This is a genomic window from Verrucosispora sp. ts21, assembly GCF_002879555.1.
Classification (GTDB): domain Bacteria; phylum Actinomycetota; class Actinomycetes; order Mycobacteriales; family Micromonosporaceae; genus Micromonospora; species Micromonospora gifhornensis.
Genome location: NZ_PNOZ01000049.1, coordinates 1 through 47,870, shown reverse-complemented (window position 1 = coordinate 47,870; position 47,870 = coordinate 1). Strand labels below are relative to the sequence as shown.

The 47,870-nt window shown below is 71.9% G+C and carries 43 protein-coding genes, 1 tRNA gene and 1 pseudogene; 25 read left to right on the top strand and 20 right to left on the bottom strand.

All coding sequences use genetic code 11. From position 1 onward, the window contains the following. From C1A38_RS32485 to C1A38_RS20795, 3 genes and pseudogenes are all read right to left on the bottom strand, one after another. Window positions 1-335: pseudogene (locus C1A38_RS32485) on the bottom strand (hypothetical protein); the annotation flags it as partial. An 864-nt stretch (window positions 336-1,199) separates the two neighbouring features. Further along, on the bottom strand, window positions 1,200-1,970 hold the full coding sequence (locus C1A38_RS20800; protein ID WP_102659428.1) for a YcnI family copper-binding membrane protein: 771 nt from the start codon (window positions 1,968-1,970) through the stop codon (window positions 1,200-1,202). A gap of 14 nt (window positions 1,971-1,984) precedes the next feature. After that, entirely contained in the window at window positions 1,985-3,649 is a 1,665-nt protein-coding gene (locus tag C1A38_RS20795) for a copper resistance CopC/CopD family protein (RefSeq protein ID WP_102659427.1), read from the bottom strand. A 135-nt stretch (window positions 3,650-3,784) separates the two neighbouring features. Between C1A38_RS20795 and C1A38_RS20790 the strand changes: the two genes are divergently transcribed. The 4 genes from C1A38_RS20790 to C1A38_RS20775 are packed head-to-tail and all read left to right on the top strand — an operon-like array spanning window position 3,785 to window position 6,690. Further along, on the top strand, window positions 3,785-4,390 hold the full coding sequence (locus C1A38_RS20790; protein ID WP_343898576.1) for a sigma-70 family RNA polymerase sigma factor: 606 nt from the start codon (window positions 3,785-3,787) through the stop codon (window positions 4,388-4,390). Further along, window positions 4,387-4,875 carry a MauE/DoxX family redox-associated membrane protein gene (locus C1A38_RS20785; protein WP_102659426.1) on the top strand — a complete coding sequence of 163 codons (489 nt, stop codon included), beginning with the start codon at window positions 4,387-4,389 and terminating at the stop codon, window positions 4,873-4,875. The genes C1A38_RS20790 and C1A38_RS20785 overlap by 4 nt, the downstream gene beginning before the upstream one ends. Next, a complete protein-coding gene (locus tag C1A38_RS20780; RefSeq protein ID WP_102659425.1) occupies window positions 4,868-5,584 on the top strand; it encodes a DsbA family protein in 717 nt (238 codons plus the stop codon). Before C1A38_RS20785 ends, C1A38_RS20780 begins: the two co-directional genes overlap by 8 nt. Continuing rightward, window positions 5,581-6,690: a hypothetical protein gene (locus tag C1A38_RS20775; RefSeq protein WP_233196931.1), complete on the top strand. Its 1,110-nt coding sequence runs from the start codon at window positions 5,581-5,583 to the stop codon at window positions 6,688-6,690. Before C1A38_RS20780 ends, C1A38_RS20775 begins: the two co-directional genes overlap by 4 nt. On the opposite strand, the gene C1A38_RS20770 is transcribed toward C1A38_RS20775, so the two are convergent. The 4 genes from C1A38_RS20770 to C1A38_RS20755 are packed head-to-tail and all read right to left on the bottom strand — an operon-like array spanning window position 6,671 to window position 9,334. Then, window positions 6,671-7,435 carry an energy-coupling factor ABC transporter ATP-binding protein gene (locus tag C1A38_RS20770; protein WP_102659423.1) on the bottom strand — a complete coding sequence of 255 codons (765 nt, stop codon included), beginning with the start codon at window positions 7,433-7,435 and terminating at the stop codon, window positions 6,671-6,673. The genes C1A38_RS20775 and C1A38_RS20770 overlap by 20 nt on opposite strands. Then, window positions 7,432-8,202 carry a cobalt ECF transporter T component CbiQ gene (cbiQ, locus tag C1A38_RS20765; protein ID WP_102659422.1) on the bottom strand — a complete coding sequence of 257 codons (771 nt, stop codon included), beginning with the start codon at window positions 8,200-8,202 and terminating at the stop codon, window positions 7,432-7,434. The genes C1A38_RS20770 and cbiQ overlap by 4 nt, the downstream gene beginning before the upstream one ends. Window positions 8,203-8,207: 5 nt before the next feature. Continuing rightward, the gene (locus tag C1A38_RS20760; RefSeq protein WP_102659421.1) at window positions 8,208-8,621 is read right to left on the bottom strand and encodes a PDGLE domain-containing protein; all 414 of its coding nucleotides are present in this window, start codon (window positions 8,619-8,621) and stop codon (window positions 8,208-8,210) included. Next, window positions 8,618-9,334 carry an energy-coupling factor ABC transporter permease gene (locus C1A38_RS20755; protein ID WP_102659420.1) on the bottom strand — a complete coding sequence of 239 codons (717 nt, stop codon included), beginning with the start codon at window positions 9,332-9,334 and terminating at the stop codon, window positions 8,618-8,620. Before C1A38_RS20755 ends, C1A38_RS20760 begins: the two co-directional genes overlap by 4 nt. 273 nt (window positions 9,335-9,607) lie before the next feature. On the opposite strand from C1A38_RS20755, the gene bcp reads away from it, so the two are divergent. The 3 genes from bcp (at window position 9,608) to C1A38_RS20740 (ending at window position 10,973) form a co-directional block, all read left to right on the top strand. Beyond that, window positions 9,608-10,084 (top strand): thioredoxin-dependent thiol peroxidase, encoded by a 477-nt coding sequence (bcp, locus tag C1A38_RS20750; protein ID WP_102659435.1) that lies wholly within the window; start codon window positions 9,608-9,610, stop codon window positions 10,082-10,084. 176 nt (window positions 10,085-10,260) lie between these two features. Further along, window positions 10,261-10,346 (top strand) — tRNA-Leu (locus C1A38_RS20745). A 69-nt stretch (window positions 10,347-10,415) separates the two neighbouring features. Next, window positions 10,416-10,973, top strand: coding sequence for a GNAT family N-acetyltransferase (locus tag C1A38_RS20740; RefSeq protein ID WP_102659434.1), 558 nt, complete (start codon window positions 10,416-10,418; stop codon window positions 10,971-10,973). A 66-nt stretch (window positions 10,974-11,039) separates the two neighbouring features. Here C1A38_RS20740 and C1A38_RS20735 read toward each other — a convergent pair whose 3' ends face one another. Genes C1A38_RS20735 through C1A38_RS20725 form a run of 3 tightly spaced genes read right to left on the bottom strand, consistent with a single transcriptional unit; the run spans window position 11,040 to window position 13,792 of the window. Beyond that, window positions 11,040-12,092 carry an expansin EXLX1 family cellulose-binding protein gene (locus C1A38_RS20735; RefSeq protein WP_233196930.1) on the bottom strand — a complete coding sequence of 351 codons (1,053 nt, stop codon included), beginning with the start codon at window positions 12,090-12,092 and terminating at the stop codon, window positions 11,040-11,042. A gap of 43 nt (window positions 12,093-12,135) precedes the next feature. Continuing rightward, window positions 12,136-12,954, bottom strand: a complete 819-nt coding sequence (locus C1A38_RS20730; protein ID WP_102659418.1) for an MOSC domain-containing protein — start codon at window positions 12,952-12,954, stop codon at window positions 12,136-12,138. A 4-nt stretch (window positions 12,955-12,958) separates the two neighbouring features. Beyond that, a complete protein-coding gene (locus C1A38_RS20725) occupies window positions 12,959-13,792 on the bottom strand; it encodes an O-methyltransferase (RefSeq protein WP_102659433.1) in 834 nt (277 codons plus the stop codon). Window positions 13,793-13,907: 115 nt separating this feature from the next. Here C1A38_RS20725 and C1A38_RS20720 point away from each other — a divergent pair, with 115 nt between their 5' ends. From C1A38_RS20720 to C1A38_RS20685, 8 genes are all read left to right on the top strand, one after another. After that, complete coding sequence (locus C1A38_RS20720; protein ID WP_233196929.1) at window positions 13,908-14,978, top strand: LCP family protein; 1,071 nt, start codon at window positions 13,908-13,910, stop codon at window positions 14,976-14,978. 373 nt (window positions 14,979-15,351) lie between these two features. Further along, window positions 15,352-16,647 (top strand): sugar transferase, encoded by a 1,296-nt coding sequence (locus C1A38_RS20715; RefSeq protein ID WP_102659431.1) that lies wholly within the window; start codon window positions 15,352-15,354, stop codon window positions 16,645-16,647. Between the two features lie 136 nt (window positions 16,648-16,783). Beyond that, on the top strand, window positions 16,784-17,746 hold the full coding sequence (locus tag C1A38_RS20710; protein WP_158244926.1) for a glycosyltransferase family 2 protein: 963 nt from the start codon (window positions 16,784-16,786) through the stop codon (window positions 17,744-17,746). Then, window positions 17,746-18,810, top strand: coding sequence for a glycosyltransferase (locus C1A38_RS20705; RefSeq protein WP_102659416.1), 1,065 nt, complete (start codon window positions 17,746-17,748; stop codon window positions 18,808-18,810). The genes C1A38_RS20710 and C1A38_RS20705 overlap by 1 nt, the downstream gene beginning before the upstream one ends. A gap of 5 nt (window positions 18,811-18,815) precedes the next feature. Then, window positions 18,816-20,159 carry a lipopolysaccharide biosynthesis protein gene (locus C1A38_RS20700; RefSeq protein ID WP_158244925.1) on the top strand — a complete coding sequence of 448 codons (1,344 nt, stop codon included), beginning with the start codon at window positions 18,816-18,818 and terminating at the stop codon, window positions 20,157-20,159. 1 nt (window position 20,160) lies between these two features. Beyond that, window positions 20,161-21,513, top strand: a complete 1,353-nt coding sequence (locus C1A38_RS20695; protein WP_102659414.1) for an O-antigen ligase family protein — start codon at window positions 20,161-20,163, stop codon at window positions 21,511-21,513. Further along, window positions 21,500-23,623, top strand: a complete 2,124-nt coding sequence (locus tag C1A38_RS20690) for an acyltransferase family protein (RefSeq protein ID WP_158244924.1) — start codon at window positions 21,500-21,502, stop codon at window positions 23,621-23,623. The genes C1A38_RS20695 and C1A38_RS20690 overlap by 14 nt, the downstream gene beginning before the upstream one ends. A gap of 57 nt (window positions 23,624-23,680) precedes the next feature. Continuing rightward, window positions 23,681-24,814, top strand: coding sequence for a glycosyltransferase family 4 protein (locus C1A38_RS20685; protein WP_102659412.1), 1,134 nt, complete (start codon window positions 23,681-23,683; stop codon window positions 24,812-24,814). A 24-nt stretch (window positions 24,815-24,838) separates the two neighbouring features. Here C1A38_RS20685 and C1A38_RS20680 read toward each other — a convergent pair whose 3' ends face one another. Continuing rightward, window positions 24,839-26,779, bottom strand: coding sequence for a trypsin-like peptidase domain-containing protein (locus tag C1A38_RS20680; RefSeq protein ID WP_102659411.1), 1,941 nt, complete (start codon window positions 26,777-26,779; stop codon window positions 24,839-24,841). A 165-nt stretch (window positions 26,780-26,944) separates the two neighbouring features. On the opposite strand from C1A38_RS20680, the gene C1A38_RS20675 reads away from it, so the two are divergent. From C1A38_RS20675 to hutH, 6 genes are read left to right on the top strand one after another with little or no spacing between them, the layout of a single operon-like run. Beyond that, entirely contained in the window at window positions 26,945-27,793 is an 849-nt protein-coding gene (locus C1A38_RS20675; RefSeq protein WP_102659410.1) for a MurR/RpiR family transcriptional regulator, read from the top strand. Between the two features lie 13 nt (window positions 27,794-27,806). After that, on the top strand, window positions 27,807-29,468 hold the full coding sequence (gene hutU / locus C1A38_RS20670; protein ID WP_102659409.1) for a urocanate hydratase: 1,662 nt from the start codon (window positions 27,807-27,809) through the stop codon (window positions 29,466-29,468). After that, on the top strand, window positions 29,462-30,679 hold the full coding sequence (locus tag C1A38_RS20665; RefSeq protein WP_102659408.1) for an allantoate amidohydrolase: 1,218 nt from the start codon (window positions 29,462-29,464) through the stop codon (window positions 30,677-30,679). Before hutU ends, C1A38_RS20665 begins: the two co-directional genes overlap by 7 nt. Continuing rightward, the gene (locus tag C1A38_RS20660; RefSeq protein WP_102659407.1) at window positions 30,676-32,037 is read left to right on the top strand and encodes a formimidoylglutamate deiminase; all 1,362 of its coding nucleotides are present in this window, start codon (window positions 30,676-30,678) and stop codon (window positions 32,035-32,037) included. Before C1A38_RS20665 ends, C1A38_RS20660 begins: the two co-directional genes overlap by 4 nt. Next, a complete protein-coding gene (gene hutI / locus C1A38_RS20655; RefSeq protein WP_102659406.1) occupies window positions 32,030-33,235 on the top strand; it encodes an imidazolonepropionase in 1,206 nt (401 codons plus the stop codon). The genes C1A38_RS20660 and hutI overlap by 8 nt, the downstream gene beginning before the upstream one ends. Further along, window positions 33,232-34,767, top strand: coding sequence for a histidine ammonia-lyase (hutH, locus tag C1A38_RS20650; RefSeq protein WP_102659405.1), 1,536 nt, complete (start codon window positions 33,232-33,234; stop codon window positions 34,765-34,767). Before hutI ends, hutH begins: the two co-directional genes overlap by 4 nt. Window positions 34,768-34,927: 160 nt before the next feature. On the opposite strand, the gene rdgB is transcribed toward hutH, so the two are convergent. The 9 genes from rdgB to C1A38_RS20605 all read right to left on the bottom strand — a co-directional run bounded on the left by rdgB (window position 34,928) and on the right by C1A38_RS20605 (window position 41,780). Continuing rightward, window positions 34,928-35,533 carry an RdgB/HAM1 family non-canonical purine NTP pyrophosphatase gene (gene rdgB / locus C1A38_RS20645; protein WP_013731868.1) on the bottom strand — a complete coding sequence of 202 codons (606 nt, stop codon included), beginning with the start codon at window positions 35,531-35,533 and terminating at the stop codon, window positions 34,928-34,930. 111 nt (window positions 35,534-35,644) lie between these two features. Next, window positions 35,645-36,376, bottom strand: coding sequence for a ribonuclease PH (rph, locus tag C1A38_RS20640; RefSeq protein ID WP_102659404.1), 732 nt, complete (start codon window positions 36,374-36,376; stop codon window positions 35,645-35,647). Between the two features lie 56 nt (window positions 36,377-36,432). Next, the gene (locus tag C1A38_RS20635) at window positions 36,433-37,179 is read right to left on the bottom strand and encodes an MBL fold metallo-hydrolase (protein WP_102659403.1); all 747 of its coding nucleotides are present in this window, start codon (window positions 37,177-37,179) and stop codon (window positions 36,433-36,435) included. Window positions 37,180-37,445: 266 nt separating this feature from the next. Further along, window positions 37,446-38,411 carry a PLP-dependent cysteine synthase family protein gene (locus tag C1A38_RS20630; protein WP_102659402.1) on the bottom strand — a complete coding sequence of 322 codons (966 nt, stop codon included), beginning with the start codon at window positions 38,409-38,411 and terminating at the stop codon, window positions 37,446-37,448. Between the two features lie 11 nt (window positions 38,412-38,422). After that, window positions 38,423-38,791: a MoaD/ThiS family protein gene (locus tag C1A38_RS20625; protein ID WP_102659401.1), complete on the bottom strand. Its 369-nt coding sequence runs from the start codon at window positions 38,789-38,791 to the stop codon at window positions 38,423-38,425. Between the two features lie 63 nt (window positions 38,792-38,854). Continuing rightward, a complete protein-coding gene (locus tag C1A38_RS20620; protein WP_102659400.1) occupies window positions 38,855-39,343 on the bottom strand; it encodes a M67 family metallopeptidase in 489 nt (162 codons plus the stop codon). Window positions 39,344-39,397: 54 nt separating this feature from the next. After that, complete coding sequence (locus tag C1A38_RS20615) at window positions 39,398-39,892, bottom strand: DUF2017 domain-containing protein (protein WP_193386308.1); 495 nt, start codon at window positions 39,890-39,892, stop codon at window positions 39,398-39,400. A 2-nt stretch (window positions 39,893-39,894) separates the two neighbouring features. Beyond that, on the bottom strand, window positions 39,895-40,185 hold the full coding sequence (gene clpS, locus C1A38_RS20610) for an ATP-dependent Clp protease adapter ClpS (RefSeq protein ID WP_102659399.1): 291 nt from the start codon (window positions 40,183-40,185) through the stop codon (window positions 39,895-39,897). Beyond that, window positions 40,110-41,780 carry a P-loop NTPase family protein gene (locus tag C1A38_RS20605; protein WP_233196927.1) on the bottom strand — a complete coding sequence of 557 codons (1,671 nt, stop codon included), beginning with the start codon at window positions 41,778-41,780 and terminating at the stop codon, window positions 40,110-40,112. The genes clpS and C1A38_RS20605 overlap by 76 nt, the downstream gene beginning before the upstream one ends. A 199-nt stretch (window positions 41,781-41,979) precedes the next feature. Here C1A38_RS20605 and C1A38_RS20600 point away from each other — a divergent pair, with 199 nt between their 5' ends. The 4 genes from C1A38_RS20600 to C1A38_RS20585 all read left to right on the top strand — a co-directional run bounded on the left by C1A38_RS20600 (window position 41,980) and on the right by C1A38_RS20585 (window position 47,863). After that, window positions 41,980-44,658: a LuxR C-terminal-related transcriptional regulator gene (locus C1A38_RS20600; protein WP_199180271.1), complete on the top strand. Its 2,679-nt coding sequence runs from the start codon at window positions 41,980-41,982 to the stop codon at window positions 44,656-44,658. A 16-nt stretch (window positions 44,659-44,674) separates the two neighbouring features. Further along, window positions 44,675-45,961 (top strand): nicotinate phosphoribosyltransferase, encoded by a 1,287-nt coding sequence (locus tag C1A38_RS20595; protein ID WP_102659398.1) that lies wholly within the window; start codon window positions 44,675-44,677, stop codon window positions 45,959-45,961. Between the two features lie 13 nt (window positions 45,962-45,974). Further along, the gene (locus C1A38_RS20590; protein WP_102659397.1) at window positions 45,975-46,556 is read left to right on the top strand and encodes an isochorismatase family protein; all 582 of its coding nucleotides are present in this window, start codon (window positions 45,975-45,977) and stop codon (window positions 46,554-46,556) included. A gap of 71 nt (window positions 46,557-46,627) precedes the next feature. After that, window positions 46,628-47,863 carry an MFS transporter gene (locus C1A38_RS20585; RefSeq protein WP_102659396.1) on the top strand — a complete coding sequence of 412 codons (1,236 nt, stop codon included), beginning with the start codon at window positions 46,628-46,630 and terminating at the stop codon, window positions 47,861-47,863. Window positions 47,864-47,870 lie beyond the last annotated feature (7 nt).

Below are 47,870 nucleotides of genomic sequence, written 5' to 3'. Positions count from 1 at the left end.
GGGGCGGGGAGGTCGGCGAGGGTCTGGGGGCGGGGTACGGGGGCTATTGCTCGGGTGGCGGGCAGGGTGCTGCCCACCGCGACGAGTTGCCGCTCGGCGAAACGGTTCGGGGGCGGGGTGCCGAGGCCGCTGAGCGAGCTGATCCCGAGACGACCGGCGAGCATCGGCACCTGGTCCGGCTCGACCACGATGATCACTTCGCGGGGGCGTACCGGGCGCAGCAGGAGCAGCGCGGCGACGATCACCAGCAGCATGCCGGCGGTCAGCGAGCCCCAGGTGGCCGGGGCCAGCCAGCCGGGTCGCAACTCGGCTCGCAGTTCCAGGGTCAGGTCGGCGCGACCGTCGGTGCGCATCAGCACCAGGCTGAGCCGTTGCCCGGCCAGCTCGTCGGGGGTCCATTCCAGGGTTCCGTTGCCGGCGCGGGCCCAGAAGGTCTGCGCGCCGGGTCCGGCCGGTACGGTCGGCGGCTCGCCTTCGGACGGGGTGACCGGTGTCAGTCGGACCGGCAGCGGGCCCCGGGCCAGCGCCATCCGCTCGACGACGGCGTACGGCGCGCCGGCCAGCCAGTGTCGTACCTCGTCGGCGGGAGCCAGGCCGACGAAGGCCGGGCCGTCATGGGTACGGGCGTCAAGTTGCATCCGGGCTTCGCCGACACCGGCGAACGGCACCTCCTGGCGTACCAGCTCGTCGAGGTCGGTCACCACCACCGCGTGCCCGGTGGTCTGCACGGTCTCGAAACGAGCCGCGTAGGCACCGCCCGGGTCTGCGTGACCGGTCAGCAGGCCGAGCGCGGCGGCGCCGACCAGCGCGGTGATGCCGACGGCCAGCGACAACATTCCGGCCAGCGTCCACACGAAACGCATCCGCCAAATCCCTCTCCGTAGCCAACTACCCGGCCGACCTTACCCACGACGAACGGCTGAGCAGTGGATATCCGGCAGGCACGCGGAGAAGACCGTGTGTTCTCGGCGGACAACGCGGCCGACGGAGCCTCGGCACAGCCGCGACGGACTGTCGGCACAGCAGGACACGCGAAAGGCGGACCGCCGGACACGCGGGAGGTGGACCGCCGGACACGCGAAAGGCGGATCACTGGACAGGCGAAAGGCGGACCGTCGGGAACGCGGGAGGAGGACCGTCGGGAACGACGAGACCCGCCGGGAGCATCCGGCGGGTCTCATGGTGAGCGGTGTCGGGGGTCAGGAGGCCGCCGTCGCCTCGCCGCCCTGGCCGGGACCACCGACCCGGCGGGTACGCGCGAATGCCAGGCCGCCCAGCACCAGCCCGGCGAGTCCGGCCACCAGCCCGGCGACGCCGAGCCCGACCGCGAGCCCGTTGCCGTCCGCGTCGTCGTCCTCGGCTGCCTCGGCGGGCGCGCCGGGCGATGCGGTGGGCGCGCCGGTGGGCTCCGCCGTGGGGGTCGCGGCCGTGAGGGTGAGCACCGGCGCCGGGGTGGCCGGCTCCTCGCCACCCGGCTGCGGCTCGTCGATCCAGCGCACCACACCGCCGTCGGAGTAGGTCTGCAGCGCCTTGAAGACCATCTGGTCCACGTCGGGCAGCGGGCCCATGGAGACCGGGAACTCCTGGAAGGTGCCCGGGGCGATCGCCGCGTCGGCACCGGCCGTCCAGGTGATCTTGGAGATCACCTCGGAGATCTCGGCTCCGTGCACCTGTACCGGCGGGTCGACCCGGCGCTTCTCCACCGCGACGGTCCAGCCAGGCACCGGCATGGTCGACACCGAGCCGACCGGGGCGTTCTCCGGCAGGAAGATCTCCAGCTTGGTGGTCGAGGCCTCGTCACTCTCGTTCGGCACCCGGAACGCGAAGCGGCCGTAGCCGCCCTGCTTCGCCTCGCTCGGGCTGATCGACACGTGCGCCGACGCGGGCGCCGCGAAACCGAACACGGCCGTGGCGACGGTGCCGAGCGTCAGGGCCAGAACGGCACCCACGGTACGCCGGTGACGGATCATCGATGGAACCCTCTCTATCGGATGTCCACGGTGGCGGTCACCGTGGCCTGGTCGATCTCGGTGGTACGAGCGGTCACCCGCAGCTCCCACTCCCCCGCCGACGGCAGGTTGATCTCACCGGTGGCGTGGTTGTCGGTAAGCGGCAGCAGCGGTACGTCGATCGCCTCGATACCTGCCGACGGCAGTGCGACGGTGGCCTTCCACTCCTTGATCGGCAGCGGCTGGTTGTCGAGCGTGTAGGCGTAGAAGTGCACCGAGTTGTTGCCCCGCTGGGCGGGGGCCATCTCGATCTGCATCGAGTAGAGGCTGCTCTGCACGGTGGTGGTGAAGTAGCCGCTCTCGGCACCGGCCACGTCGGCACCGGCGGTACGGGCCGGTGGGGTCTGCACCAGCACCGAGGTCACCGCCAGCACGACCGCGGTGACGGCCAACTCGACCCAGACCGCCCGGCGCATCGGTGCCGGGTGGCTGGCCGCGATCCGCTTGCGGACCAGGTGCCGTGAGTACGCGGCGACCGCGATCACCAGTGCGAACAGCCCGACCTTGGCCAGCACCAGCCGGCCGTACGTGGTGTTCACCAGGGCCGCCGGGGTGGCCACCTCGATCAGGGCCTGGACGATCCCGGCGAGCAGCAGCGCCGACACCGCCAGGGCGGCCCACCGTGACCAGATCGGCAGGATCGCGCCCAACTCCCGTTCGTCGGCCCGGGGCAGCAGGAACACCACGAGCATCACCAGACCGCCCAGCCAGACGGCCATGCTGCCCAGGTGCACCGCGTCGACGAGCACCGACACCGCCGGGGCGGGCGAGGCCGCCGGGTGCCCGGCCAGCGGCCAGGTGAGCAGCGCCGCCCCACCGAGCACCCCGAGGATGATCAGGTCGGTACGGCCCACCGAGCCGGCGAACAGCGGCCGGAGCAGGACCGCCGCAGCGGCCAGCAGCCCCAACCTGACCAGGTGGGCGGCACCGAACGTGCTGCCGAGCACCAGGCCCAGGCCGGCGCCGGTGATGTCGAACGGGCCGCCACCATTGGTGTACGGCACCTGCAACAGGGTCGTCGCGACGGTGGACAACGCGACAAGCCCGAGGCCGATCCAGGCCAGCCGGGCCGGCGCGGTCCGGGGCAGTCGACGCGGCCAGAGCAGGGCGAGCACAAGCGTCGCGCCGACCAGCAGGAGCAGTCCGGCGTACCCGACGAACTTGCTGACCTTCACCGCGTTGCTGACCACCGGGTCGGCCCGGCTGTCGTTGCCGGTGTCCACCGGCGGCTCGGACGGCGCGCCGACGGAGAAGGTGAACGCCCCGGAGACCGGGTGGCTGTCGGCGGAGATGACCCGGTAGGTGACCAGGTAGGTGCCGTTGCCGGCGGAGTTGTCGACGGGGATGCTCACCACGCTGTCGGCGAAGGTGGGCTCACCCCGGTCGACCCGCGATCCGTCCGGCGCGATCACTCGGATCTTGTCCGGCACCTTGCGGACCGGCTCACTGAAGGTGAGCACCACCTCGGTCGGCGCGTTCGGCACCACGGACGAGGCGGCGGGGCTGCTACTGGAGAGCACGGCGTGCGCCGCGGCCGGGCTCGCCGGAGCGAGCAGCAGGGCCACGACGGTCACCAGCAGACCGGCGGCGGCGGTCAGCCGGGCGAATCGGCGGCGAGGGGCGGCAGTCATGCTGGCCATGCTCGCCGATTCAGGGCCGGGAGTCATGCTCGGGTAGTCGGACGCTGAGGTGAAAAAGTTCCCGGCGTGGCGCATTGCATGGGAAGGGCCGAAGGACCCTGCTGCTCAGCGCGCTGCCGCGTAACCTGGGTTGTCGTGATCCCCGCCCCACGCGACAGCGCCGCCGCCGACTCCGACGCGGCCGACCGCCGCGCCCAGGAGTACCCGGAGACGGCCGACATCGCCACCGTCGCCGCGTTGGCGGCACGCGACGGCGATCCGGCCGCCCAGGCCGACTTCGTCCGGGCCACCCAGGCCGAGGTGTGGCGATTCGCGGCGGCACTGGTCGATCCGGACAGCGCCGACGATCTGACCCAGGAGACGTACCTGCGGGCGTTTCGTGCCCTGCCGGCCTTCGAGGGACGTTCCACGGCCCGTACCTGGTTGCTGGGTATCGCCCGGCGGACCTGCGCCGACCACCTGCGCACGGTGGTCCGCCGACGTCGGCTGGCCCAGCGGCTCACCGCCGACGCGTACACCGATGTGCCGCACCCCGACCCGGCCGGGCAGTTCGGCGCGGCCGACCTGGTCCGCCGGCTGTCGACCGAGCGGCGGGGCGCCTTCGTGCTCACCCAACTGCTGGGTCTGTCGTACGCGGAGGCCGCCGCCGTGGAGGGGGTGCCGGTGGGCACGATCCGGTCCCGGGTCGCCCGCGCGCGCAGCGAACTGGTGAACGCCGTCGGTGAGGCGTTGGCCGGGTGAACAGGAAGCTGCTGCCCTGGCTCGGGCTGGTCGTCCGCCTCGGGCTGGCCGCCGTCTGGCTGTACGCGGGCGCGACGAAGGTCGGTGACCTGGCCGCCTCCGGCCGGGCGGTGCACGCCTACCAGGTGCTGCCGTACGACGTGTCGGTGGTGGTCGGGGCGGCGCTGCCCTTCGTCGAGCTGGCGCTCGGCGTACTGCTGCTGCTCGGGCTGGCCACCCGACTGGTCGCCGGGGTCTCCGCGGCGCTGCTGGTGGTCTTCATCGCGGGCATCATCTCGGCCTGGTCGCGCGGGTTGGCCATCGACTGTGGCTGCTTCGGCACCGGCGGCGCGCTGCCGCCCGGGCAGACCCCGAGCTATCTCCCGGAGATCCTCCGGGATCTGGGTTTCCTGGCGTTGGCCGGGTTCCTGCTGATCTGGCCCCGCACGGCCGTCTCGGTGGACGGCGCGCTGACGGGCGAACCGGTGGAGGACGAGGATGAGTAGTCGCAAGGGGCGCAAGGACGCGGCCCGCGTGGTCCGGGAACAGTTGGCCCGGGAACGGCGGCGCAAGCGGACGCTGTGGGTCTCGATCGGGGCGGTCGCGGTGCTTGTGGTCGCGGGCCTGATCGGCTGGAGCGTCTGGTCCAGTCAGAGTTCCGGAACCTTCATCGCTCCGCCGGGGGCGACCGAGGACGGCACCGGCATCGTGGTCGGCAGCGGACCGGTGACCATCGACGTGTACGAGGACTACCTCTGCCCGGCCTGCAAGCAGTTCGAGCAGACCAGTGGCGCGACGATCGAACAGCTGGTCAGCGACGGCAAGGCCCGGGTGGTGTACCACCCGGTGGCCTACCTGAACCGCTTCTCCAGCACCCAGTACTCGACCCGCGCGTCGGCCGCGTCCGGTTGTGCCGCCGAGGGCGGCAAGTTCACCGAGTTCAGCAAGGCGCTGTTCGACAAGCAGCCGCCGGAGAACGGCGCGCAGCTCAGCGACAACGAGTTGATCGACATCGGGGCCGAGGTCGGGTTGAACCGCGACAGCTTCGGCAGCTGCGTACGCGACGGCAAGTACAAGCCGTGGACCTCGCACGTCAGCGAGAAGGCGACCGAGGCCAACGTCACCGGCACCCCGACCGTCCTGGTCAACGGCGAGCAGGTGCGGGAGTGGACGCCGGAGAACATCACCGCTGCGGTGGAGGCGGCCGGGCGGTGAGCCGTGCCCTGCTGACCCGGGCCGGGCTGCTGCTCGCCGGCCTGGTCACCACGCTGATCGCCACCGCCGCTCCGGCGGTGGCGCACGGCGCCGACGCCCCGAACGGGACCGACTACCGGGTGAAGATCAGCGCCGTGGCCCCGGACCGCCCGCAGCTTTCGGTACGGGTGATCGAGGCGGGTGCCCGGCTGGAACTGACAAACACCGGTGACCAGCCGGTGGAGGTGATCGGCTACTCGGGTGAGCCGTACCTGCGGGTGGGACCGGACGGGGTGTACGAGAACACCCGCTCCCCCGCGACGTACCTGAACCGCACCATCGCCGGGGAGACCGTCCTGCCGCCGGAGGTGGATCCGGCCGCCGCACCGCAGTGGCGTCGGGTCGAGTCCGGTTCGACCGCCCGCTGGCACGACCAGCGGGCACTCTGGCGGGAGGCCGGACCGCCCGCCCAGGTCCGCGCCGCACCCGACCGGGAGCACCGGGTACGCGACTGGGTCGTGCCGCTGCGTGACCCGGACGGGCTGGCGGAGATCCGGGGCAGCCTGCACTGGGTGCCGCCGCCGGACGCGTACCCGTGGTGGGTGGTGGCGATCGTCGGCGCGCTCGCGGCGGGTGCGCTCGGCCTGCTACCGGCGGCTTCGGCCCCGGGCCGGCGGGCGTCGGCCGGCCTCGGCGCTCTGCTGGCCGTCGGTGGGGTGGCGGCCGTGCTGCTCGCGGTCGGCCGGACGCTGGACGCCGGCGCGACCGGGGTCGGCGCGGTGCTGCTCGGGTTGCTGACCGGGCCGGTGTGGACGCTGCTGTCCGGGCTCGGCGCGCTCGCCGCCGCCGGGTGGGCGGTGCGCCGTCGCACCGGTGCCGATTTTCCGCTGGCGTTGGCCGGGGCCTGCCTGGCGTTGTTCGCCGGGGTGACGAACGCGGCGCTGCTCGCCCGGTCCGTCGTGCCGGTGCCGTGGCCACCGACGCTCGCCCGGGTGCTTGTGGTCCTGGCCGTCGGGGCCGGAGCGGGGGCGCTGGCCGCTGCCGTCCTGCGGCTGCACACCGCCGCCCGCGCGGCCGCCGCATCGACCCCGGCACCCGCCGCGACTGTCACTTCCGAGCGGGACTGAACGGGTACGGCAGTTCGAGGCGGTGCCGGGCGAGCAGGTCGGTGTCGCCGAGCAGGTCGGCGGTGGGCCCGTCGGCCACGATCCGGCCGCCGTCGAGGATCACCGACCGGTCGCAGAGTTCGAACGCGTACGGCAGGTCGTGGGTGACCATCAACAGGGTCACCGGCAGGGCGCGCAGGATGGTGGCGAGTTCCCGGCGGGCCGCCGGGTCGAGGTTCGACGACGGCTCGTCGAGCACCAGGATCTCCGGGTGCATCGCCAGCACGGTGGCCACCGCCACCCGGCGGCGCTGGCCGAAGGAGAGGTGGTGCGGGGCGCGGTCACGATGCTCGGACATGCCCACCGCGGCCAGCGCCTCGTCCACCCGGGCGGCCAGTTCCGCCCCGCGTAGCCCCAGGTTGGCCGGCCCGAACGCCACATCCTCGGCGACGGTGGGCAGGAAGAGCTGGTCGTCGGGGTCCTGGAAGACGATGCCGACCCGCCGCCGGATCTCGGCCAGCCGCGCCCGGTCGCCTGTCACCGGCAGCCCGCCGACGGTGACGCTGCCCTCGGTGGCGCTCAGGATGCCGTTGAGGTGCAGCACCAGGGTGGTCTTGCCGGCGCCGTTGGGCCCGAGCAGGGCCACCCGTTCGCCCCGGGCCACCGTCAGGTCCACGCCGTGCAGGGCGACGTGCCCGTCCGGGTAGGCGTACCGGACGCCTCGGACGTCGAGGCTGGGTGCGGTCGATGCCACACCGTGAATCATGTCAGTACGGCGGCGGTGGCGGCGACGGTGCCGGCCAGCAGCGGCACGGTCGCCGCCACCAGCCACTGCCCGGTGGTGGCCGCCCCGGCCCCCTGCCACACCGCCGGCATCCGCCCGGTGTAACCGCGCGACAGCATCGCCAGGTAGACCCGTTCCCCGCGTTCGAAGGCGCGCAGGAACAGCGCGCCGATGCCGGCGGCGAAGCCGCGCAGCTGCCACAGGAAGCGCGGGTCGTCGCCCCGGGAGATCCGCGCGACCCGCATCCGGCGGGCCTCGCCGACAAGCACGTCGAGGTAGCGCAGCATGAAGGTGGCGATCTGGGTGATGATCTGCGGGCAGCGCAGCCGGTCCAGCCCGACGATCAGGTCACGGGTGGTGGTGGTCGCGGCCAGCAGCAGCGACGCCCAGACCCCGAGCGTGCCCTTGGCGAGGATGTTCCACGCGCCATGGAGGCCCTCGGTGGAAAGGCTGAGGCCGAGCACGTCGACCCGTTCGCCCGCACCGATGATCGGCAACGCGACCGCGAACAGCACGAACGGCACCTCGATCGCCGACCGGGTGAGCAGCCATCGCGGGCTCACCCGGGCCACCGCCGCCACCACCGCGACCATCAGGGCGTACGCGCCGAAGGCCCAGAACGCAGCCCGGGGGGTGGCGACCACGGCGACGGTGAACGCCACCATCGCCGCGATCTTCACCTCCGGTGGCAACCGGTGCACCGGCGAGTCGGACTCCCGGTAGAGCACGTGGGCGTGCCCGGCACCCACCGGCGCTACCCCTGGCTCGACGCGGGTGTGCCCGACCGGTCCGCGTCGAGCGGTTCCTGAGTCGGGCCGACCTGTTGCGGGGTCGGGTCGGTGTCGCGCCGACGGACCAGCCAGAACGCGCCGCCGGCCAGGGCGAAGGTCAGCAGGACGCCCAGTACGCCGGACAGCCCGGTGGAGAGGACGTCGTTGTCGATGCCGGCGATGCCGTAGTCGGCGAGCGGCCCACCGATCTCGTGCTCCTTCTCCTGCTGGGCCGGGCAACTGCCGCCGGTGATCTCGCCGTCGGCGTCGACGGTGCAGCCCTCACGCAGCGAGGAGTCCAGTCCGTCCGGGTGCGGCGAGGCGAAGTTGCTGACCACGCCGGCCAGCAGCAGGGCCACCAGCAACCCGCCTGCGAGGAAACCCCAGAAACGCTTCACCGGACACCTCCGACGGCGGGGACGGACGCCGGGCTGACCGGCTTACGGGCGCGCAGCGCGTACACCAGATCGGGTCGGACCTTCGCCACGGTGACCACCGTGGTGGCGGTGATCAGGCCCTCGCCGATGCCGATGAACAGGTGGGACACGGCCATCGTCCCGGCCAGCCCGGCCAGGTTGCCGCCGAGGTCGGCGGTGCCGCCGAGCCAGTACTGCAGGACGAAGCCCATCGCCGCGACCACCACGCTTACCAGCGCGGCGACGAAGGCGGTGACGGCCAACCCGGCAGGGGTACGCGGCAGCACCCGCAGCAGCAGCGCGATCAGCAGGTACGCCACCGCGACCGCGATCACCCCCATGTTGGTGATGCTGAGCCCGAGCATGGCCACCCCGCCGTCGCCGAAGACGAGGGCCTGCACCACGAGCACCACGGCGATGCAGAGCGCGCCGACCCAGGGGCCGACAAGCATGGCGGCGAGCGCGCCACCGAGCAGGTGGCCGCTGACCCCCGCGGTGAAGATCGGGAAGTTGAGCATCTGCACGGCGAAGATGAAGGCGGCGACCAGGCCCGCCATCGGGGCCAGCCGGTCGTCCAGGTCCTGTCGTCCACGGTGGACGGCGAGCGCCAGCGCGGCCAGGGCGATCACCGCGAAGAGGGCGGCGACCGGACCGTTGATGATGCCGTTCGAGATGTGCATGGCCAGGTTTTCCACGTGACCTCCCACGGGACGGCGGGCCCACGCTCGCCGGCAGACCGAGCGTATTTCTCGCCTCACCTTGTTGCCTATAGATGGCAACAACACAGTTGTGTTAATTCCAGCGGAATGCCGAGCGTCGGGCTGTGCCCTCGGCCTGGGGGAGCCTTTGGCCCGGCCGAGCCCTCGGCCCGGCTGAGCCCGGCCTGTCGGAGGGAGCCGTTGGCCCGGCTCAGCCCGGTCGGCCTGGCGGTCGGTGAGGTCGGCGCGGCCCGGCGGTATGGTCGGGCCATGACCGCACCCGCTCGCCTCTCCCCCGGTGACCCGGCGCCCGAGTTCACCCTCCCCACCGACACCGGTGACCAGGTCACCCTGGCCGACCTGCGCGGCCGCAAAGTCATCCTGTACGCCTACCCGGCGGCGATGACCCCCGGCTGCACCAAGCAGGCCTGCGACTTCCGCGATTCGCTCGCCTCGCTCCAGGCCGCCGGCTACGAGGTGATCGGCATCTCGCCGGACAAGCCGGAGAAGCTCGCCAAGTTCCGCGAGCGCGACGCGATCACCTTCCCGTTGGCTGCCGACACCGACAAGACGGTGCTGACCGCCTACGGGGCGTACGGCGAGAAGCAGTCGTACGGCCGTACCGTCACCGGTGTGATCCGCTCGACGTTCGTGATCGACGAGGACGGCAAGATCGAGCGGGCGCTCTACAACGTCAAGGCCACCGGCCACGTCGCCAAGCTGCGTCGCGACCTCGGCCTCGACTGAGCTGGCGTGATCGACTCCAGCACGGCGCGGGGACTGGCCTAGTGTGATCGACTCCGTTACGGCGTAGTGGCGGTATCGCCCCGACCGGGAGACCGCCACTACGCCGCAACGGTGTCGATCACACCCTCGGAGGCCTCGACAGCGGGCCGGTGCGACGCCCTAGACTCTCAGTGCCGGCGGGAGTGGCGTAACGGCAGCCGCGGTAGGTTTAGGTCCTATTGTCCGAAAGGACGTGGGGGTTCGAATCCCCCCTCCCGCACCAACACCCTCTGCCCTGTCGGGCGCATCACGATCACGGGCGTCGGGCCGGCGACTTGGCGAGGATGTGCAGGTGACCCTGCGTTTCGTCCTCGACCCCGAACTCACCCCGCAACTGCGCGCCGACATCGTCGCGCTCTGGGTGGACGTCACAAACGCGGGCGGCGCGGTCGGCTTCGTGGCACCGGTCACCGCCGACAAGGTGCGGACGATCGCCGACCCGACCCTCGCGGGCATCGCCGACGGCCCAGACCGACTGCTGCTCGGGTACGACGACGACCGACTGGTCGCCATGGCGATCTTCACCGATCCACGGTTCCACCTGAAGCGGCACCTGCGGGTCCTCACCCGGGTGATGGTCCACCCGGACGTTCAGGGACGCGGTGTCGGCGACGCGCTGATGCGTACGGCCGCGCAGATCGGGCGGGACCTCGGGCTGGCGGCACTGCACGTGACGGTGCGCGACGGGCTGGGGCTGGACCGGTTCTACCGGCGACTCGGCTACCGCGAGGTGGGCCGGTGGCCCGGCGCGATCCGGGTCGCCCCCGGCGACGACCGGGACGAGATCCTGATGTGGCTCGGTCTCGGCGAGGATCAACCCCAGCAGACCACCGCGGACTCGACCCGCTGACCTGAGCGTCCGTAAGCTCGCCGACCAGCGCGGTGCGCGAGCAGGCGGCCGCGGATACGAGCGCGGTCAGGCGCAACCTCGGGGTCCCGCGTCGGGCTGGATCGACGCGAGTGCCACCGCCTCCCGGTCCGGGGCTGCGATCACCGTCGGTGAGGCTGACGCGCCCACCGGTGCCAGCGTCGACGGGGACGGGCGTGCCGACGCGCGGGCGGTCGGCTTCGGGCTGGACGAGGGCGGCCCGGGGGCGGTGGTTGAGGCAGGCGCGGTCGTCGAGGCGGGCGCGGTGGTCGAGGCGGGCGCGGTGGTCGACCCGCCCGAGGTGCCGCCGTACATCCGGACCGTGCTGCGCTGGACCTGGCCGGGGGCCATCCGGATGCCGGAGGCGGTGACCCGGTGGCCCCGGATGTCGGTGACCCGGATCTGGAACGGGCCGGGGCCGGCCCCGGAATCGATCAGCCAGTAGTTGTAGCTCTGCCGGCTCGCTGCCCGCCAGTTGCCCGAACTGCCTTGGCGTACCTCGACGGCACGCAACGGATTGCCGTGCCCAGCCACCAGGACCGCGAACCACCACTGCGACGCACCCTCCTTGATCCGGAAGGTGAGCGGGCCGGTCAGCGGCGGGTCGACGACCAGGCGGTAGCTGACGTCGACGACGCCGCGCACCGGGTCGGCGATCCGGGTGAACGCCTCCCTGGACAGGTCGAGGTGTCCGGGTGCGCACTCCGGGCACTGGTCGGCGACCATGACCCGTACGGTGCCCTTGGGCCCGGTGACGTCGAGATATCCGCCGCAGGCCGCGCCGTCGGCGTACTCGTCGGGGCCGAGTGCGACGTAGAGCCGGCCCGCAGGGGCGGTCGGATAGGAGCAGTTGCCGTCCGTACCCGTCGAGTCGTAGAAGGTCGCCTTGCCCTTGTGGAGGGTGCCGGCAGCCGGCAGGGCCAGCAAAGCTGCGGGCGGGGCGAGGGGCGCGGCGCAGGCGGGCGCGGCACCGGAACGCAGCGCCAGGGTGAGGCCGAGGACCGTGGCGACGACGACCACGGCCCCGCCTGCCAGCCAGCGACCCGTACGGGGACGGCTGGCTGTTGTCCGTGCGGCGGGGCCGTCGGTTCCGTCGGTCACGTGCACCGATGCTGCCCGACGACGGCCATATCGGACAAGTGACCTAAGCGAAAGCTAAGACGGGGTCGCCGACGCTGATCCGGCCGGACTCCAGCGGCACGAGGTTCAGCCCGAACAGCAGCTGGCGGTCGACGTTGCGGTGCCGCGCGAGGGTGCGCAGCGGCTCCCGGCCGCGTACGCCGGTCTCCTGGTCAGTGGTGGTGACCAGGCAGCGGGCCGACGGACCGGCGGCCCGGAACGCGACGCCGCCAATCCGCAGTTCCCGCCCCTCCCAGCCGTCCTCGGCCCAGGCGGGCGCCCCGTCGACGACCAGGTTGGGCCGGAACCGGGCCATCGGGACCGGGTCCGCGCCGGCCTCGGTGAGCCATTCGCCGAGGGCGGCCAGCGACGCGGTGCTGGTCAGCAGCACCGGGTACGCGTCGGCGAAGCTGACCTGGTCGCCCGGGTCGTGCTTCTTGCGGCCCGGTTCGATGTGCCGGGCCGGCTCGGCCAGCCAGACCAGACGGACCGGCCGGTCGAGCACCTGACCGAGCCAGGCGTCGGCGGTCGGGCCGGCGGGCAACGCGTCGACCCGCAGCACCCGGCGGCGGAACGTGCGCACCTGCACCGGAGGGACGCCGGCCGGCTCCGGGACCAGCAGGTCCGGGTGACCGGCGGCGCTCAGCCGCAGGCCACCGGCTTCGGGGCGGGCGTGCACCCGGACCAGCGCGGTGGTGTCCCGCTGGGTCACTCCGACACCGTCGGCGTCGACAAGCATCCACCGCCGGTCGCCGTCGAGCCCCCACGGCCGCACCTCGGACTCGTCGTGGGTCAGACCGCGACAGCCCTTGACCGGGTACGTGTTGATCTCACTGAGCCGCACCCGGTCACCATGCCACGCCGATGCCGTCCCCCGGGTACCAGTGGTTCGCCGGGGTCTCCCGGTAGGCGAGGAACTTCCGGCCGGTGCGCTCGGCGTGCCGGGCCAGCACGTTGGTGTGGGTGACGTTGTCGGTGAGCAGCATCGCCCCGGGGGCCAGCTTCGGCTCGACTGCCTCGAACTCGCGCTTCTCGTACGACCGGCTGTGGTCGCTGTCGTGCAGGAACAGGTCGACCGGCTTGTCCAACGCGCTTATCGACTCGACCGAGTCACCGATGACCAGGTCGATCACCTCGGACCAGGGCGCGACCCGGGCGAGGTAGCCGGCCTCGGGGTTGATGTCGATGGAACTGACCCGGCCGGGGTGGCCCTCGGCGGCGTTGCGCAACAGGGCGGCGGCCAGGACGCAGCTGCCCAGTCCCTTGTCGACACCGGTCTCCACGATGTGCGCGGGTCGGCGGGCGCGCACGATGGCGTACCACCCGATGCGCCGGGCGTACCGGACCTGCTTGTCGGCCAGGCCACGGCGCGCGGCGCTGCCGATGGTGGCGGCGATGTGCTGGCGCAGCGCGTCGTCCGACTCGATCTCGTCCAGGTACCCGCGGACCTGCGCGACCGGCATGTCACACACCACGCTCACGAACCAGGCCAGGTGGCTACGGCTGAGCTTGGTCAGCTCGTACGTGTAGTTGTGGTGTTCGCGGGAGGCGAGCAGCCATCGGGCCGAGGTGCGCAGCACCTTGGCGTCGTGGCGGGCCACCGTGACCAGCCGCTTCGGGAAAGCGGCAACGGGGGCGAGACGGGTCCGGGCGATGGCCCGACGCAGCTTGACGGCATCCACTTGTGGGTTGTACCAGACCAGCCGAAACATTGGGGTAACACGATGACCGGCGGGCGGCTCGATTCCCGACATGCGGGGGCAGCCCGCATAAGTGAAGTTCAGTAGCATCGCGCCCATGTCGAGTGGAGAGCAGGCCGGGACGGTCGTCCCGGAGCAGACACTGCCGGCGGGGGACACCGACGGGTCGGAGACAACGGCGGACCCCACGGCGAAGAAGCCGCGCCGACGGTGGCTGCGGATCACGCTGATCAGCGTGCTGGTGTTGGCACTGGTCGGGGTCGGCGCAGTGGTGGCGGCCGGCTTCTATCTCAAGTCGGTCGAGTCGGACATCGAGCGGCTCGACGCGTTCGACGGCATACCCGAGGAGACCCGGCCCGAGGTCGTCGAAGCGGGTGCCCTGAACATGCTGATCCTCGGTAGCGACTCGCGCGATCCGGAGAGCACCGGCGGTTCCCGCGCGGACACCATCATCCTGGCGCACGTGCCGAAGGACCGTTCCGGCGCGCAACTCGTCTCCATCCCCCGGGACACCTGGGTCTCGATCCCGCGCACCAAGGAAGGGCGTGGCGGGCGCGACGCGAAGATCAACGCCGCGTACGCCTGGGGTGGCCTGCCGCTGATGGTGCAGACCGTGGAGCAGTACACCAAGGTCCGGATCGACCATGTGCTGATGGTGGACTTCGCCGGGTTCACCGAGATCATCGACGCTCTCGGTGGCATCGAGGTCAACTCGGAGAAGAAGTTCACCTCGATCCACCCACCCTTCCGCACCTTCGAGCAGGGCAGACAGCGGATGGACGGGGCAACCGCGCTGGACTTTTCCCGCCAACGCAAGCAGTTCGCCGACGGCGACTTCACCCGGATCAAGCATCAGCAGCAGGTCATCAAGGCAATTCTGGACAAAGCCGCCTCAGGTGGGATTCTGACAAATCCCAGCAATCTCAATTCCTTCGTCCGCGCCACCTCCAGCGCCGTATCCGTCGACAAGAAGATGTCCCTTGTCGACATGGCAATGGACCTGCGAGGCCTGCGCGGCAACGATCTGACCTTCATGACCAATCCAACAAAGGGGACCGGACGAGTCGGCAGCGAGAGCGTCGTCTTCGACGATTCGGACAAAGCGGCGGACTTCTACGACGCCGTTCGGCGGGACGCGGTCAAGGAAATTCTCAGCCTAGGCAAATAAGGCATGAATTGTCCCGGCGGCTCTGGCGTCTGTCGCCGGAGCCGCCGTATCCTGCGTTCGCTCCGGTGACCCTTCAGGCGTCAACGGATGTCACTCCACGGGGGAGGGTCCACACATGTCGAGGCAACCTGTCATGGGTTTCCCGGCCACCATCGCACCCGGCGAGGACGGGGCACCGCGCCTGAAGCACCGATCGGAGTCGACGGAGACGGACGACGACGACGCGGAGCCTCCGCACAAGAGCCCCGCCTTCGAGACCGGATCGACACCTGCGGAGAACGGCGACACGGCGCGCCCCGGCCTGGACGCGACGGCGGTACTCCCCTACCCCGGCTCCCGCACCTCGACCCGCACCCGAGGCCTGCGCGCCTGGATGTTGACGGCACCCGTCGACGTCGCCGCACTGTTGTCGCCGTTGCTGATCGACCAGCAGTACTGGCGCGGCACCCTGGTCATGACCACCCTGACGGTGGCCATCTTCGCCGCCGGCGGGCTCTACCAGGCCCGCCGGCACGTGAGCATCCTCGATGAGATCCCGAGCCTCTGCGGCCGGTTGCTGGCCGCCGCGGCGATCGTCGTCATCATCGCCGCGCTGCGCCACGACTCGCCGGAATACCTCGTCGAGTTCATCCGCGGCATAGCGGTGGCCGCCGTCCTCGTGCTCGCCGGTCGCCTGCTCACCCGGGAGATCGCCACGCTGGCCCGCCGGCAACGGTGGGTGGAACACAACGCCATCGTCATCGGCAGCGGCCCGACCGCCGTGGAGTTGGCCCGACTCCTGCGCCGCTATCCCCGGTACGGCCTGCGGTTCGTCGGCCACGTCGACAGTCCTTCGGCGACGGCCACGGCCACCACACCGCTGATCGGCACGCTCGACCAACTCGAATACCTGGTCCGGCTGACCGAGTGCGATGTGCTGATCATCGCCGATCCGGAGTGCCCCGAACTGGTGCTGATGGAGATCCTCCGCCACCCGAAGGTCGCCACCTGCGACCTGTGGGCGGCACCCCGACTCTGGGGGTCCCGGTCGCACGGTGACCACATCGGCGCCATCCCGATCGTCAAGGTCGGTGACACGACGCTGTCGGGACCACACTGGGCACTCAAACGCACCTCGGACGTGATCTTCGCTGCGACGGCGTTGCTGCTGCTCAGCCCGATCCTGCTGCTCTGCGCGGGGCTGGCGTTCCTCGACGGTGGCCGGGGGATCTTCTTCCGCCAGGAACGCATCGGTCGGCACGGCAAGCCCTTCGACATCATCAAGTTCCGCACCATGCGGCCGCTCAACGAGCACGAATCCCAGACGAACTGGTCGATCGCGCACGACCGGCGGGTCTCGCCCATCGGTCGTTTCCTGCGGCGCACCTCGCTGGACGAGCTGCCCCAGCTGTGGAACATCCTCAAGGGCGACATGAGCGTCGTCGGGCCGCGGCCCGAGCGGCCGTACTTCGTCGAGAAGTTCTCCGCCGAGTACCCGAGCTACGCCATGCGCCACCGGGTGCCGGTCGGGCTGACGGGTTTGGCCCAGGTCAGCGGCCTACGCGGGGACACCCCGATCTCCGACCGGGCCCGGTTCGACAACTACTACATCGAGAACTGGTCACTGTGGCTGGACGCCAAGGTGCTCCTGCGGACCGTGGCCGAGGTGTTCCGCGGCGGTGGCCGCTGATCGACCGGTCAGCGCCCGGGTTCGGGTGGGCGGTAGGCTCCGCTCCGGTCGGCTTCGGGACATGCGCATCGACGGTCCTCGCCGTACGCGCCGCCACTCGGCATGGTGGCGCCCAGCCCAATTCTTGGAGAATCCGATGCCGGACGTTTCGGTGGTCATCCCGACGACGGGTCGCCCCAGTCTCGCGGAGGCGGTCGCCACGGCCCGCGCCCAGCAGGGTGTGTCCGTGCACCTGGTGGTGGTCTGCGACCTGGCCGAGGTGCCGGCCGGTGTGACGGAGCTGCGCGACCAGATCGACGAGATCGTCTGCACCGGCGGCGGTCGGCGCGGCTCGTACGCACGCAACCTCGGCGTCCAGCACGCCGCGCCGGGCAGCCACATCGCCTTTCTGGACGACGACGACGCCTGGCTGCCGCACAAGCTCGCGACCCAGCTGCCGGTCCTGGAACGGCTGGCCGGCGAGGGCTGGCTGCCCGTGGTGTCCTCCCGCACGCTGCAACGAAAGGCGGGGAGCAGCCCGCTGCCGACCGCCGTACCGACCACGCTGATCACCGACGGTGCGCTGCCGGAGGACTACCTGTTTCGGCGGCGGCACCTCGGGGTCGGTCGCCAGTCGCTGCCCACCTCGACGCTGCTGACCACCGCCGACCTCGCCCGGCAGTGCCCGTGGGACGAAACGCTCCCCCGGCACCAGGACTGGGACTGGCTCGTCCGGGCCGCCCGGATCCCGCGAGCGAAGATCGTGCAGATCGAGGAGGCCACCGCCATCTACACGGTGGGCAGCCCGGGATCGATCTCGGCCAGCGCGGACTGGCGTACCTCCTGGGACTGGGCGCAACGCTGGGAGGGAGTGTGGGCACCGGAGACGTTCTCCGACTTCATCGCCGCCCAGACGCTGCGCTACGCGGTGCAGGCCCGCGACCGCGAGGGCGTACGCGAGATGGTGCGGGCCATCCGCCGTAACCGTCCCCCGTCGGCCCGCAACGCCGTCCTCGCGGCGCTCGGGCTGGTGCCCCGGTCGGCGCTGGAGCGGGTGGCGATGCGCGGCTCACGGACCACGGGCGGCACCGACCCGCTCCAGGCCGACGGGACCCGTTGATGCGCGTGCACTTCGTGCTTGCCCAACTGGAGCCGCTCTACGGCATGGAACGTGCCGCCGTGCTGCTGATGCGGGCCTTGCAGGACCAGGGCGTCGAGGTCTCGGCGACCGTGCTGTCCCGCTCGGTCCCACCCGGCCTGGACGACCTAACAGTCGACACCCTCGGGCTGGGTACCCGGATCACCCGCCTGCTGGAGGCGGTCCCGCCGCTGCGGCGTCGGCTGCGGAGCCTGCCGGCGGACGTCCGGATCGTGGCGAGCGGCCTGTGGGCCAGCCTGCCGGTCGGTGCCGCCCTGGCCGGTTCCGGTCGTAGCTTCGTCGGCTGGGAACATTCGCTGCTGCCGGAACGGCTGCGCTTAGATCGCCGGGTCCGCACGCTCGCCCGGCTGGCCCGGACCAACGGACTCCGGCCGCATCTGGTGGTCGCCGTCTCCGACGGGGTGGCGCGCACCGTACGGCAACTCGCTCCGGGGCAGCCGGTGCTGACCATTCCCAACGTGCTGCCGCCCACGCCGTTCGTGCCGCCCCGCGAGGTCGCCGACCGCGAGCGGATCAAGCTCGTCACCGCCGGCGCGTTCCGCCCGATCAAGAATCACCTCGGTGCGCTCGAAGCCCTGGCGCTGTTACCCACGCACTACCACCTGACCCTCGCCGGCGACGGCGCGGAGCGTGAACTCCTGCACGAGCGGGCGTCCGCGCTCGGGCTGACCGGGCGCACCACCTTCCTGGGTCGGGTGCCGCAGGTGGCGGGGCTGCTCGCGGAGGCGGATGTGCTGGTGCACCCGTCCCGTGCCGAGACGTTCGGTTTCAGCCTCCTGGAGGCCGCCGAGGCCGGGCTGCCCGTCGCCGCCCTGCCGGTACCGGCCGTGGACGAGATGATCCCGACGTTCGTGCCGGGCATCCTGGCCCGGGACACCTCACCGGCCGCGCTCGCCGACGCGGTCGTACGCCTGACCGGCGACCAGCGGCCCACCGTCACGGACTTCGAGAAGGCGTGGCACAACCGGCGCACGACACTGGATCCGGCCGAGGTGGGCCGCCGATGGGTGGAGGCCCTGAGGTGACGGCCGTGGCAGGACAGGCGGACGGGTCCACGCCCGACGAGCGTACGCAGGGGTCGGACCCGCGCCGGTCGTCCGGTCACGGCGACAGCTTCCTGCGCAAGTTCGGCAAGTTCTTCACCGGCAACCTGCTGCGTACCCTCGCCCAGGGCGTGCTGTTCGTGTTGCTGGCCCGGGAAATGCCGATCGACACCTACGGCCTGTTCGTCGGTGTCACGGCCCTCATCGCGGTGGTGTCGCCCTTCGCGTCGGCCGGCGCGCCGAGCCTGATCATCCAGAACTACGCCGACTCGCCGGCCGACTGGCCCCGCCACCTGTGCCGTGGCCTGTTCCTGTCGACGGTCTTCGGCGGCGCGGCCACCGTGTTGGTCAGCGCCGCCGGCCTGGCGATCTGGGGCGCGCAGATCGGCCTGGTCGACCTGCTCTGTCTCGCCTTCGGGGACCTGGTCGCCTGGCGGCTCATCGAAGCCGTGGCCGCCTCGTTCCATGTCCGTGGCCGGATCATGCTGGCTGCCCTCATTCCCGCCCTGCTGCATGTCTGTCGACTGGCCGGAGCAGCGGTGCTGGCCCTCTCGGACGAGCCGGTCACGCTGCACGGCTGGGCCACCACGTCCGTGGTGATCTCCGTGGTCGTGTGCCTGCCGGTGCTCCTGGCCGGGCTCAGTGGTGCCGCCGTCGCGTCCCTCGGCGTCGGGGGTGCGATGCGGCAGGCCCGCACCGGGATGTTGTTCGCGGTCGGTCTCTCCGCCCAGTCGGTGTACAACGACAGCGACAAGGTCATGCTGTCCCGCCTGGGCACCCCGGAAAGCGCCGCGATCTACGCCGCGGCCTACCGCGTGGTGGATCTCGCGTACACCCCCGCCCGGACCATGGGCGCGGTGGCCTACCCCGGGTTCTTCGAGGCGGGGCGCAACGGCCCCCGGGAAGCGCTGCGCATGGCCCGTCGGTTGGTGCCGCGCTTCCTGGCCTTCAGCGTGCCGGTGAGCCTGCTGCTTGTCGCGTTCGCCTGGATGATGCCGCTGGTCTTCGGGCCCGACTTCGAGGCGGCCATTCCGGCACTCCAGGGGCTGAGCGCGCTGCTGGTGCTGAAGTCGCTGCACTACCTTGCCGCCGACGCGCTCTCCGGGGCGCGGATGCAGGGCCGGCGGACGATCTGTCAGATCGGCATCGGCGTACTCAACGCGCTGCTGAACCTGTGGCTCATCCCGGTCTACGGGTGGCAGGGTGCGGTGGTGTCCAGCCTGGTCTGCGACGCGCTGCTCGCCGTACTGCTCTGGGGTTGTCTCGCCGCCGCCGTCCGCCGCGACCGGGCCGGCGCACCTCCTTCGCCGCATTCCATGGAAAGGGTCTGAGGTGACCACACTTTTCGCCGTCCTGCTCAGCGCGGGTGGCCTCGTGGCGGCCGGTTGGCTGGTCCACGCGCGTCGGGCCGTCGTGGCCGCCTTCGGCAGCGGCGCGAACGCCGTCGCATTCCTCGGGTTCGTGGTGCTGGCGAACGCCGCGCCCGCGATCGCCGGTGAGCACTCGTCGGCGCTCATCGGCCTGCTGGTGCTCGCGCTTGTCGCCTGGCTGGTGGCCGTCGGCCGGCGGCGGCTGTGGGCGCCGCCCGAGTTCTGGCGGCGGATCTGCCTGGGGCTGGCCGCAGCACTGCTCGTCTGGTGCCTGGGCGTGGACCTCCTCTCCGGTGACGGCGTGTACGGGTCGAGGATGCCGGCCTACGCCACCGCAGGTCTGCTCCTGGTCGCGGCCTGGCTGATGGCGGCCGGCACCGCGGTGAGCCTGCGCGCGATGGCGTACGCCGGGCTGGCCGTCCTGTCGGTGCTGACCATCCCGACCGCCGTCTACGGACAGGCGTGGCGGGCCTGCACCGGCGGGCAGTTGGAGAAGTGCTCGGTCGCGGGGGCACTGTTCAAGAGCTTCTACAACTCCGAGAACTACGTCGCCCTGATCGCCTCGTTCACCGTGGTCGCCGCCTTCTGTGCGCTACGTCGGGCGGAGCGGGTGGCGGTGCTGGCGTTCGGTCTGCTGATCATCGTCGCCACCGGGTCCCGGACCAGCTATCTCGCGCTCGCCGCGGCGGGCGTGTGGGTGCTGGGTGCCATGCTGCTGCAACGGCGTCGGCCGTACCCGCACATCAACCTCGCCCTCTGCGCGGCGATGGTCGTCGGGGCCGCCGCAACGGCGACCTATCTGACCTGGAGCGCGTCCCGCACCACGCTGAGCAACCGGGGCAACATCTGGGTCCACGTGCGGGAGTACATCGCCGGGTCGGAGGCCACCGGCGTCGGCGTCTCGAAGTGGTACTACCTGCGGGACATCGGCGAGGCGCCGTACCACTTCTTCCACTCCGGTTACGTACTGGCGATCTTCTCCGGTGGTTTCGTCGGCCTGGCGCTGTTGACGTTCCTGCTGGCCGCGCTGCTGCGCGCGCCGGTCGTCGACGGTCGGGCGTTCACCGCCAAGGCCCCGGTGGCGCTCTTCATCGTCTACTCGTTCACCGAGGTGGTCTGGAACCCGCTCTCCGTCGACGGACTGACCTGGATCTTCGTCCTGATGGTCCTGATCACGTCCACGGCCGGGCCGACGGATTCCACCCCGGTCGCCGCCTCGGCAGCCGGCGCCGGCCGGGCGGCACCGCTGGCCCGGCTGCGCCGGACAGCCGCTCGACCGCCCATCGGCCATGCCACGCCTGATGCGCGAGACTGACCGGGCCACGTCAATCCGTACGGTGCCGGGCGACCCTTTCGTCGCCCGGCAACCCACCGCTGCACGGCCGAGGTTCCGTCCGGACATTCAGGGGTTACGGGCCTTCGCGGTCGTGGTGGTGGTCCTTGAGCACGTCTTCGGCCGGCCCGCCGGCGGGTTCGTCGGCGTCGACGTCTTCTTCGTGATCTCCGGCTTCCTGATCACCGGCCTCCTGCTCGACGAGCACGACCGCACCGGTCGGATCTCCTTCGCGAACTTCTACCGTCGGCGGGCGCGGCGCATCCTGCCGTTGGCGATGCTGGTTCTCGGCTGCACCTTCCTCGCCTCGTCGCTGCTGTTCATCGGCGAGCGGGTCAGGTGGACGGCCTGGGACACCATCTGGTCCGCCCTGTTCGCCGCCAACTGGCGATTCGCCTCCACCGGTGCGGACTACTGGCAGACCGACGGCCCGGTCTCGCCGCTGCGGCACTACTGGTCGCTGTCGGTCGAGGAGCAGTTCTACCTCGTCTGGCCGGTGCTGCTGGTGGTGGTGCTGGGCCTGGCCGCACGCCGGGGCCGGTACGGCAGCAGTGCCCGGTGGGTGACGGGTCCGGTGCTCGTCGCGGTCGTGCTGGGCTCGGTGTTGTTCGCGCTCTGGGAGGTCGAGCATCGCCCGACGGTTGCGTACTTCTCGACCTTCTCCCGGGCCTGGGAACTGGGTGTCGGCGCCCTGCTCGCGGTGCTGGCACCGCTGTTGGCCCGGATACCGGCTCCGGCCCGCCCGGCGTACCAGTGGCTGGGCCTGACCGGCCTGGTCGTCTCGGTGCTCGCCATCACCGCCGAGTCGCCCTTCCCGGTGCCAGGTGCCCTGCTGGCGGTGATCTCGACCGGGCTGGTCATCGCCGGGGGTGTCGGAGGGCAGCGTCTGATGTTCCCGCTGACCAACCGGGTGCTCCGGTACGTCGGCGACATCTCCTACTCGCTCTACCTGTGGCACTTTCCGCTGCTCATCCTGATCGGCGCGGTGATCCCCGCAGGCGGGACGGCCGTCGCGGTCCTCACGCTCGGCGGCACCGTCCTGCTCTCGGTGCTCTCGTACCACTTCGTGGAGGATCCGGTTCGTCGGTCGGCCTGGCTGGAGCGACGGCAGCCGGGGACACCCACCCGGCGGACCAGGGCTACGGTGGTTCGTCGGTACGCCGCGCCGGTGGCGGTGCTCAGCCTGGTGGTCACGGTCGTGGTGACGGCGACCCGCCCGCCTGCGCCGCAGCCGCCGGAGACCGTGGCGATCACCTCTCAGGACGAGTTGACGGCGCAGATCGCCACCGCGTTGGCCGCCGGCGACTGGCCGGTGCTGACTCCTCCCCCGGGTGAACTGGGCAGCCTGCGCTTCACCGACGGGGACGGGCAGGGCTGCCGGCCGGCGATCCGGGACGGCAACGACTGCGCCGTCACGGGCCCCCGCCCGCGCAGGTTGGCCGTGGTCGTCGGCGACTCCATCGCCAGCGCCTGGCTGCCGCTGGTGCGCCGGTCCCTGGAGCCGGCGGGGTGGATGGTCCAGGACCTGACGTACGCCGGTTGCCCGTTCCTCGCCGCCGACACCGTCTCGCCGATCGAGCGCATCACCCGAGCCTGCCCGGGGCATCGGCGGACGGTACGGGCGTTCATCGAGGACCGGCGGCCGGATCTGGTGGTGGTGAGCAACGCCTACCACCAACGGTTCGCCGACGTCGGCGGCCGCCCGTCGCTGCCGGACTGGGAACGGGCCGCCCACCTCGCCCGGGAGCAGTGGCTCGCCAGCGCGGCGAAGGTCATCGCCCTGCAACCGCCACCGTCCGGTAAGGATCCGAAGAGCTGCATCACCCGGCTCTCCACCCCCGAGGACTGCGTGTCGCGGCTCGACGCCGAATACCGGTCGTACGCCGAGGCCGACCGGCGGGTCTGGGGCGGGCAGGGCACCTGGCACATCGCCACCACGGACTGGTTCTGTCAGGCCGGTCGCTGCCCGATCTTCGTCGGCGGCGTCGTCGTGCGACGCGACGGCAACCATGTCACGGCCGAGTACGCCCGCAAGTTGACACCGCTGTTCGACGAGGCGCTGGCACCGGTTCTCGGCGAACCCGAGGACTAGCACGAGGCGACCGCCCGCGCCCGCACCCATCGGCGGCGCTACGGCAGAATCCCCGCCATGAGAATCGCTGTGTCCGCCGTCGAAGGACGCGCCGACGACGTCCACACCTGGTCGGGGATCCCGGCCAACGTGGTCCGGACGATGCGCGACCTGGACGTCGATCATGTGGTGCTCGATGAGCCGTCGCCCCTGCTCGTACGCTCCGGCAAGCTCGTCGCGGCGGCCTCCAAGCGGGCGGGACACAAGCTGAACTGGGAGGTGGAGCCCCGGCTGGTGCGCCACCTGACCCGGCAGATCCAGGCGCAGGCCCGCCAGGCGAACGCCGATCTGCTGCTGCTGCTCGGTTGGCACACCCTCGGTGTCGAGCCCGGTGACGTCCCGGCGGTGATCTGGACCGACGCCACCTACGCCCAGCGGGTGGAGCGGGCACCCCACTGGCAGCACCTCTCCGGCCGCACCCGGGGCCAGGTCGAACCGGTCGAGGGTGAGTCGCTGCGCCAGATGGCGGCAGTGGTCATGTCGTCGACAGTCGCGTACGAGGACGCCGCCACCCGGTACCGGGTCGACCCGTCCCGGCTGCACCGCATCGGGTTCGGCGCCAACCTGACCGCGACCGCGGCGGGACCGCGCTCGCGCATCGGCGACCCACCACGGCTGCTGACCGTGGGGGTGAAGTGGGAACGCAAGGGTGTGGACCGCTCGGTGCTGATCGCCGACGAGTTGCACCGCCGGGGAATCCCGGTACAGCTCGACGTGGTCGGCGTACAGCCACCGGACGACTCGTGGCGACGTGACCATGTCACCTACCACGGTTTCCTGCACCAGGACCGCGAGGCGGACCGGAACCGGCTGCAACGGCTCTACGCGGATGCCGACCTGTTCCTGCTACCGACCCGCAACGAGCCGTTCGGCATCGTGTTCGCCGAGGCCGCCGCGTACGCTCTGCCGTCGCTGGGCAGTGCGGTCGACGGCGTACCGGACGTCGTGCAGCATGACCGCAGCGGGATCCTCCTGCCGGTCGACGCCACCGCACAGCAGTACGCCGACGAGATCGCCGCCCTGCTCGCCACGCCGGATCGCTACGCCGACCTCAGCCTCGGTGCGCTCACCCACTACCGGTCGTCGCTGACCTGGGACAGCGCAGTGCGTCGGGTACTCGACGTGTGCGAGATCGCGGTCAAGCAGGACTGACCGGATCGTCGACGGCCGGGCCGCCTACCGGTTCGGCCGTCGGCGAGACCAGATCAGCACCCCGAGCCCGGCCAGGAAGGCGACGCCGGCGACGACGAGTACCGGCACCGCCCAACCGGGCCGCCCGGAGGTGTCGCCCCCGGCGGCGACGGCCGCCTCGCGGTACGCCGTCGCCAACGCGTTGCGGGGGGACTGCTCCGCGGCCTGGGCGAACTGCCGGGCCGCCTTCGCCTCGTCACCGCCGAAGTAGGTCTCCAGAGCGCTGCGGTAGGTCTGGTCCGGCTCGCCGAGTTGGTTCTCCACACCGGCCGCGTCGAGCAGCTTGGTCATCCGCGACACCGGTACCACGAGACGGTTCGGCCGTTCGGGCGCCAGCAGGTCGTTGTCCAGCATCCCGACCACCCGCCCCTGCGGGTCGATTGCGATCCCGCCACGTGAGTACCCCCCGATGTCCGCGCTGATCCGGTAGACCGAGGACTCGATGTCCACCTCGGTCACCTCGACCGGCGCGGAACGCACGGTGTAGGTGGCGGAGCGGTATTCCGCGTCGGTGGTGGCGTAGCCGAGTACGTGCAGCGCCGTCCCCGCAGCGATGGTGGCGGAGGGGTTCAGTTCGGCGACCGGAAGGCCGGCCTGGTTGAGTTTGACAAGCGCGAGGTTGCCTTCCTCCAGGGTGAACGTCCGCACGACGCTGCCCGCAATCGCCGGGTCGTCCTTGAGGTCGCCCTGGGACACGTTCAGCTGTCCGTGCAGGGTGACAGCCGGCTCGGTGCCGGCATCCGGGCCGGTGAAGGCGCTGCTCGCCAGACGGCCTCGCACATATCCGCCGACCTCGCCGGCCTTCAGCTTGCCGTCGGCGACCAGGGTGTCGGCCAGCGAGCCGAGCGCGTGTTCGAGCAGGATGCCCACAGTGGGCGCCACGCACTGGCCGTTGGTGAGCAGATGCCCGTCACGGTTGATTACGACACCGGTGCAGCGACGGCTGAAGGTGAAGGGTTCGGCGTGCAGCAGGGCGTTGTCCTGCTTGTTCCGGACGTAGCCGGTGAAGATGGCCTCGAGGAACACCATGGCCGGCGCGGCGGTGGCGAGGGCGTGCTCGGCGGGGCTGCGGGGCGTGGCCTCCGCCCAGGGCTTGAGCCCTGGCTGGGGTGGGGTGTCGTTCGGTGCGGTGGTCACGGGCGGGGTGTCGGTGTCGCCCGCCGAGATGGCCCAGATGCCGGCGCCTCCGCCGATGGCGGCGACCAGCAGCAGTGCGGCGATGGCGATCCAGAGGCCGCCCTGGCGCTTGCGGGAGGTCGACGGTTGGATCCGGCGGGCCGGCGAGCTGAACGGGTCGTGCCGCAGCGGATCGTCGACGGTGGGGCCGAAGCCGGGCGAGGCCGGCGCGCCCGAGACCGGGTCCGAGTAGACCGGCTGTGCGGATACCGGCCCGGCCGGCTGGGGCGCCGCGAACACCGGCTGCGGCGGACCCGAGACCGCCTGCGGCGGACCGGAAACCGACTGCGGCGGGCCGGACGCGGGCTGCGGAGCACCGGAGACGGGCTGCGGGACCCCGGAAACCGGCTGCGGGAGGCCGGAGACAGGCTGCGGCACGCCGGAAACCGGATGGGGAACGCCGGAGACGGGCGGGGACACCGCCGGTGGGGCGGCGGTGGGCACGGGCTGGTACGCGACGCCGAGCGCCTGGAACAGCTTCTCCGCCGCCGGGCCGGCCTCCGGGCCGTACGCGACCCACGGGGCGGCCGCCGAGAAGTCGGCGTACACGAAGGGGGTTCCGCCGGGGGTCTGGGCGAGGTGGTTGACGATCCCGGCGAAGGCCTCCCGCCAGCCGGGGGCGGCGGCCACAGTGGCGTCCAGGACGGCGACGGTCACGAACCGGCCCTGCTGGTCGAGGGCCGCCCATGCTTTGCCGACCGGCGATCCACCCAGCAGATGGGTGTACCGGTAGGGGCCGTCCGGTTGCATGGCAACTCCTCTGCTCAACCGCCGTGCGGATCCTACCGAGCCATCGCACGTCAGCCTGGCCGCCGGTGACCGCACCCAGGGACATCGCCACGAATACGCAGCTCACCGGCGGGCAATGAGTTCGACCACTTGCCTGCTGAAAGTTTTGATGCATACAGTCTCGGAATGAATGAAGGGGCTGCCATGGCGCCGACCGAGCGGGTGGTCGGCCTGTTCGACGGCGTCCGACTCACCCCGACCCAGCGACGCATCGCGCACTGCCTGGTGCAGCACGCCCCCGCCGTCGGCTACCTCTCCGCCGCCGAGGTCGCCGAGTTGGCCGGCGTCAGCCAGCCGTCGGTCACCCGCTTCGCCGTCGCGCTGGGCCACGACGGTTATCCCGCGCTGCGTCGGCGGCTGCGCGAACTCACCGCCGCCGCGCCCGGTCCGGCCACCGCCGGCAACGAACTCCAACAGGCGGTACGCGCCGAGATCGGCAACCTGGACCGGCTCGCCGAGCAGCTCACCGACCGGGAACGGTTGGCCGAGACCGGTCGACTCCTGGCCGCCAGTCGCCCCCTGCCGGTGCTCGGCCTGCGGGCCGCCGCCCCGCTGGCCGCGTACTTCGCGTACTTCGCCGCGAAGGTGCACCCGGACGTGCGGGTGCTCGACGACGGGGGCAGCCTGCTCACCGACCGCATCGAACAGGCCGCCGAGGCCGGGGCGAGCGCCCTGCTGGCCCTGGTGCTGCCCCGCTATCCCCGGGAGACCCTGGACGCGTTGCGCGAGGCGCGCGCCGCCGGGCTCACCGTCGTCGCGATCACCGACTCGCCGGTCAGCCCGGCGGCCGAACTCGCCGATGTGGTGCTGCCCGCCGCGGTCGGCACCCAGCTCGTGTTCGACCTGCACACCGCCCCGATGACCCTGGCCATGGTGCTGCTCCAGGCGATCTGCGACGCCGCCCCGGCCGAAACCCAACGGCGGTTGGAGGCGTTCGAAGCCTCCGCCGCCCGTCGCCAGTTGTTCCTCGGTTAGGAGGAGACACACCATGACCCACGCAGCCCCCGGCCCTGTCCGGGCCGCCCGAGGCCAGGAACGCACCGCCCGCGGTTGGCCGCAGGAGGCGGCCCTGCGGATGCTGATGAACAACCTCGACCTGCAGGTCGCCGAGCGCCCGGATGACCTGGTCGTCTACGGCGGCACCGGGAAGGCGGCGCGGGACTGGCCGTCGTACCACGCCCTGGTGCGCACGCTTACCGACCTGCGTGACGACGAGACCATGCTTGTGCAGTCGGGCCGGCCGGTCGGGGTGATGCGGACCCACGAGTGGGCGCCCCGGGTGCTGCTGGCCAACTCGAACCTGGTCGGTGACTGGGCCACCTGGCCGGAGTTCCGCCGGCTGGAGCAGCTCGGGCTGACCATGTACGGCCAGATGACCGCCGGATCGTGGATCTACATCGGCACCCAGGGCATCCTCCAGGGCACCTACGAGACGTTCGCGGCGGTGGCCGCCAAGCGCTTCGACGACACCCTGGCCGGCACCCTGACCCTGACCGGCGGCTGCGGCGGGATGGGCGGCGCGCAGCCGCTGGCGGTGACCATGAACGGCGGCGTGTGCCTGATCGTGGACGTCGACCGCAGCCGGCTGGATCGCCGGGTGCACGACCGCTACCTGGACGAGGTCGCCGACGACCTGGACGACGCGGTGCAGCGGGTGCTCGCGGCGAAACGGGACCGTCGGGCGCTCAGCGTCGGCGTGGTCGGCAACGCCGCCACCGTCTTCCCCGAGCTGCTGCGTCGGGGCGTACCTGTCGACATCGTCACCGACCAGACAAGCGCCCACGACCCGCTGTCGTACCTGCCGGTGGGGGTGGAGTTGGACGACGCGCGGGACTACGCGGCGGCCAAGCCTGCCGAGTTCACCGACCGGGCTCGGGAGTCGATGGCCCGGCACGTCGAGGCGATGGTGGGCTTCCTCGACGCCGGTGCGGAGGTCTTCGACTACGGCAACTCGATCCGGGGCGAGGCCCGCCTCGGCGGGTACGAGCGGGCCTTCGACTTCCCCGGCTTCGTGCCGGCGTACATCCGGCCGTTGTTCTGCGAGGGCAAGGGACCGTTCCGGTGGGCGGCGCTCTCCGGCGACCCGGCCGACATCGCCGCCACCGACCGGGCCATCCTCGACCTGTTCCCGGAGAACGAGTCCCTCGCTCGGTGGATCCGGTTGGCCGGTGAGCGGGTGGCCTTCCAGGGCCTGCCGGCCCGGATCTGCTGGCTCGGCTACGGCGAACGCGACAAGGCGGGCGTACGGTTCAACGAGATGGTCGCCTCGGGTGAGCTGAGCGCACCCGTGGTGATCGGCCGGGACCACCTGGACTGCGGCAGCGTCGCCAGCCCCTACCGGGAGACCGAGGCGATGGCCGACGGCTCGGACGCGATCGCCGACTGGCCGCTGCTCAACGCGCTCGTCAACACCGCCAGCGGCGCGTCCTGGGTCTCCATCCACCACGGCGGCGGGGTGGGCATCGGCCGCTCCATCCACGCCGGTCAGGTCTGCGTGGCCGACGGCAGCGCGCTGGCCGGGCAGAAGATCGAGCGGGTGCTCACCAACGACCCGGCGATGGGAGTGATCCGGCACGTCGACGCCGGCTATCCCACCCCGCACACCGACGTCCGCATCCCGATGGCGGAGCAAGGAGGGGCCCCTTGTTAACGCATACGGTAGAGGAAGGGCCCCTTCTTAACAGGTTCCGCACGCTGTGGGACGAGATCGCGCCGATCGGCCGTGACGCGCGCAGCGGCGGCTACCTGCGCTACGCCCTCACCGAGCCGGAGCTGCGGCTACGGGAGTGGTTCCGGACGCAGGCCGACGAGCGGGGCATGCCGGTCACCGAGGACGGCAACGGCAACCTGTTCGCCTGGTGGGGTGACCCGGACGCGGGTGACGCCGTGTTGACCGGCAGCCACTTCGACTCGGTGCCGCACGGCGGGGCGTACGACGGACCGCTCGGCATCGTCAGCGCCTGGCTGGCCGTGGACGAGCTGCGCGCGGCCGGGGTCACCCCGACCCGGCCGCTTGTCGTCGCCGCGTTCGTCGAGGAGGAGGGGGCCCGCTTCGGCGTACCCTGCCTGGGGTCGCGGCTGCTCACCGGGCAGATCGACGTCGAGCGGGCGGGCGCGTTGCGCGACGCGGCCGGGGTGAGCTTCGCCGAGGCGTTGGGTGCCCGGCCGACGGGCGGCGACCCGACGCTGCTGGGCCGCTTCGGCACCTTCGTGGAACTGCACGTGGAGCAGGGCCGCGCGCTCGTCGAGCAGGACGCGCCGGTCGCGGTGGCCACCGCGATCTGGCCGCACGGCCGCTGGCGCTTCGACGTCACCGGCGAGGGCAACCACGCCGGTACGACCCGGATGGCCGACCGCCGCGACCCCATGCTCACGTACGCCTTCACGGTGCTCGCCGCCAACAAGGAGGCCCGGCTGCGCGACGCGCACGCCACGGTCGGCCGGGTGACGGTCGAACCGAACGCCACGAACGCCATCCCGTCGCGGGTCACCGGCTGGCTGGACGCCCGCGCCGCCGAACCGGAGACGCTCACCGGCCTGGTCGAGGCGGTCCACACCAAGGCTGTCGAGCGGGCCCGCCGCGACGGCACCGAGATCACCCTGACCGAGGAGTCGGCGACCCCGCTGGTGGCCTTCGACAACGGGCTGACCGACCGGCTGGCCCGGCTGCTGGACGCCCCGGTGCTGCCCACCGGCGCGGGCCACGACGCGGGGGTGCTGGCGGCGCACGTACCGACGGCGATGCTCTTCGTACGCAACCCGACGGGGGTGTCGCACTCCCCCGCCGAGTCGGCCGACGACGTCGACTGCGCCGCCGGGGTGGCCGCCCTGGCTCGGGTGTTGAAGGAGCTGACCCGATGACGACGACGCGTTGGCTCGCCGAGTACGCCTGGTTGCCCGAGCGGGCCGCGCCGACCCCGGAGGTGTTGATCGAGACGGTCAACGGCCGGATCACCGCAGTCACGCCGCTGTCGCCGGGCGGCCCGCCGGACGCCGGGGTCGACGTGCTGGCCGACGCGGTCCGGCTGCCGGGGGTGACCCTGCCCGGACTGGCCAACACCCACTCGCACGCCTTCCACCGGGCACTGCGCGGGCACACCCACGGTGGGCGCGGTGACTTCTGGAGCTGGCGCGACCAGATGTACGCGGTGACCGCCCACCTGAACCCGGACTCCTACCTGGCGTTGGCGCGGGCGGTCTACGCCGAGATGGCCCTGGCCGGGATCACCTGCGTGGGCGAGTTCCACTACCTGCACCACGGTGCCGGCGGCACCCCGTACGACGATCCGAACGCGATGAGTGCGGCGCTGGTCGAGGCGGCGGCGCACGCCGGGATCCGGCTGACCCTGCTGGACACCTGCTACCTGACCGCCACAGTGGACGGTCAGCCGTTGGCCGGGTCGCAGCTGCGTTTCGGTGACGGTGACGCGTTGCGCTGGGCCGACCGGGTCTCCGCGTTCACCCCCGACGGCAGGCACGCCCGGCTCGGCGCGGCGATCCACTCGGTGCGCGCGGTGCCCGCCGAGCAGCTCGCCACGGTGGCCGGCTGGGCGCACCGACGGGACGCGCCGCTGCACGTGCACCTGTCGGAGCAGCCGGCGGAGAACGACGCCTGCCGGGCGGTGCACGGGCGTACCCCGACCGGGTTGCTGGCCGACCACGGCGTGCTCGGCCCCGCCACCACGGCGGTGCACGCCACCCACCCGACCAGCGGCGACGTCGGCCTGCTCGGGGAGAGCCGGACCGGGGTCTGCCTCTGCCCCACCACCGAACGGGACCTCGCCGACGGCATCGGCCCGGCCCGCCGGATGGCCGACGCCGGCATTCCGCTCAGCCTGGGCAGCGACAGTCACGCCGTGATCGACCCGTTCGAGGAGGCCCGCGCGGTCGAGTTGGACGAACGGCTGCGCACCCGCAAGCGGGGGCACTTCGCCCCGGCGGAGCTGTTGCACGCGGCGAGCGCGGCCGGACATGCCGCGCTGGGCTGGACCGACGCCGGGCGGATCGCCGTCGGTGGCCGCGCCGACCTGGTCACCGTGCGGCTGGACAGCGTACGCACCGCCGGGGTCGCCCCGGCCGGGCTCTGGTTCGCCGCCGGCGCCGCCGACGTCACCCAGGTGGTGGTGGACGGCCGGGTCCTGGTCCGCGACGGCCACCACCTCACCGTCGACGTCCCCCAGGAACTCGCTGACGCCATCGCGGAGGTGACTGGTGGTTAGTCTGCTGGTGTACAACATCGGTGAGCTGGTCACCAATGTGGCGGGCACGGGTGAGGGCGGGCCGCTGGGCATCCAGCGACGCGCGGCGGTGCTCGTCGAGCAGGGCGAGGTGGTCTGGGTCGGTCCGACCGGCGACGCTCCGGCCGCCGACCGACGCATCGACGCCGAGGGCGCGGCGGTGCTGCCCGGCTTCGTGGACAGCCACGCCCATCTGGTCTTCGCCGGGGACCGGGCCGCCGAGTTCGCCGCCCGGATGGCCGGGCAGCCGTACACCGGCGGCGGCATCCGGACCACTGTGCGCGCCACCCGCGCCGCCTCCGACGACGAACTGCGCACCACCGTGCGCCGGCTGCGCGCCGAGGCGTTGCGGCAGGGCACCACCACGATCGAGATCAAGAGTGGGTACGGCCTGACTGTCGCCGACGAGGCCCGCTCGCTGCGGATCGCCGCCGAGGTCAGCAGGGAGACCACATTCCTCGGCGCGCACGTGGTTCCCGCCGAGTACGCCGACCGTCCCGACGAGTACGTCGGGCTGGTGTGCGGGCCGATGCTTGTCGCCGCCGCGCCGTACGCCCGCTGGATCGACGTGTTCTGCGAGCGGGGCGCCTTCGACGCCGACCACGCCCGCGCGATCCTCGCCTGTGGACAGGCCCTGGGGCTCGGCGTACGGGTGCACGCCAACCAGCTCGGCCCCGGCCCGGGGGTGCAGCTCGGGGTGGAGTTGGACGCGGCAAGCGTGGACCACTGCACCCACCTGACCGACGCCGACATCGACGCGCTGGCCTCGACCCGGTTCGACTGCATGTGCCACGACGGCGGACACACCACCACCGTCGCGACCCTGCTGCCGGGTGCCGAGTTCTCCACCCGGTCGCCCTACCCAGACGCCCGTCGACTGCTCGACGCCGGTGTCACAGTGGCGCTGGCCACCGACTGCAACCCCGGCTCGTCGTACACCTCCTCGATGCCGTTCTGCATCGCGCTTGCCGTACGCGAGATGCGGATGACCCCGGCGGAGGCGGTATGGGCGGCGACCGCCGGTGGCGCGCGGGCGCTGCGCCGCGGCGACATCGGGGTGCTGCGGCCCGGCGCCCGGGCCGACCTGATCATCCTCGACGCCCCGTCCCACCTGCACCTGGCCTACCGGCCGGGGGTGCCACTGATCCGCCAGGTCCTGCACAACGGAGTACCGCGATGACCGTGACCATCCAGCCCACCGGGATATGTCCCGCCGACGTGCTCGCCGTGGCCCGGGGCGCCGCCAAGGTCGTCCTCGACCCGGCCACCCTGGACGCCATGGCGACCAGTCGGTCCATCGTGGACGGCATCGAGGCCGCCGGCCGCCCGGTGTACGGCGTCTCCACCGGTTTCGGGGCGCTGGCCAACACCTTCGTGGCCCCCGAACGCCGCGCCGAGTTGCAGCACGCGTTGATCCGCTCGCACGCCGCCGGGGTCGGTGCGCCGATGCCCCGCGAGGTGGTCCGGGCGATGATGCTGCTGCGGGTCCGCTCGCTGGCGCTGGGCCACTCGGGTGTCCGTCCGCTTGTCGCCTCGGCGCTTGTGGACCTGCTCAACCACGATGTCACCCCGTGGGTGCCGGAGCACGGCTCGCTGGGTGCCTCGGGCGACCTGGCCCCGCTGGCGCACTGCGCCCTGGTGCTGCTCGGCGAGGGCTGGGTGCTCGGCCCCGACGGTCAGCGGCTGCCCGCCGCCGACGCGCTGCGCCGGGCCGGGCTGGCCCCGATCGAGCTGGCCGCCAAGGAGGGGCTGGCGCTGATCAACGGCACCGACGGCATGCTCGGCATGCTGCTGCTGGCCGTCGACGACGCGGCGCACCTGTTCACCATGGCCGACGTGACCGCCGCGCTGGCCATCGAGGCGATGCTCGGCTCGGACCGGCCCTTCCTGCCGGAGCTGCATGCCATCCGCCCGCACCCCGGGCAGGGCCGCTCGGCGGCCAACATCCACCGGCTGTTGCAGGACTCGGCGGTGATGGACTCGCACCGCGACGACGTGGACCACGCCGTGCAGGACGCCTACTCGATGCGGTGCGCCCCGCAGGTGGCCGGCGCAGCCCGGGACACCCTGGACTTCGTGCGTACGGTGGCCGGGCGGGAACTGCTGTCGGTGGTGGACAACCCGGTGGTGCTGCCGGACGGCCGGGTCGAGTCGACAGGTAACTTCCACGGCGCCCCGCTCGGGTTCGCCGCGGACTTCCTGGCCATCGCCGCCGCCGAGGTCGGCGCGATCGCCGAGCGCCGGGTGGACCGGCTGCTCGACGTGACCCGCTCCCGTGACCTGCCAGCGTTCCTCTCCCCCGACGCCGGGGTGAACTCCGGGCTGATGATCGCCCAGTACACGGCGGCCGGGATCGTCGCGGAGAACCGTCGGCTGGCCGCACCCGCCTCGGTGGACTCGCTGCCCACCAGCGGCATGCAGGAGGACCACGTCTCGATGGGCTGGGCGGCGGCCAAGAAGCTGCGTACCGTGCTGGACAACCTGACCAGCCTGCTCGCGGTGGAACTGCTCGCCGCCGTACGCGGACTGCAACTGCGGGCCCCGCTGACCCCGTCACCGGCCGGTCGGGCCGCCATCGCCGCCCTCGGCGAGATCGCCGGCGAGCCCGGCCCGGACGTCTTCCTCGCCCCGCTCATGGAAGCCGCCCGCGAGGTGGTCGCCACCCCCACCCTCCGCACCGCCATCGAACGCGAGATCGGCACCCTCGACTAGCTCCCCGGACCTCGGCACCGTCGGGATCTTGGTACGGCAGCGCCCCTCCAGGGGCGGTTTCGCACCAAGATCCCGATGCTCAGCGGGACTTCGCGGGGCGGCGGACTTCGGCGGGGTCAGGTGGGCACCGGACCTGGGCGGGGCGGCGGACTTCGCGGGGTCAGAGGACCTTGGCGACCAGGGCGGCCAGTTCGCGCAGGGCCTTGCCGCGGTGGCTGATGGCGTCCTTCTCCTGCGGGGTCAGCTCGGCGTTGGTGCGGTCCTGACCGTCACCGAGGAAGATCGGGTCGTAGCCGAAACCGCCGTCGCCGCGCGGCGCACGCAGCAGCCGACCCTGCTGCCGGCCGTCCACCAGATGCTCCTTGCCACCGGGCAGCACCAGCGCCACCGTGCACACGAAGGAGGCGCCCCGGTGCTCGTCCGGCACGTCACCGATCTGGTCGAGCACCAGTTGCAGGTTGGCCTCGTCGTCCCCGTGCCGACCGGCCCAGCGGGCGCTGAACACCCCCGGCATGCCGTTGAGCGCGTCCACCGCCAGCCCGGAGTCGTCCGCGATCGTCGGCAGCCCGGTACGCCGGCAGCCCTCCCGCGCCTTGATCAGCGCGTTCTCGCCGAAGGTGAGCCCGGTCTCCGGCAACTCCGGGTACGCCTCGACGTCGTCCAACCCGACCAGGGCGATCCGGTGCGCGCCGAGCGCGCCGTCGAGAATGCGCTGCAACTCGATGAGCTTCTTGCGGTTACGGGTGGCGAGCAGCACCTTATTCATAGAGAACCACCTTTCGTTCGCGACTGCGGGGCTCGCAAGCTCACTCCTCGCGCTTCACAGGGGCGACCTTTCGTTTGCGACTGCGGGGCTCGCAAGCTCACTCCTCGCGCTTCACAGGGAGCTGAGAGCCTTTCGCTGGGCTTCGGCCAGGTCCAGACAGCCGACGGTGGCCAGGTCGAGCAGGGCGTCCAACTGGTCGCGGGCGAACACGCCGGCCTCACCGGTGCCCTGCACCTCGACGAAGTCACCGGTGCCGGTGCAGACGACGTTCATGTCGACCTCGGCGGCCACGTCCTCGTCGTAGCACAGATCCAGGCGCGGCTCGCCGGCGACGACACCGACGCTGATCGCGGCCACCGACCGGTGCATCACCTTCTCCGGGGTGCCGGTCAGGGCCTTGCGGACGGCGAGCCAGCTGACCGCGTCGTGCAGGGCCACGTACGCCCCGGTGATCGCGGCGGTCCGGGTGCCGCCGTCGGCCTGGAGCACGTCGCAGTCGAGCACGATCGAGTTCTCGCCGAGCGCCTTGAGGTCGATGGCGGCGCGCAGGCTGCGGCCGATCAGCCGGGAGATCTCGTGGGTACGCCCACCGACCCGACCCTTGACGCTCTCCCGGTCCGAGCGGGTGTTGGTGGCCCGGGGCAGCATCGCGTACTCGGCGGTGACCCAGCCGAGCCCGGAGCCACGACGCCAGCGGGGCACCCCTTCGGTGACGCTTGCCGTGCAGAGCACCCGGGTCGCACCGAACTCCACAAGCACCGATCCCTCGGGATGGGTACTCCAGCTTCGGGTGAGGGTCACCGGACGGAGTTGGTCGGGCTGCCGCCCGTCAGGTCGCGCCATGCCTGCACCCTATGTGGTGCCGTGATCGAACCGTCCCCCGGTGCCCGTCCGGCGGTTCAGATGTCGTACGTGGCGCCGGGGCGGACCACTTCCAGCGGCCCGGTGTACGCGGCGGCGGCGGAGGCGACGGTGTGCGCCTCGCTGCCCCAGGCGGCCACCAGATGGGTCAGCAGCAGCCGACCGACGCCCGCCTTGGCCGCCGCCTCGCCCGCCTCCCGGCCGGTGAGGTGCAGATCCGGTGGGTTGTCCACGCCGTCGAGGTAACTCGCCTCGCAGAGGAACGTGTCCGCGTTCTGGGCCAGCCTGATCAACGCCTCGCAGGGCGCGGTGTCCCCGGAGTAGCAGAGCACCCGGCCGTCGTGCTCCAGCCGCACCCCGTACGTCTCGATCGGGTGCAGCACCCGGTCGACGGTGACGGTGAACGGGCCGATCGGGAAGGTGCCGGGCTCCAGTGCGTAGAACTGGTAGACGTCCTCGACGCTGCCGCCCTCCTGCCCGTACGCGGTGGCGAGCCGTTCCGGAGCGCCGGCCGGGGCGTAGACCGGCAACGGCGGGTACGGGCCGTCCGGGGCGTACCGGCGGACCACCACGTACGACGTGGCGTCGAGGATGTGGTCGCAGTGCAGGTGGGTCAGGAGGATGGCGTCAGGGGCGTGCAACCCGACGTAACGCTGCAGGGTGGACAGCGAGCCAGGGCCGAAATCGATCAGAAGCCGGAAGTCCTCGGCCTCGATCAGGTAGGCCGAACAGGGGGACTCGGGTCCGGGGAAGCTGCCCGCACAGCCCAGGACGGTCAATCGCATCGAGTTGTCTCGCTGTCACGGTAGGTGGTGATCTTCCGGGCCACCGCTCCGGCGGTGATCACTACCGACGCGTACGCCACGCTGCGCAGCCTACGCCCGCCGATGCGAAGGCAAGAATGATCCGCTGGAAGTTGTCACCAACGTGACACCCACCCCGGCCGTCCGATCGAGTCGACGTTGGCTGAGTGGCCAGTCAGTCCAGGCCGACGGACGAGGGCCACCGGCGGCACGCCGATGGCCCTCGAACTCGTCACTTTCCGCACAGGTCAGGCCCAGAGCTGCCCCTCCAGGGCCTCCTCCGCGTCGGCGAGGGTGCCGCCGTACGCCCCGGTGCTCAAGTACTTCCAGCCGCCGTCACTGACCACGAACGCCACGTCGGCGCGGCGACCGTCACGGACCGCCTCGTGCGCCACGGCCAACGCCGCGTGCAGGATCGCCCCGGTGGAGAAGCCGACGAACAGCCCCTCGACCTCGACCAGCTGCCGGGTCCGCAGCACCGCGTCCCGGGTGCCCACGGAGAACCGCCGGTTGAGCACGGTGGCGTCGTAGAGCTCCGGGACGTATCCCTCGTCGATGTTGCGCAGGCCGTAGACCAGTTCGCCGTAGCGCGGCTCGGCCGCGACGATCTGGATGCCTTCGACCTTCTCCCGCAGGTAGCGGCCGGTCCCCATCAGGGTGCCGGTGGTGCCCAGCCCGGCCACGAAGTGGGTGATCGTCGGCAGGTCGTGCAGCAGCTCCGGGCCGGTCGTCTCGTAGTGCGCCCGCGCGTTGGCCTCGTTGCCGTACTGGAAGAGCATCACCCAGTCCGGATGCTCGCTGGCGATCTGCTTGGCGGTGGCGACCGCCTGGTTCGAGCCACCGGCCGCCGGCGAGAAGATGATCTCCGCGCCGTACATCCGGAGCAACTGCACCCGCTCGGTGGAGACGTTCTCCGGCATCACGCAGACCAGCCGGTAACCGCGCAGCTTCGCCACCATGGCCAGGGAGATGCCGGTGTTGCCGCTGGTCGGCTCCAGGATCGTGTCGCCCGGGCGGAGCTTGCCGGACTCCTCGGCGGCCCGGACCATGAACAACGCCGCCCGGTCCTTGATGCTGCCGGTCGGGTTGCGGTCCTCAAGCTTGGCCCACAGACGCACCGGCGGCGCCCCCTCGGGCACCGTCGGCGACAGTCGGGGCAGGCCCACCAGAGGTGTGCCGCCGCAGGCGTCCAGCAGGCTCTCGTACCGCGCCATCGCCGCTCGCCTCAGCCGGCGGTGACGGGCGTACGGCTGTGCTGTGCGATCGCCGCGGCGGCGGCGCCGTGCTGTGCGATCGCCGCGGCGGCGGCGAAGCCGAACGCGCCGCCGGCCACGGCCGGCAGGATGGTGACGCTGTCGCCGTCGGAGAGCTTGGCGTCCAGCGCGCCGAGGAAGCGTACGTCCTCGTCGTTGACGTAGACGTTGACGAAGCGGTGCAGCGCGCCCGCGTCGGTGACCAGCCGCGCCCGCAGCCCGGCGTGCCGGGAGTCAAGGTCGGCGAGCAGGTCGCTCAGGGTGTCGCCACTGCCCTCGACGACCTTCGCGCCGCCGGTGTAGCTGCGCAGGATGGTGGGGATGCGAACTTCGATGGCCATGATGTCTTACTCCTTGATCAGGTGTGCTCGGTGACGTGCCGGAAAGGGTGTGCGGGGCTGGGATCAGCTGTCCGAACACTCGTAGTCGACCGTCGCCGGGCTCTGCCCGAACATGTAGGACTGCACGGCGTGCGGATCCACCCCGGCGTCGAGAATCCGCACCGGCTCCTCGGTCACCACCCCGTCCACGATCCGGAAGGAGCGAATCTCCTCGGTGTCCGGTTCCCGGGTGGAAACGAGCAGATAGTGTGCGCCCGGCTCGCCGGCGAAGGCGATGTCCGTACGTGACGGGTACGCCTCTGTGGCGGTGTGCGAGTGGTAGATGACGACGGGCTCCTCGTCCCGATCGTCCATCTCCCGCCAGACCCGCAACTGCTCCATCGAGTCGAACTCGTAGAACGTCATCGAGCGGGCGGCGTTCTCCATCGGGATGTGCCGGGTGGGCTTGTCGCTGCCGACCGGGCCGGCGACCACGCCACAGGCCTCGTCAGGGTGGTCCCGACGGGCGTGGGCGACGATCGCGTCAACGATCGACCGGTCGATGGTCAGCACGTCGCCAAGCCTAGCGCCCGCCGCTGGCGATCCGCGAGGCGGCGCGGGTCACACTCACTCGATCAAGGCGTTGAGCAGGGATTCCTGGAGGTAGCCGAGGTATGCGTAGACCGAAAGCTGGAACACCCGGCTGGAGGAGGGATCTTCGGCCACCGCGTCGTCGAGCTCGGCGCCCAGGTCCGTCCCGTCCTTGATCTCCAGCCGTACGCCCATCGCCAGCCGGGCGTCGTTGAGTGCGCGCAGCCACGCCTCGGCCGCCTCGGCGTCCAGGAGTACCTCGCCACCGCCCTCGCCGGGCAGCGCCGCCAGAATCGCCCCGGCCTGGTCGATTTTCGCGGTTTTCAGGTCACCTTCGGTGTATCTGCGGAACTCCGCGGTCCCCGCCGCGTCGTCCGGATACACCTCGGGGAACAGCCGGCACACCACCGGATCGGTGTGGTCGAACCCGTCGGTGAGCAGGCCGACCACCTCGGAGGCGACCTTGCGCAGCACGCGTACCTCGTCGACGGCCAGGCTGGCGACGTACCGGTCGCCCTGACGGCGGAACATGCTCACGACCGGTCCACCGTCGCCCAGAGCCCGTACGCGTGCAACTGCGAGGCGTCGTGTTCCATGCGTTCCCGGGCACCGCTGGAGACCACGGCCTTGCCCTTGTGGTGCACGTCCAGCATCAGCTGCTCGGCCTTCTCCCGGCTGTATCCGAAGAGCTTCTGGAACACCCAGGTCACATAGCTCATCAGGTTGACCGGGTCGTCCCACACGATCGTCACCCACGGCCGGTCCGAAGCCGGCACCTCATCGGTGGCCGGAGTCTCGACCGGTGCAACCTGTGGAGCCGCCATGCCCCCCATCGTGCCACCGGATCGGCGGAACCGAGGAACCGGAACGCCGGACCGCCTTCCGGCAGCGCCCGCGGACACCCCGTCGGGGCCGCCGACCGGGTGCCCCGACGGGCGGTCAGGCGAGCAGGATGCCGTGTTCGGCAGCATCGGACAGCACCGTGCCGAGCGAAATGCGGGTCGCCTCGAAACGGCGGGCAACCTCTCGGGACAGTTCCAGTTCGATCTCGCGCAGGGCGCGCTGGGCCCAGGCCCGGGCCGCATCCGGGTCGTTGTTCGCCGGAGTACGCCAGTGCTGCCAGCAGCCACCCGACAGCGCCACCGCCACCCGACAGCGCCACCGCCACCGGCGGAAGCACCTCGCTGCGGGCCGGCCCGGGGTACGTCGACAGCGCGTCGATCGCTGCGGCGCCGCTCAGCCCCGCGACACCCGCGGTACTGGTGATCAGCAGCACCCGCTCCAGCTCCGGCCCGGCGGTGTGCTCCGGCATGCTCCAGGCGACGGCCTGGTAGATCCGCTGCCGGACGCCGGCCGCCAACGGCCCGCCGAAGAGCCGACCGGCGATGTCGTCGACGAGCACCCGTACGGCGTGGTCGCACTGCGCGGTGGCCAGCAGCGACAACGCCTCCATCTCACGGTCGACCAGTTGGGGCAGGCCGGCGCAGCCGCCGCCGAAGAGGACGTCCTGCACCACGCGCAGGTGCACCTTGGCCAGCTCCAGCGCCAGACACTGACGGATCCGCTGGGCGGCCGCACGCGACTGCCGGTCGAGTTGTTCGGACCAGGCCCCCGGGTCCGCCACCACTGGCACCCGACCGTGCGTACCGGGCAACTCCGGTGGCTCGCCGCTGGCACGGCACAGCCCTTCGTCGGCGGCCCAGGCGACCATGGCGCGCTTCAGGTCGGCCGCCTCGCCGTTGATGATCGGGAACCAGCGGGCGTCGGCCAGTCCCGGCACGGCGGCGAGCAGTGCGGCCCGGCATGCGTCGACGGCGGCCGGATCGATCGTGGGGCTCCCACCGGTGCCCGGGGTGACCGCGAAGAAGACCCGCACCGGGGTTCCCGCGATCTCGGCGAGCAGGTCCAACTCGGCGGAGCTGAAGGACTGGTCCGCCGCGATCACGAAGAGCAGGGCACCGGCGCGACCGACCGCGTCCAGCAGGATCCGTTCGCCGGCCGGGCCCATCGTCGCGGTGTCCGGCGTGTCGACCACAGCGAAGTGCTTCAGCAACGGCTCGGGGAGGTTCAGCTCCACCCGGCGCGGCGGCCGGGCCAGGGCCGGTCCCACCGTGGGCAGGTCCACCCGGTACGAGTGCGACTGCCGGTAGCCGGGCACGAAGGCGGCCCGGGTGGGCTGTAGAGCATGGCGTACCACCAGCCAACTGCCGGCCAGTGTGGTGAGCATGGCGGCGTCGAGTTCCAGCAGCGCGGCGAGCACGTTGGTGCGGCCGGCGCCGGCCGGACCGGCGGCGATCACCGCGAGCGGCTCGCGCGGGCTGGTGGCGCTGACCCCGAGGCGTTCCGGAAACGGACCGGCGCCCGATGGGCGAACCGCGCCGTCGGTCGTACCCAGGCGATGGAGAGGGCCCGGCTTCATCAGGCGGCGGCCTCCGTGGCAAGGCGACCGGCAACACCGGCCGCGTGAACATCCGGTGGCGACATCCGGATGCCGGAAGAGTACGGCCGCCAGCGTCGTGAACGAGACAGATCGGGTACTCAGCGGTAACTGTGGCACTACTCAACTTCACCCGCTCGGGCTACCGGCCGGCGCGCAGTAACGTCGATATGCTGCGCGGATGACTCCGTGGAGCTTCGTGGGCCGCACGATGGAACTCGACCGCCTACATGCGGCAGTGACCGGCCCGCAGGGACGGGGGATGTTCTTCAGCGGCAGCGCCGGCATCGGCAAGAGTCGCCTGCTGCGGGAGGGCATGGCCGCCCTGCCCGCCGAGAACTACGCGGTCTGGTGGATCGCGGCCAGCGCCACCACTGCGGCGATGCCCTTCGGTGGCCTGGTGCAGGTCCTTCCCGTGGAGCAGCCGCAAGGGCTCTCGCCCGCCGGCATCCTGCGGTGGGCGGTCGACGTGTTGCAGCAGCAGGCCGCCGGTCGACGGATCGTGCTCGCCGTCGACGACGCGCATCTGCTGGATCCGCCGTCGGCGGCCCTGGTGCACCTGGTGGCCCGTTCCGAGAACGCCTGCGTGGTGGGCACGCTGCGCGATGGTGAGCAGATCCCGCTGCCGATCAGGGCACTGTGGACGGACGGGCTGGTCGAGCACGCCGAGCTCAGCCCGTTGGCGCCGACCGAGACCGCCGGGCTGCTCGCCGCCATCCTCGGTGGCCCGGTCGACGGCGGCTCGTCGGACCGGCTCGGCCGACTCAGCTCCGGCAATCCGCTGCTGCTGCGCGAGCTGGTGCACGCCGCCCAGGGCAGCGAGGAGCTCACCAGGCGGTACGGCATCTGGACCTGGACCGGGCGGCTGGAGCTCGCCCCCAGCCTCACGGATCTGATCGACATCCGGATCGGCCAGCTCAACCCCGGAGTGCGCACGGTGGTCGAGTTGGTCGCCTTCGGTGAGCCGCTCGGGCTCCAACTGCTCTACAAGGCCGCCAGTCAGACCGATGTGGAGACCGCCGAGGAACGTGGACTGATCACGATGGTCAAGTCCGACCGGCGGCTCGACGTCCGGCTGGCCCATCCGCTCTACGGCGAGGTGGTACGCCGGCAGTGCCCGGTCAGCCGGACCCGTCGGTTGCAGGCGGACCTGGCCGAGCTGTTGGAGAGCGTCGGTAAACGGCGGCGGGAGGATCTGCTGCGGGTGGCGGTCTGGCGACTGGACTCCGGCACCGCGCAGGATCCGTCGATGCTTGTCGCCGCCGCCGGGCAGGCGTTCGCCAGGTACGACGTACCGCTGGCGACCCGGCTGGCGCGGGCGGCACTCGACGCCGACGGCGGCTTCAACGCGGCGGAACTGCTGGCCACCATCCTGATGTTCGCCGACCGCCCGGCCGAGGCGCTCGGTGTACTCGACGCCGTCGCTCCCGACAGCGACGACGAGGATCGGCTCAGCCGGTGGCTGACCGCCCGCGGCATGGTCAGCTACTGGGGGCTCAGTCAGGAGTCGACGGTCGAGGAGATCGCCGAGCGTGGCGCCAGCCTGACCGATCTCGCCGCGCAGGCCCGGATCCGCGCCTTCGAGGGGATCATGCGTCTGCACCGACTGGACGCGCCGGCCGCACTGCGACTCGCGCAGGGCGTCCTGGACCGGCCGGCGGCCAGCACCGCCGCGCGTGAGCTGGCCCGGTGCACCATCGCCCACCTCCAAGCCGTGCAGGGTCAGCTGTGCCGCAGCGCCACCGCGGTGGACCTGGTGCAGGCGAAGGCGGCCAGTTGGCGGGCGGACATGCCGTACCTGCAACTCGCGGTGGAGCTGGCTCGGGGCACCCGGCTGGCGCTCTCCGGCGACCTGGCCGGCATCGACCGGCTGGTCGCGGACGAGTTCGCCGACCTGGCCGACGCGGGTGACTTCCGGCTCGGCAGCGGATATCTGGCGATCCTGCGGGCGTACGCGGCACGGCTGCGCGGGCGCAGCGACACCGCCCTGCAGGCCGCGCTCGGCGCCTGCGCGATCCTGGCGACCAGCCGGGTGTACGCCGGCCTGGCCCAGGCCGAGCGGGCGCAGGCCGCCGCCCTGCGCGGTGACGCCCGGCAGGCGGCCGAGGCGATGGCCGAGGCCGACCGGATCCACGCGCCGAACATGGCGGTGCTGTACCCGTGGCTGGAGCAGGCCCGGGCGGCGGCGCTCGCCGTCGGCGGTGACCTGCCCGCAGCCGTGGCACACCTGCACGACCTGGTCGGTCGGTTGCGTGCCGACGGCTTCACCGGGCACGAGGTGCTGGCCCTGCACGACCTGGTACGCCTCGGCCAGGCCGGCGCGGCGACCGGCCCGACCTGTTCCGACGACAACCGGCGCACCGTCGCCCAGCGGTTGGCGGAGCTGTCGGAGCGGGTCGACGGGGATCTGCCTCCGCTGCTGGCCCGGCATGCGCGGGCGGCCGTCGAGGGCTCACCCGAGCAGTTGCTCTCGGTCGCCGACAACTTCATGGACCTGGGGCTGGCCCTGCCGGCCGCGGAGGCCGCCGCAGGGGCCGTGCACCTGCTGCGGCAGCGCCGCTCACCGGACATCGCCGTGGCCAGCGAGCGGCTCGCCGTCCTGCTCGGCTGCTGCGACCTGGTGCAAACCCCGGCCCTGCGGGCGGCCACGCCGGCGCTGACCGAGCGGGAGTGGCAGGTGGCCCGGCTGGCGGCGGACGGCGAAACCAGCCGGGCCATCGCCGAACAACTCTTCCTCTCCGCCCGGACGGTGGAGAACCACCTGCAACGGGTGTACACCAAGCTCGGGCTCAACGGTCGTGCGGAGTTGAAGGCGGCATTGCGGACGATCCCGGGGCACGACGGCACGACGAGCACCTGAACTCTAGGCTGATGGCGTGCACACCCTTCGTCCCGCGCTGTTGACCGATCACTACGAGCTGACAATGGTCAGTGCCGCCCTGCGGGACGGCACAGCGCACCGCCACTGCGTCTTCGAGGTGTTCAGTCGCCGGTTGCCCGCCGGGCGTCGCTACGGCGTGGTCGCCGGCACCGCGCGGCTGATCGAGCTGATCCGCCAGTTCCGCTTCGACCCGGCCGAGATCGACTTCCTGCGGCGTACCGGCGTGGTGGACGAACCGGCCGCCGCGTGGCTGGCCGACTACCGGTTCACCGGCGACATCGACGGGTACGCCGAGGGCGAGTTGTTCTTCCCCGGGTCGCCCATCCTCACCGTCTCCGGCACCTTCGCCGAGTGCGTGGTGTTGGAGACGGTGGTGCTCTCGGTGCTCAACCACGACTGCGCGGTGGCCGCCGCCGCGGCCCGGATGGTGACCGCGGCCCGAGGTCGCGCTCTGATCGAGATGGGGTCCCGCCGGGCGCACGAGGAGGCCGCGGTGGCGGCGGCCCGTGCGGCGTACCTGGCCGGGTTCCAGTTCACCTCCAACCTGGCTGCCGGGCAGCGGTACGGCATCCCCACCGCCGGCACCGCCGCGCACGCGTTCACCCTGCTGCACGACGACGAGCGGACCGCGTTCGCCTCACAGGTCGCCACGCTGGGCAGCCAGACCACGCTGCTGGTCGACACGTACGACATCAGCCAGGGCATCCGCAACGCGATCGAGGTGGCCGGGCCGGAGTTGCGGGCGGTCCGGATCGACTCCGGGGACCTGGCGGTCATCGCCCAGCAGTCCCGGGAGTTGCTGGACTCGCTCGGCGCCACCGAAACCAAGATCATCGTCTCGGGTGACCTCGACGAGTACGCCATCGCCGCGCTGGCCGCCGAGCCGGTCGACATGTACGGTGCCGGCACCTCGGTGGTGACCGGCTCCGGCGCGCCCACCGCCGGCCTGGTCTACAAGCTGGTCGAGGTCGAGGGACGCCCGGTGGTGAAGCGGTCCGAGCAGAAGGCCACCATCGGCGGGCGCAAGGTCGCCGTGCGCCGGCACAAGCCGACCGGCACCGCCACCGAGGAGGTCATCGTCCCGCAGGGGGTGCCGGATCGGCACCCGAACGACCGGCTGCTGCAACGGTCGTACCTGACCGGCGGCGAGCCGGTGGCCCTGCCGACGCTTGACGAGTCGCGGGATCACCTGCGGCAGTGCCTGATCTCCATCCCGTGGGAGGGCCTGAAGCTTTCCGCAGGTGACCCGGCCATTCCGGTCACCGTGGTACCGACCGAGTAAGAGGAGCAGGTCCATGGCCAACGCCCTGATCATCGTTGACGTGCAGAAGGACTTCTGCGAGGGCGGTTCGCTCGCCGTCGCCGGCGGCGCGGGGGTGGCCGCCGGGATCTCCCGGTTGCTGGCCAGCGAGCCGCACCGCTGGGATCACGTGGTGGCGACGAAGGATTACCACATCGACCCCGGCGCGCACTTCGGCGATCCGCCGGACTTCGTGAGCACCTGGCCACAGCACTGCGTGGTGGGCACTCCCGGCTCGGAGTTCCACCCCGAGCTGGCCACCGACCGGGTGGAGGCCATCTTTCACAAGGGCGAGTACGCCGCCGCGTACTCAGGTTTCGAGGGCCATGCCGGGGACGGCGAGACTATGGCCGACTGGTTGCGCCGGCACCAGGTCGACCGGGTCGACGTGGTCGGCATCGCCACCGACCACTGCGTACGCGCCACCGCCCTGGACGCCGCACAGGAGGGCTTCGCCACCACCGTGCTGCTGGACCTGACCGCAGCCGTCGCTCCGGACACCCTCGACGTCGCGCTGCGCGCGTTCGAGGGAGCCGGGATCACCACGCACGGCACCCCTGTGATCAGGGCCGCATGATGCGCTAATTCGTTGGCGGTCGCCGCCGCACAGGTCAAGGATGACCGGCGGAGGTACGGACCGACGTGAACATGAAGCCTTACCGGGAGGCGCTCGCCCTGCCCGGTCTGCGGTCGCTGCTGCTGGTGGCGATCCTGGCCCGGGTGCCGTTGACCGCGACCGGGATCACGCTGACGTTCTACGTCGTACAGGATCTCGGGCGCGGCTACGGCGCGGCCGGGTTGGTCGGCGCGGCGATCACCGTCGGTGCGGCGATCGGTGCTCCGCTGCTCGGCCGGCTGGTGGACCGCCGTGGGCTGCGGCCCGTCCTGGTCCTCACCGTGGTGGTCGAGGGGATCTTCTGGTCCACCGCGCCGATGCTCTCGTACCCCCTGCTGCTGCCCGCCGCGTTCGTGGCCGGCCTGCTGGCGCTGCCGATCTTCTCGGTGATCCGGCAGTCCATCGCCGCGCTGGTGCCGGTGGAGAAGCGACGCCCGGCGTACGCGCTGGACTCCATGTCGGTCGAGCTGTCCTTCATGATCGGCCCGGCGCTCGCCACGGTCGGTGTCACCACCATCTCGGCCCGCCTCACGCTCTACCTGGTCGGTGCCGGCATCGTCGTCTCCGGTGTCGTGCTGTGGTTGCTCAACCCACCGGTACGCAGCGCCAGCGAGGCGACCGTCGGGCCGCAGCCGAGGCTGGCCCGTCGGCAGTGGCTCACCTCCCGGATGGTCGCCGTCTTCGTGGTGAGCGCCGCGGCCACCCTGGTCCTCGGCGGCAGCGACGTGGCGATCATCGCCGCGCTACGGGAGAACGGCGACACCGCCTTCACCGGCGTGGTGCTCGCGGTCTGGGCGGTCGCCTCGCTGGTGGGCGGCTTCGCCTACGGCGCCGCCCGCCGCTCCTTCTCACCGGTCGCGCTGATCGGCGTGCTGGGCCTGCTCACCATCCCGGTCGGGCTGGGTGGTTCACACTGGTGGCTGCTCGCCCTGGCACTGATCCCCGCCGGCGTGCTCTGCGCACCGACTCTCGCCTCCACCTCCGACGCAGTCAGCCGCCTCGCTCCGGCGACCGTCCGCGGCGAGGCGATGGGCCTGCACGGCTCCGCGGTCACCCTCGGCATGGCCGTCGGCGCCCCACTGTCCGGCGCGATCATCGACGCCTCCAGCCCGCTGTGGGGCTTCGCCGTCATCGGCGCGATCGGCGCCCTGGTGACCCTCGCCGTGCTCCCCATCGAACTGCGCCACCGCCGCGCCGACGCGGCCGCGCTCATCACCGCCACCACCGACGAGGCCGCCCCGCAACCCCTCACCCACGCCTCCGCCTGACCCCCCT

Bases quoted from the DNA above. Each gene is read 5' to 3' on its own strand.
- C1A38_RS20635 (WP_102659403.1), bottom strand. From the start codon at position 37,179: ATGCGATTGACCGTCCTGGGCTGTGCGGGCAGCTTCCCCGGACCCGAG.
- C1A38_RS20630 (WP_102659402.1), bottom strand. From the start codon at position 38,411: ATGGCGCGGTACGAGAGCCTGCTGGACGCCTGCGGCGGCACACCTCTG.
- C1A38_RS20770 (WP_102659423.1), bottom strand. From the start codon at position 7,435: ATGATTCACGGTGTGGCATCGACCGCACCCAGCCTCGACGTCCGAGGC.
- C1A38_RS20680 (WP_102659411.1), bottom strand. From the start codon at position 26,779: ATGCAACCGGACGGCCCCTACCGGTACACCCATCTGCTGGGTGGATCG.
- C1A38_RS20685 (WP_102659412.1), top strand. From the start codon at position 23,681: ATGAGAATCGCTGTGTCCGCCGTCGAAGGACGCGCCGACGACGTCCAC.
- C1A38_RS20705 (WP_102659416.1), top strand. From the start codon at position 17,746: ATGCGCGTGCACTTCGTGCTTGCCCAACTGGAGCCGCTCTACGGCATG.
- rdgB (WP_013731868.1), bottom strand. From the start codon at position 35,533: ATGAATAAGGTGCTGCTCGCCACCCGTAACCGCAAGAAGCTCATCGAG.
- C1A38_RS20585 (WP_102659396.1), top strand. From the start codon at position 46,628: ATGAAGCCTTACCGGGAGGCGCTCGCCCTGCCCGGTCTGCGGTCGCTG.
- C1A38_RS20625 (WP_102659401.1), bottom strand. From the start codon at position 38,791: ATGGCCATCGAAGTTCGCATCCCCACCATCCTGCGCAGCTACACCGGC.
- hutH (WP_102659405.1), top strand. From the start codon at position 33,232: ATGACCGTGACCATCCAGCCCACCGGGATATGTCCCGCCGACGTGCTC.
- hutU (WP_102659409.1), top strand. From the start codon at position 27,807: ATGACCCACGCAGCCCCCGGCCCTGTCCGGGCCGCCCGAGGCCAGGAA.
- C1A38_RS20690 (WP_158244924.1), top strand. From the start codon at position 21,500: ATGCGCGAGACTGACCGGGCCACGTCAATCCGTACGGTGCCGGGCGAC.
- C1A38_RS20605 (WP_233196927.1), bottom strand. From the start codon at position 41,780: ATGAAGCCGGGCCCTCTCCATCGCCTGGGTACGACCGACGGCGCGGTT.
- rph (WP_102659404.1), bottom strand. From the start codon at position 36,376: ATGGCGCGACCTGACGGGCGGCAGCCCGACCAACTCCGTCCGGTGACC.
- C1A38_RS20715 (WP_102659431.1), top strand. From the start codon at position 15,352: ATGTTGACGGCACCCGTCGACGTCGCCGCACTGTTGTCGCCGTTGCTG.
- C1A38_RS20710 (WP_158244926.1), top strand. From the start codon at position 16,784: ATGCCGGACGTTTCGGTGGTCATCCCGACGACGGGTCGCCCCAGTCTC.
- C1A38_RS20600 (WP_199180271.1), top strand. From the start codon at position 41,980: ATGACTCCGTGGAGCTTCGTGGGCCGCACGATGGAACTCGACCGCCTA.
- C1A38_RS20780 (WP_102659425.1), top strand. From the start codon at position 4,868: ATGAGTAGTCGCAAGGGGCGCAAGGACGCGGCCCGCGTGGTCCGGGAA.
- C1A38_RS20590 (WP_102659397.1), top strand. From the start codon at position 45,975: ATGGCCAACGCCCTGATCATCGTTGACGTGCAGAAGGACTTCTGCGAG.
- clpS (WP_102659399.1), bottom strand. From the start codon at position 40,185: ATGGCGGCTCCACAGGTTGCACCGGTCGAGACTCCGGCCACCGATGAG.
- bcp (WP_102659435.1), top strand. From the start codon at position 9,608: ATGACCGCACCCGCTCGCCTCTCCCCCGGTGACCCGGCGCCCGAGTTC.
- C1A38_RS20795 (WP_102659427.1), bottom strand. From the start codon at position 3,649: ATGGCCAGCATGACTGCCGCCCCTCGCCGCCGATTCGCCCGGCTGACC.
- C1A38_RS20615 (WP_193386308.1), bottom strand. From the start codon at position 39,892: ATGTTCCGCCGTCAGGGCGACCGGTACGTCGCCAGCCTGGCCGTCGAC.
- C1A38_RS20675 (WP_102659410.1), top strand. From the start codon at position 26,945: ATGAATGAAGGGGCTGCCATGGCGCCGACCGAGCGGGTGGTCGGCCTG.
- C1A38_RS20660 (WP_102659407.1), top strand. From the start codon at position 30,676: ATGACGACGACGCGTTGGCTCGCCGAGTACGCCTGGTTGCCCGAGCGG.
- C1A38_RS20720 (WP_233196929.1), top strand. From the start codon at position 13,908: ATGTCGAGTGGAGAGCAGGCCGGGACGGTCGTCCCGGAGCAGACACTG.
- C1A38_RS20800 (WP_102659428.1), bottom strand. From the start codon at position 1,970: ATGATCCGTCACCGGCGTACCGTGGGTGCCGTTCTGGCCCTGACGCTC.